The sequence below is a fragment of the Burkholderia sp. 4M9327F10 genome (assembly GCF_005503145.1).
In the GTDB taxonomy this organism is placed as follows: Bacteria; Pseudomonadota; Gammaproteobacteria; order Burkholderiales; family Burkholderiaceae; genus Paraburkholderia.
In genome coordinates, this window is the sequence record NZ_SCNV01000015.1 from 115343 (window position 1) to 158260 (window position 42918).

Consider the following 42918-nt stretch of genomic DNA (forward strand, 5'->3'; position numbering starts at 1 on the left):
GCGTGACGTTGATAATCGTCGCGCCGAGCTTGCGATGCAGGCGGCGCAGTTCGATCTGCATCGTTTCGCGCAACTGCTTGTCGAGTGCGGAGAGCGGTTCGTCCATCAGGATCAGTTGCGGCTCGAAGACAATCGCGCGTGCAAGCGCCACCCGTTGTTTCTGACCACCGGAAAGCTGATGCACGCTGCGCCCTTCGTAGCCGCTCAGCTCGACCATCGCGAGCGCATCGGCGACTTTCTTCGACCACCCTGATTTGGGCTCGCGGCGCGCGCGCAGCGCAAAGGCGACGTTCTCGCCGACGCTCATATGCGGGAATAGCGCGTAGTTCTGAAACACGATCCCGATGTTGCGCTTGTGCGGCGGCGCAAATGTAATGTCCCGGTCGCCAACCCAGACGGTGCCCGACGTAGGCTGAACAAAGCCGCCGAGGATGCCGAGCAGCGTCGTCTTGCCCGATCCCGACGGCCCGAGCAGCGACACGAATTCGCCCGGCACGATATCGAGCGATACGTCGTCCAGCGCGACCACTGGACCGTACCGCTTCATTGCCGACCTGATCGACACTCCCGTTTTCGCTCGTGCATCCATGGCCTGTGTCCCGCTGGTTGGGCTGCGTTGAGAAAAATATAAGTCCGGTTCTTTTTGACGGCAATTCCCAAATTGTTGGATCAGGCATAACATGAAGTCATGCCAAACCTTCGCAAGAAACTCCCCAGCGCCAATGCGCTGTTCGTGTTCGAAGCGGCCGCCCGCTGCGGCAACTTCACGCGCGCGGCGCAAGAGCTGTATGTGAGTCAGCCGGCCGTAAGCCGGATGCTCGCGCGCATGGAGGATCATATTGGCGTGCGCCTGTTCGAGCGCGTACGCGGCGGCATCGAGCTGACCGAAAGCGGCCGGATCCTGTACCTCAAGATTTCTGAAGGTTTCAACGGCATCGAGAGCGCAATCCGCGAAATCGAGGCGCGGGCGACGGGCGTCGAACTGGTGACGCTGTCGGTATCGACAGCCTTCACGACGCACTGGCTGATGCCGCGCATGAGCCGTTTGAATCAGGCGTTTCCCTCAGTCGATTTGCGCTTTCAGCTGATTTCAGGGCGCATCGGCGGGCCGCTCAATGACGTCGACCTGGGCATGCGTTTTCTGCACGATGGCGAGCTCGACGAGAACGCCGTACTGGTGATGCCCGAGACGCTGCTGCCCGTGTGCAACGAGCGCTATCACGAGGCGGCGTTGACGGACGCGGGCCGCGCGCATGGCGACACCGTAATCGTGATGGACGACGAGCAGCGCGGCTGGCATGAGCGCTTCAGCACCTTTGCGGAGCATGGGCGGCACGTGGCGGGCATGCTGAGTTTCAGCGATTACGCGATCGTTGTGCAAGCGGCGCTTTTAGGTCAAGGCATTGCGCTTGGCTGGCTGAATGTAGTGTCGCACTGGCTGTTGGAGGGCGCGTTGTTGCCTGCCGAACAGGAAGTGATCGTGACGAACCGGCGCTGCTGTCTCGTGACGCCAGCGAACAAGCCGTTACGGCCAATTGTGGCTGACGTGCGTGACTGGATTATCGAGGAAACGCGGAATGATATGCGGATCGTCGCGAGGAAATACCCGAAACTGGCGCAGACCACGTTAGGGTTGTCACAACCTCGCCAATAAAGTTGTCTACGTGAGACTGGCACTACGAGCGCGCGGCGTCCCGCTGTGCGAGTCTTGCCGACGAGCTCGTCGATGCCATGCCCACGGTCATTGGGCCCAGCGCAACACCTGCGCGTCGAGTCGCTTTGCGATCTCGATCAGCCCGGCACGCGTCGCCGGATGCAACGGCGCGAGCGGCCGGCGCACGGCGTCCGACGCGATCACCCCGCCCTCTTTCATTAGCGCCTTGCAGGCGATCAGTCCGCATTGGCGGTTTTCGTAGTTGATGAGCGGCAACCAGCGCGCGTAGCCAGCCACCGCTTCTTCGCGATTTCCTGCCAGATAGGCCTTCAGGATCGGCTGCAGGCCGTCCGGATAGCCGCCGCCGAGAATGCTGCCTGTCGCGCCCGCATCGAGATCGGCCAGCAGCGTGATCGCCTCTTCGCCATCCCACGGCCCTTCTATCGCATCGCCGCCGAGTTCGATCAACTCGCGCAGTTTCGCCGCCGACTGCGGCACCTCGATCTTGAAGTAGCGCATGTTGCGGATCTCCCGTGCCAGTCGGGCGAGAAACGCCGCGGATACCGTCGTGCCGCTCATCGGCGCGTCCTGATACATGATCGGAATCTCGATGGCGTCCGACACCTCCGTAAAGAAGCGCTCGATCGCAGTCTCGTTGCAGCGGATCGTGGCACCGTGATAGGGCGGCATGATCATCACCATCGCCGCACCGGCTTCCTCTGCCGCGCGGCTGCGCGCAGCACAGATTGCCGGATTGAAATGCGTGGTCGTGACGATCACGGGCACGCGTCCGGCAACGTGATCAAGGATCGTGGCAGTGAGCAGCGCGCGCTCGCCGTCGGTCAGCGAGAACTGTTCCGAGTAGTTGGCGAGAATGCAGAGTCCGTCGGCGCCCGCATCAATGATGAAATCTACGCAGCGCTTCTGCCCGTCGAGATCCAGCGCACCCGTTTCGGTGAAAATGGTGGGCGCCACGGAGAAGGCGCCCGTGTAGCGACGCGTGATTGGCATGGTTCCATTCATCTCGCTTCCTCACATAATTAACTTAAGATTACTAATTAATTACTTCTGTTCAACACCCTGTTACCTATCAAAGTATCGGTCTAGCCAGGTACCTTCGCGAAGTCAAACCCGGCCATATCTCCCGCGCAGGCCGTCCGCGATCCCGCACAGGATCGCCTGCACCTTCATGCGTTTTTGCCGGGCGTGGAGCAGCACGAACGCAAGATGCTTGAGCGTGATCAGGTTGATCAGCACCAGAGCAGGATAGCTACGCCAGTAGTCACGTGCGACGAGGATACAGTTACGCGCTGCATAGTAGTGTCGCAGCGCGCTTTGATCGAAAATCTCGACGCGCGGCCAGTGCTGCGCCGGCGTCGGTTTACCCAGTTCGTGCGGCAGTGACACGTCCGCGTTCACACACACAGGCACACCACGAGCCTGGGCACGCATGCAGTATTCCGCGTCAACATGGTCGATGAAGAAATCCTCGCGAAACCGGCCCAGCGCACGGTACGCTTCGAGCGAGATGGCGGTGCCGGACGAGATGATCACCGAGCACGGTTGCAACCCATGCGCCCCGTCACGGATTGGCATGATCTGCGCCGACCAGCGCCGCACGGTGAAGAGCGGCAGGTCGCGCCGGAAGTTCAGGTTAAAAATGCGCGGTCCGACGAGAAAGCGCCGGTCCCCAACCGATGCGCATCCCTGCAGCATCCGTTCGAAGTAATCGTCCGGAATCATCGAATCCTGATCGAAGATGAAGAACACGTCGCAGCCGCGTTCTATCAGGAATTCCACGCCCATGTTGAATGCACCGGCGATGCCACCGCGGTTGTGATTGGCGATCACGTCAATGCCGTGCGCGGCGAGGCGTGCATGCAGGACGGGGTCCGTCTGCGGGGAGTTGTCGACCGCGACGACGACGGGGCTTAGGGCAGGCAGGCGCAGCAGATGATCGGCCTGCTCCGCGCTCGGCTTGTACAGCGTTATCAACGTGCCATGTTTCATGACGACGCCTCATAGCAAAAGTAAAGTTTCGCCGCCCTGTTCGTGGACGGCCACTTCCTCCTTTCGATTGCTGCTGTCCCGTTGGAAGGCCTTCGGCGCGTGCCGTGCCACCCATTATTTCGCGTATAGCTTCACGACACTCGCATGGACAACGCGCGTGATCTCCTCCATGCGCCAGCGGATGTGGGTATCTGTCAACGCCACACAACGCGCGACATCGCGCTCTGCCAGTGCGTCGAGAATCTGCAGGTGCTCGGCGAACGCCTCGTTGCGGCGCTGATCGACGTCGACCCAGCGCACGTAGTGAATCCGTGCATTGATTCCCTGCAGCACCCGCCCGATCTCCCCATTGCCCGACATCGCGGCCAGTTCCAGATGGAACTGCTCATCCTTCACGACAAGCTCGTCCGACGGCATCCGTTCCGCGCTCTTCATCACCTGCTTCCAGAAGCGGCGCAGTGCCTTGATGTCGTTGTCGGACGCTCGCTCGCATGCGAGCATGACCGCCGTCGATTCGATCGAACGTCTCAATTCAAAGAGATCGAACACGTCCTTCCCGTCCAGTTCTCGAATGAAAAATCCACGGTTCGGCACAAACGCCAACAGGTTCTCCGCCACCAGCCGGTTGAGCGCCTCGCGAATCGGCGTGCGGCTCACGTCGAAACGCTCCGCCAGCTCAAGTTCGTTGACGCGCTCGCCCGGCCGGATCTGGTACAGCACCGCCATCTGCTTCAACTGCTCGTAAATCTCGTTGACCGTCATCCCCGTGCGCTTCGGCGCGACGGAGTCCCGCGCACCGGGACGCACGTTCCGCACCATCACGGAATTCGCTGCCATTTCGTCTCCTGATTCGATCTGTGACTGCTCATTATCGACTACCTTGCCAGGCTTCCAGGCGGCGGCACGTTGCGCACCGCGGGCACGCCCCTGTCCTGCGGACACATGCCTCAGACCGTGAACAACCGGCCGAATTGGGGCAGCGTATCGGTGACACCCGCGAGCCGCAGCGCGTGCCAGGCCAATGCATGATTACTCGACAGAATCGGTTTGTCGAGTCGCGCCTCCAGGCCGGCGATCGCGTCGACGAGCCGCAGGCTGGTACACGACACGAACACGGCGTCGACCGCAGGATCGCTCGCTAGTTCGAACACGGCGTGCTCGAGCGAGGCACGGTCGATCCGCGCGACTTCGTTGTCGTCGCGGTGCTCGAATGATCCCATCCGGACGATATCCACGCCGCGCGCCTGCAAGTAGCGCGCCATCGCCTCGTTGATCGGCCGCTCGTATGGCGTGAGGAGCGCGACGCCGCGCGCACCGAGCGCGCCGAGCCCCACGCGCGCCGCGGTGATCGGCGTCGTGCACGCAATGCCGGGACGCGCCTCGCGAATCCGTTCGAACACCCGCTCCTCGCCGAGCACCATCGACGCCGATGTACAGCCGAACGCCACGACATCGAGACGCTCGCCGGGCCGGATCAGCTCCACGCTCGCGCAGATCCGGCCGTCCATCTGCTGGAGTGTGGCTGCCGTGATCTCGGCCGAATTCGCCACGCGGCTCTCGTAGAACGCGACGCCTTCGAGCGAAAACATGCGGCGCCATTCGTATTCGATCGTGTGATCCGTGGCGAGCACGACAAGGCCAATCGCCGCACGCCGCGCGATTCCATCATCCAGCGAGAACCCAAAGCGAGCATAGGCGTCCACGCTACGTTCAATGTGATTCGAGAGAAGTTCGCTCACTGTAATGTCATCCCTGTGATGTCAATCTCGGGTTGCCGTCCATTCATCAGGTCGGAGAGGATCTTCGCGGTGCCGCAGGACATGGTCCATCCCATGTGTCCGTGCCCCGTGTTGAGAAACAGATTGCGATGTCGGGTCGCACCGATCAGCGGCGTGCCTTCCGGTGTCATCGGCCGCAATCCTGCCCAGTAGGACGGCTGAGCGTAGTCGGCGCCGTTCGGAAACAGCGCCCGTGCCGTCGCAAGCATGTGCGCAAAATCGGTGGGTGCGTGCGCCGTGTCATAGCCGCAAAACTCCGCAGTGGCCGTCAGACGCAGACGCTGCCCGAAGCGCGCCCAGGCGACCAGCTGGTTTTCCTCGACCCCACCAAGCGTCGGCGATTCGTGCGACGCATCGATCGGCAGCGTCACCGAATACCCCTTGACCGGATAGATAGGCAGCCGGTAGCCGAGCCCACGAGCCAGCAGCGGCGAGTATGAACCGAGCGCGAGTACGAAGCGGTCGGCCGTGACCCGGCCCGCCGAGGTCTGCACGTAGTCGACGGCGTCTCCACTAGCACGGATGCCGTCGATGGCAGTACCGAACCGGAAATCGACGCCGATCTCGCGGCAGCGCCGCTCGAGCGCTCGCGTAAACAGATGTGCGTCACCGCTCTCGTCGGTTGGACAGTAGATAGCCCCGGCGATATCGCCGCCGGCCGCACGCAGTGCCGGTTCGCGTGCAATCACGGCCTGCCGGTCGAGTGTTTCCAGCGGTAAGCCATTGTCGGCGAGGATCGCCATGTTCGACACGCCACGCTCGAACGACGCGGGATCGCGATACAGATACAGCAGTCCGCCACTGATCCGGTCGTAGACCAGCCCCTCCTCGCGAGTCGCTTCCTGTAACTGCTGCTGGGCATAGCGGCAAAGCCGCACCTTGATCGACGTATTGCGGCGCGAACGTTCGACGGTGCAGTTCTGCAGGAACAGCCAGCACCACGCCCACATCCGCCAGTCGGCCTTCGGCTTGAGCCGCAGCGCCTGCCCTTCTGTAAACAGCGACTTGAGCAGGATCTTCGGCGCGCGCGGCGACGCCCAGGTATACGAATGCCCCGGCGCAATCAGGCCGGCGTTCGCAAAACTGGTTTCGAGAGCGACACCGTCGCGGCGATCGAGTACAACCACCTCGTCGCCTGCCTTCGCCAGAAAATAGGCGGTGGTTACGCCGACGATTCCGCCACCAAGCACGACGGTTTTCATCCGGACTCTCCGAGGGTTAGTTAGTCTGTGCCTACAGCGCCGCGATCGCCGCGATCTCGACCGTGAACTGCGGAAATGCAAGCTTCGACTCGACACAGGCGCGTGCGGGGGCATGGCCTTTCGGCACCCACGCATCCCAGATCTTGTTCATGTCGGCGAAACTGCGATGGTCCGCGAGCCAGATGCTGGCGGATACGATCCGGCGCTTGTCGAGCCCCGCCTCCTCCAGCAAGCGGTCGAGCTTGTCGAGAATCTGCCGGGTCTGGCCGGCGACGTCGAGCGACGTATCGTCCGCCACCTGCCCGGCGATAAAAGCGAATCCGCCCGCCGCCACCATCTGGCTCATCCGGTCGCCTGTTCCATAACGCTTGATATCCATCGAACCGCCTCTCTTATGGCCATTCACCTTGAGGCCGATCCTAGCACTCATAATTCACAACTGTATACACATTTTCAATAAAATCAGCCCTCGCCCCAACCTGGAACATCGATTCCTGAATGGTGCAAGAGATGACCTTTAGATGTGCATTTAATGCTTCAAATACGGGATTAAATAGCCTTTTCCGGACTCGTGACCGGACACGAAAATTCCATCAAAAATTTGTCGCACAAGTATTTTTGATCAGCAATTCTGTAGACACTTGTGTATATCAAATCATGTTCAACCTTCATTTGGAGAAGCACGATGAACCTGTGTCGCTGGAGTGTCGGGGCCGTGGTCGCGTGGTATCTGTGCGCGTCGAACGCATGGGCTGAGGTCAACCTGGGTGCTGTATTGCCACTGAGCGGATCGAGCGCGTCGATTGGTGAGGACCAGCGGCGCGGTATCGAACTCGCCGTCGCGAAGATCAATGCGCAGGGCGGCGTGCTTGGCCAGAAGCTGCAGGTCAGGATCGAGGACTCAGGCGGCACGGCGAATACCGCGCTCGACGCGACGCGCAAGCTTGCCACCGTTGATCACGTACCCGTCGTGCTCGGCGAGTTCTCATCGTCGGTGACGATCCCGATCGGTCAGTTCCTCGTCAGACAGGGTGAAGTGCACATCAACATCGGTTCATCGAGCCAGCAGATCCGCAAGATCGGCACGGGCTCGTTCAGCGTGATCGGACTCGACGACCTGTCGGCACGTTTCGCCGCGCAGGACGTCTACGCGCGCAACCTGCATCACGTTGCGTTCATCGCGCCGAACAACGGCTACGGACAAGGTCTTGCGACCGAGTTCAAGAAACGCTTCGAGGCGCTCGGCGGCACGGTTGTGTCGCTCGTGCTCTATACCGAGGGGCAGTCGACCTATCGCCGCGAACTGGAGCAGGCCGCGCGCGCGAAACCCGACGCTTACGTCTACAGCGCGTACGGCCAGGAAGCCGCAACATTGAACCGTCAGGCGTACGAAATGCAGCTCAACAAGCAGCCCTGGTATGGAATCTATCTGACGATGTGCACGAGCGATACGACGCCGCAGATCGCGCAGGGACAGATTGGACTCGAAGTCGCGGCGGGCGGCACGAACGCAAAGTCCTACGCCGACGCCTACCAGGCCGCCTACAAGGAGGCGCCGCGCTCCGCGTTCGGCAGCTATGCATATGACGCCACGATGCTCGCGGCGGCGGCCATCAACAGCGCCCATTCACCGGACCCGGCGAAGATCCGCGCAGCACTGGACGCGATCGGCAAGGGTTACGACGGCGTCACGGGCGACATCGCGTTCGACAGCGACGGCCAGCGCGCGGTCCAGCCATACGAGAAAGTGGTCTTCAAGCAGACGGTGGTCGCGCAGTGAGCGTCATCGCCTCCCTTCCACGGAGAATGCCATGCTGCAGTTCCTGCTCGACGTTCTGATCCGCACCTCCGACCTGCTGCTCGTCTCGATCGGACTGTCTACGCTCTATTCGCTGATCCGCTTTCCCAACATCGCGCATGTGCAGTATGCGATGCTCGGCGCATTCGCCTCGCTTGGCTGTGAACGCGCCGGCCTGCCTCTGGTTCTCGCCACCGCCGTATCGTGCACGCTGGTCGGCTGCCTCGCGGTCCTGCTCAACGTGTTCGTGTTCGCCCGGCTGCTGCGCTCGGGCAGCGCGGTTGCGATGATCGGTTCGCTCGCGGTGTCGCTGATCGCCGTCGCGCTCGTGCTCGGCACTGCGGGTTCGCGGCCGCTCCAGTACGCGCAGGATCTGACGCCGCCGCTGCTGATCGACGGGATCGCGGTCTCGCGCGCGCAACTCGATTCGATCCTATGCGGCGCGCTCACACTGCTCCTGTTCTCCGTGCTGCTGTACCGGACCGATGTCGGCCGCTCGATGCGCGCACTCGCGTCGAACCGCCCACTCGCACTCGCGACCGGCATCGACGCCCAGCGTGTAACCAATGTCATCAGCTTTGCAAGCGGTATGCTCGCCGCCCTGGGCGGCACGATGCTCGGCCTCACCGAGAGCGTGCACGTGAATTTGGGCAATGGGTTGCTGATTCCGGCGTTCTCGGCTGCGATCCTCGGCGGCCTCGGCAACCCACTGGGCGCGGCCGCCGGTGCACTGCTGATCGCTCTCGCCGAAACGGTGATGCTCAACATCGACCTTGGCTCGCTGACCGGACATGCATCGCTGGTATTTCCGGTTGCCTACGTGAGCGCGGTGTCGTTCCTGATCCTGCTTGTCACCCTGATGTTCCGTCCGTACGGGATCTTCGACCGGGAGGTGCGGCGTGTCTAGTTTTCTCATCCATCTGCTGACCTCAGCCTGCCTGTCCGCGATGATGGCACTCGGACTCAATCTGCAGGCCGGTTACGCGGGCATGGTCAATTTCGGATTCATCGCGTTTGCCGGGCTCGGTGCATACGCGGCCGGTATCGCTTCGCAGCTCGGCTGGCCGCTGCCGGCGGCGCTGGCGCTCGCGGTCGTGGCGGCAAGCGTGCTGGCGGTCGCGATCGCGCGGCTTGGCCGCATGCTGGCGTCGGACTATTGGGGAATCGCCACGCTCGCGATCGCAGAGATCCTGCGCACCGTCGCGCTCAACGAAACCTGGCTCACCGGCGGCGCCCAGGGTATCGGCGGTATCGCACCGCTGTTCCCCGGACTCGTTGCGCCGTGGGCAGACCTTGCCTTCCTCGGCGTTGCCGCCGGATGCCTCGCTCTCGTCTACGCGGGCTACCGCCGCATCGTCCGCAGCCGTTTCGGCCGCGCGTTGAAGGTCATGCGCGAGGAACCTGCGCTCGCCGTCTGCTTCGGCTACGACCCGCTCTCGCTGAAAACGCGGGCCAGCGTCGCGGCCGCGCTGCCCGCCGCACTGGCCGGTGCACTACTCACCTGGTACATCAGCTACGTCGGGCCTGACACGATGCTGTCGTCCGAAACCTTCGCGCTCTGGACAATCGTCATGGTGGGCGGTCTCGGCAGCAATGCCGGCGTGCTGCTCGGCGCGGTGCTGGTTCAGGCCGTTTATTCGTTCGCACCCTTCCTGAAAGACTGGTTCGGTGTCGGCAGCGACCTCGCGGGCGCCGTCAGGCTCGGCCTCGTCGGACTGATGCTGCTCGCCTGCCTGCTGTGGCGGCCACGCGGCCTGCTGCCGGAACGTCTGGAGATCCACCCATGAGCGCGCTCCTCGAACTGGATGGCATCGCCATCCGCTACGGCGGCAATACCGTGCTGTCCGGGCTCACGCTGTCGGTCGACAGTGGCGAGATCGTCGGTCTGCTCGGCCCGAACGGCTCCGGCAAAAGTACGGTCCTGAACGCGGTCACGGGTTTCGCGCCGCTTGCGAGCGGCGAGATCCGCTTCGACGGCCGCCGGATCGACCGGCTCGCGCCGCAGCGCATCGCGCAGCTCGGCATACGCCGCACCTTCCAGCTACCGTCGATGCCGGCCCGGATGTCGGTGCTCGAACTGACGATGGCCGCCTCGTCGGCAGGCCACGGACTCGGCGCGGCGCTGCTGCGCGGGCCCTCGCTGCGCGCGCTTGAACAGAAGACGCGAACCCGGGCCGCCGCGCTACTCGACGAGCTCAAACTGTCCGCCGTTGCCCAGTTGCCCGCCGCATCGATCTCGGGCGGCCAGAAGAAGCTCCTTGGCATCGCCTGCGCGATGATGACCGAGCCGAAGCTGCTGCTGCTCGACGAACCGACGGCAGGCGTCCATCCGAACCTGCGCGGAGAGCTGGTCGCGGAACTGCGGCGCATCCATGGGCTCGGCGTCACGCTCGCAGTGATCGAGCACGACATGCATTTTATCCGCGAGCTGTGCGACCGTTGCATCGTGCTCGATCGCGGCGCGGCGATCGCCAATTGCAAGCCGGTCGAGCTCGAGCGAAACCGGCGCGTGCTCGACGCGTACCTGGGCCGGGCGCACAGCAACCGCCGGCCGCTGGAGGCGTCATGATAGAAGTCCATCAGCTTGTCGCCGGCTACACCCCGAGCGTTGACATCCTGCATGGCGTGTCGCTGCGCGTCGGCGCGGTCGATATCGTGTCGATCCTCGGGCCGAACGGCTGCGGCAAGTCCACGCTGCTCAAGGCGATTGCGGGCTTCCTGTTGCCCCGCTCGGGCCGCGTGACACTGCAGGGCCGCGACCTCACGCGCGAACCCGTGCATCGCAAGGTGCGCCATCACGGCGTCGGCTACGTGCCGCAAACCGACAACGTGTTCGGCGCGCTGACCGTGCGCGAGAACCTGATGCTCGGCGGCCAGGGCATGTCCTCGTTCCCGCGCGAGGCGCGCATCGACGAGCTATGCGAGCAGTACCCGGTGCTGCGGCGCCGCTACCGGTCGCCTGCCGCTGCGCTGTCGGGCGGCGAGCGGCAAATCGTGTCGCTCGCGCGGGCGCTGGTGCCGCGGCCCGGCATGCTGCTGCTCGATGAACCCTCGGCCGGCCTGTCGCCCAAAATGGTCGACGAGGTGTTCGACGCGATCGTCCGTATGCGCGACACGGAACATATCGGTGTACTGATGGTCGAGCAGAACGCGATCGAGGCACTGCGCATCTCCGATCGCGGCATCGTGCTGACGATGGGACGCGTTGCGCTCGAAGGTCCGGCAGCCGAGTTGCTCGATAGCGACGAGATGCGCCGGCTCTATCTCGGCGGGAGGGCGGCATGAATCCCGCCACGGCTGGCTCCGGCACAGCGGCCGCAGCACCGCACGCGCGCCCCGCGACGATCATGGTGGCCGTGGCGTGCGGCTTCGTGATGGCCATGCTTGACGTGACCATCGTCAATGTCGCATTGAAGGCAATGCAGAACAGCCTGGCGATGTCGCTAACCACTCTGGTCTGGGTCGTCGACGCCTACACGCTCAGCTTCGCCGCGCTGTTGCTGTTCGGTGGCGCGCTGGCGAACCGCTACGGCTCGAAGACCATCTATCTCACCGGTCTCGGGGTATTCGTCGCGGCGTCGGCGCTGTGTGCTGCCGCAGCGACGCCCGCGACGCTGATCGCCTCGCGCCTGTTGCAAGGGGTCGGCGCCGCGCTCTTCATGCCGAGTTCGTTGAGCCTGCTGACCCAGGCGTTCCCGCCCGGCCCGCTGCGCACGCGGATGATCGGCATCTGGGGCGCGCTCGTGTCGGCCGCGATGGCGCTCGGACCGTGCGTCGGCGGCGTGCTGGTCGATGCGATTGGCTGGCGCAGCATCTTCTGGGTCAACCTGCCCGTCGGGATCGCGGGCCTGTGGCTCACGCAACGCCATGTCGCGCGTTCGCCGCGCCATGCGGGTCCGCTAAACGGCACCGGCCACCTGCTGGCCGCTCTCGCACTCGCAGCGCTGAGCCTGACGCTCATCCAGGGACCGAGCCTCGGCTGGACCTCGCCCGCGATTGTCGGCTGCGCACTAGCGACAATCGCAGCCACAGCCGCATTCGCGCTGCGCGAGCGATTCGCACGCCATCGCATCCTCTCGCCCGAGCTGCTCGGCAACCAGCGCTTCGTGGCCGGCAGCCTGCTTGGCCTCGCCATCAACTTCGGCATCCTCGCCGAAATCTTCCTGATCAGCCTCTACCTCCAGCAGCAGCGTGGATCGAGCCCGCTAGCAGCGGGTTTTCAGCTCTTTCCGCTGATGGCGATGTTCGGTATCGGCAATCTCGCCTCCGCCCGCGTCAGCGCGCGTCTCGGCGCGCGCGGCACCCTGCTCGCCGGGCTTGCACTCGCAACGCTCGGCACTGCCGCGCTCATCGGCATCGACGCGCTGCCGTACTGGGCGCTCGCGATCGCCATCGGCATCGCCAACTTCGGCGCCGGCCAGGCGATCCCGGCGATGAACCTGGTCGTCATGCACGCCGCGCGCCCTGAAGATGCCAACCTCGCCGCCGCCTCGCTCAATGCGAGCCGGCAGGTCGGCTCCCTCGTCGGCGTCGCGATCGCATCGGTGATCCTGCATACCTTCACAGATCCCGGCCGCGCGACCGCCGCCGGTTTCGCGATCATCGCGGCAGCCTACGCGGGCGGCCTCGTCGTCGTGGCCCGATCCATCGAGCCCGGCTAAACCCACGCCGCCGCGACCGGCGGCCCGCTCCTCTTTCTTCCCCTGGCAGCGAGGACACCATGATCACAGCGACCGGCCGAAAAGGCCTCATTCTGGCGGGCGGCTCCGGCACCCGACTGCATCCGCTTACGCATTCGGTATCGAAGCAACTGATGCCGGTCTATGACAAACCGATGATCTACTACCCGCTCAGCACGATCATGCTGTCCGGTATCCGCGAAGTCCTGATCATCTCGACGCCGCGCGATCTCGGCGCGTTCCAGCAACTGCTCGGCGACGGCGCCCAGTGGGGCATGCGTTTCTCGTACGCCATGCAGCCGCATCCGGACGGCCTCGCCCAGGCGTTTGTGATTGGCGCGCCGTTCATCGGACACGACGCCGCGACGCTCGTGCTGGGCGACAACATTTATCACGGGCCCGCGCTGTCGTCGCTGCTGCAACGCGCCGCCGCGAAAACCTCGGGCGCGACCGTGTTCGGCTACTACGTCCGCGATCCGGAGCGCTACGGCGTCGTGTCGTTCGACGAGACAGGACATGCGATTGATCTCGAAGAGAAGCCGAAGCAGCCGAAATCGAACTACGCGGTAACAGGACTCTATTTCTACGACAACGACGTCGTCGAGCTGGCGAAGGCAGTCCGGCCGTCCGCGCGAGGAGAACTGGAGATCACCGACCTGAACCGGGCTTACCTTGAGCGAGGCGCACTCGATGTGGAGATTCTCGGCCGTGGCTATGCGTGGCTCGACACCGGCACACACGAATCGCTGCTCGACGCCGCCAACTTCATTCAGGTCATGCAGGCGCGTCAAGGATTGCAGATTGCGTGCCCCGAAGAAATCGCCTACCGGCTCGGCTGGATCGACGCGGAGCAACTCGAAGCGCAGGCACACCGGCTTGCGAAGAACGGCTACGGCCAGTATCTGCTGGAGATACTTCGCAAGGAGGTCGTCGCATGAAGATCGTCGAAACACCGCTGCCTGGCGTGCTGCTGTTCGAACCGCGCGTGTTTGGAGACGAACGCGGCTTTTTCGTCGAAAGCTTCCGCGAGAGCTGGCTGCGCGAAGCGGGCATCGACGCGACCTTCGTGCAGGACAACCAGTCTCGTTCGCGGCGCGGCGTGCTGCGCGGCCTGCACTACCAGCGCGTCAATCCGCAGGGCAAACTGGTGCGCGCCGCGCGCGGCGCAGTCTACGATGTGGCCGTCGATATCCGCAGCGATTCTCCCCACTTCGGCGCGTGGTTCGGTACCCGGCTCGACGACGAGTTACACCGGCAGCTATGGATTCCGCCGGGCTTCGCCCATGGCTTCTGCGTGCTGTCGGCCGACGCGGATTTTGCCTATAAGTGCACGCAGTACTACGACGCAGGTTCGGACGACGGAGTACGCTGGGACGACCCGGATCTCGGAATCGACTGGCCCGTGTTCGACGACATCGCACCGCAGCTGTCTGACAAAGACCGTGTACATCAGCGCCTCGCCGAGCACGTGCCCGACTCGCTGCCGCGCTGCCGGAGCGTATCGTGACGATCCTCGTGACGGGCGCAGGGGGCCAGCTTGGACAGGAACTCGTGCGGCGAGCCGGACAGCGCGCGTTGCTCGGGCTAACGCGAGCGCAACTCGATATCGGCGATATGGACGCGGTGCGCACCGCGCTGGCCGGGCATCGCGCGAGCCTCGTCATCAATGCTGCGGCCTGGACTGCAGTGGATCGCGCGGAGAGCGAACCGGAGGCCGCCTGGCAAGCGAACCGCGAAGGGCCGGCCACGCTAGCCGCGGCCTGCGCAGAAGCTGGGATCCCCCTCTTTCATCTGTCGACCGACTACGTATTCGACGGCCGTGCGCCCGGCGCCTATGCCGAAACAGCGGAGGTTGCACCGCTCGGCGTCTACGGCCTCAGCAAGTGGGCCGGTGAACAGGCGGTGCGCGAGTATCTGCCGAACCGGCACCTGATCTTGCGAGTCGCATGGGTATTCGGCGCGCACGGCAGCAACTTCGTGCGCACCATGCTGCGCATAGGCGGCGAGCGCGACGTGGTGCGTGTCGTTGCCGACCAGTACGGTGGCCCGACCCATGCCGGTGCGATCGCTGAGGCCTTGCTGTCCGTCGCGGCACGCTACCGCGCTGGCGAGGTGCTTCCCTGGGGCACCTACCATTTGTGCGGCACGCCCGTCACGACCTGGCATGGCTTCGCGGAAACGATCTTCGCCGCCGCGCGCCATGCCGGCCTGCTCACGCGCACGCCGCTCGTCCAGCCGATCCTGACCTCCGCATATCCACTGCCGGCGCCGCGGCCAGCCAATTCGTCGCTCGACTGCACGCGGCTGCGTGAGCGCCTCGGCATCGAAGCCCCGTCGTGGATGGCGGGTTTGAGCGAAGTTCTCGACACCTGGAAGCGAACCTCATGAACCATCGTCCCCAGCACGTGCTCGTCACCGGCGGCGCCGGCTTCATTGGCGCCAATTTTATCCACTACCTGCTCTCGACCGATCCACAGGTGAAGATCGTCACGCTCGATCTGCTGACCTACGCCGGCAGGATCGACAATCTTGCCGACCTTCCGGACGAGGAGCGACACCGGCTCGTTGTCGGCGATATCTGTGACCGGCGGCTCGTCGACGCACTGCTGCGCGAGCATGCGATCGACACGATCATCCATTTCGCGGCCGAGAGTCACGTGGACCGCTCCATCGCCGGCCCGGGCGAGTTCGTTCGCACCAACGTCGTCGGCACTGCGACCCTGCTCGAAGCCGCGCGGCAGTACTGGTTCGGCGAGCAGCGTCTTGACGCCGTGACCGTACAGGCACAAAAACGCTTCCATCACATCGGTACCGACGAAGTGTACGGTTCGCTCGGACCCAACGATCCACCGTTTTCCGAATCGACCCGCTATGCGCCCAATTCACCTTATTCGGCAAGCAAAGCCGGCTCCGACCACCTGGTGCGCGCCTACTGGCATACGTATGGATTGCCCGTCACGACGACAAACTGTTCGAACAACTACGGGCCGCTTCAGCACGATGAAAAATTTGTTCCGACCGTGATCCGCAGTTGTATCGAAGGCACGCGCATCCCCGTGTACGGCGATGGCTCCAACATCCGCGACTGGCTGTTCGTCGACGATCATTGCCGCGCGATCGACACAGTAGTCCGGCGTGGCATGGCGGGCGAGACCTACAACGTGGGTGGCTGCAACGAGTGGAAAAACATCGCTATCGTGCAGCTGATTTGTGCGCTGATGGACGAGCAGCGGCCGCATCGAGCACCGCATGCGAGACTCATCGAGTTCGTGACCGACCGGCCCGGACACGACTGGCGCTACGCGATCGACGCGCAGAAGATCATCGATTTACTCGGTTGGCGTCCTAAGGAAAGCTTCGAAAGCGGGATTCGCAAGACAGTTATGTTGAATCTTTCGCGGTTGACAGTGAACTGACTGGGTGGTGGCGAATTGGGACAGGAGGCAGGCGCAGAGGAGACTGCGATTCTGGACCGGCAGAAATTCTTCCCCGAGCCGCTCGCTGCTTGCACCATCACAATCCTTGACAAATTCTGCCTTTTTCAAGATGGGTTGCCCCCGTATAGTCCCATCGGGATATTCCGCAGACGATTGCCAAGGGGGACTCTTGAGTTCAGACACTATCCACATCCGTGCGCGTGTAAAACCCGCCGCGCACCGGCACTACCATCCCGACATGCCGCAGGCCGCCCGTTCCGATCTGGCCGAGGTGTTCGTCTTCAAGGGTGAGTGCGCCAACCCCGACCAGTACATCGGGAGCGCCGCTTGACACCATCGACGGCTTATTACGATCCGATCGCACGCGCGGGCGTCAATATCCACCAGTTCTACAGTCTCGATATCCGGAGGGTTCCCGATGCGGCACTGGCGGACGTCTATGCATTCGACGGTGCGCGCGGGATCGGTGAGCCGACGAAGTACACGATCCAGTTCACCCACCCCCGGCACAACCTGTCGCGCAGCGAGTTCCTGAACCAGATCGCGGCCTTCGTGATCCAGCCGCCACCGCGTGACCAATGGAGCCAGCCGGAACCCGCGCACCGCGTGCAGGGCGTGATTACCGGCTTCTCGCTGCTTGCCAGCAACCGCGATCAGTCCATCTACGAGATCGTGCTTGAATCGCGTCTGGCGCTGTTACGCAACGCTCCGAAATGCCGGTTTTTCCTGAACATGAGCATTCCTGAGATCGTGGAGCAGATCCTGCGGGAACACGAGTTCAACCAGGTTTTTGCCGGCTTCGAGTTCAGGCTGCATCGGACCTATCGCAAGCGCAGCTTCGTCATGCAGTGGGATGAGGACGATCTCGCCTTCATCACGCGGCTGTGCCGCCGTTCCGGCATCTGGTTCGTGTGCGAGACGGGTGAGCACTGCGAGCGGGTGCGTTTTGGCGACGACTATACGCATTACCGCCGCGATCCCGGCCTGACAGTCGCGTACCGGTCGCGCAGCGGACTGGAAACCAGCGGCATCGAGTCGGTACACACGCTGGAAATGCGCGCGACGACCCTGCCGACAAACTACACAGTGCGCACCTTCAGCCCGGAGAACCGGACATCCAGACCGGTCGATGCTGCCAGTCCGATCCATGAGGACCGCACCGCGTATGGCGAGGCGTATACGTGGGGAACGCCGGACCTGAGCGAGGCGGAAGCGAAGGAAGAGGCGCAACTCCGGCGCGAAGCGGCGCTGGCTGGGCAGGTACGGTATCACGGCACCTGCGACATGCTGGGCCTCACTCCCGGTAGCGTGCTGAAGCTGTCGAACCGGAACTTGCCTGATGCGAAATATGGGCTGCTCGCGGTACGGGTGACGTGCAGCGCCTCGCGCAAGAAACGTTACTCGGTCGAATTCGATGCAATTCCGTCCGACCGGCTGTACCGGTTGCCGTTGCTCGAACACACGTGGCCCAGGATCGAAGGTGTCATCACGGGCACGATTGCCTCGCCGGGCGGGTACAAAGACCCGTATCTGGACCAGCAGGGCTGCTACATCGTGCATCTCCACACGGACAGGGACGCGCGTAAGCCGGGGCTGGAAAGCTGTCCAATGCGGCTCGCCAAGCCGTTCGCGGGCGCGGGCCAGACCGGCTTCCATTTCGGACTGGTAGAGGGAACGGTCGTGACCGTGGGCTTCCTGTGGGGGAATCCCGATTTGCCGTTTATCAGCCAGGTGCTGCACACGGCGCTGGATACGGACCCGATCATCGCGGGCTATCCGTGGGGCACGCGCAACACGCTGCGCACGCGCTCGAATAACACGCTGGAGATGGACGACCGGAACGGCCAGGAGCGCATCAAGCTTGCGACCGAGCACGGCAAGACGCAGCTCAATCTTGGCCATACCGTGGACCGCGAGAACAAGGAACGGGGTTCTGGCTTTGAATTACGTTCGGACCTCAGGGGCCATGTGCGCGCGGGCGGTGGCTTGCTTGTGTCGGCCTACATGCAGGAGAAGGCGCGCGGCCTGCTAACCGAGATGGACACGGTATCGAGCCAGTTCAACGTCACCCAGACGCAGGCACAGGGGCTGGCCGACGCCGCCGCGATGGCAAAAGCCGAGATCACGGACCTGAAGACCGAAAACGAATGGCTGAAAAGTGAGCTGATGGGTCTAAAGGAAGCCGTCATTGCACTTGCCGCACCGAACGGCATCGGCATGGCGACGCCGAGCCGCATCATGGTGTCGTCGGGCAAGGACACGAGCTTTGCAACCTCATCCGGGTTTAACGTCAGTGCCCTCAAAAACGTTGCGCTCTCAGCGGTCGAAACCATATCGGTGTTCGCGCAGCGCGCGGGAATCCGCCTGCTGGCGATGCGTGGAAAGGTCCAGATCCAGGCCCAGTCGGACGCGATGGAGCTTGTTTCGCAACTCAACATGAAACTGTCCAGCGTGGCCGGGACGTTGACGGCCAACGCGGCGAACGGAATCGTCCTGAGTGGCGGCGGTACGGCCTATATCAAGATTCACGGCGATAACGTCGAAATCGGCGGTGCGGGCGACCTCATCCTCAAGGTTCCGTCTATCGACAAGAGTGGCCCGGGTGCGCTTTCTCTGCCGCTACCGAAGTTCAGCCAGACAGATGCCCCGAGCAATGAGCGGTTCATTCTCAGTGACCAGGTGACACGGCGGCCACTGGCGAACCGCGCGTACAAGGTTCAGACGGCAGACGGCCGCATCGTGGAAGGGGTGACCAGCGACAAGGGCGAAACATCGCTGACGCAAAACGATGTCGCACAGGGTATCAAGCTGATGCTGTCGAAAATCAAGGGAGCCTGATGCAATGGATGAACAGAATAACCAGCCGGATACGCAGGCCGACGCGCAACCCTACCAGCACGACGTGATGACCAATGTTGTGCCAATGCAGCGTGATCACCTCGGACAACCATTTTGGGAATCCTACATGTCACCCGCAAGCTATGAGGTACGGGCTGAGGCACGCGTTCCGCCTCACATGCCGGGGGTCATCATCTTTGTGCATGGTGTGAATTCAGAGGGTGAGTGGTATGACCCGGCAGAGCAGGCGCTGTGTGAGGGGTTGAACATTCGACTGAATCGCGATGACTTCGCGGCAAACAAATATACCGTTGTGGCAGAGAGCGGTGATGGCGTAGTACCGAGGCACATTGAGACATTTAGAAACTCTCCTGTCATCCGTTTCTATTGGGGTTACCGCAGCGACTATGACGACCTCAACCGCTGGACGATCCCGTTACGCAATCTCGAAGGTAATGACAAGTGGGCACCGCAATGCACTCGCGACGGTGGGCCATGGTATTGGGGCGGCGGCGCGTTCCAGAACGGTACCAACAACCTCCAGCAGTTGTGGAGCGAAAAGGGTTTTTCGCGCCATATCTATGGCTTCGACATGGAACACCTCAACACTGAGGTTGACCGGCAATTGCAGGACGCTCCGCCACGCATTTACTACTCCCACGCAGCGCAACGTCAGGCGAAACTCATCGACACGATTCGCACGAAAAACCCGAGCGACACCATTACGGTGATGTCGCACAGCCAAGGCACGATGATTGCCATGGCGGCGACCCTGCTCTGCAAGCAACGCGCACCCGATGCCGTATTCGTGATGAACTCGCCTTTTGCGCTAGACGACAAGATGACGGATGCGCTGACCTGCGGCAGGGAGCGGCCAACTGCTGAAGCCCGTGTCAACACGTTCAAGGCGGTCGCCAACCGTATCAAGCAGGACAAGCAGGTCTATACCGAAGAAATGATGCAGCAGCTTCATGTCGGCGCGTCACAGGACATGAACTTCTGGCGTCCCGACCTCAAGCTGAACTACGGCGTGCCGGAGCGGGACAATCATGGTCGCATGTATGTCTACTTCACCCCTCATGATCGGGTAATGGGGGCAGCTCCCCTGCAAAGCATTGGCTGGCAGGGCGTGAACGACAAGGTGCTAGGTGAGCTTGGCGATACCGTCAAACAGCGCATGCTTGCGCGTAGCACGCCAGTCGGCGACGAGCCAGGTGTACGCAAATTCGGGAGACTGCAACCGATTGCCGAAGATCAACTGGTACCCGGTGCAAAATCGGATGACTTCTGGAATGGAAACCGTCGGGTAGGAGGAGCAGTATTCGGCCTGCCCTATCTATGGGCGATACCGAATGCCAACCAGACCGTGACAGTCAATGCAGAGAAGGTGCCGAAACCGTTGACTGCGGAAGAGATGGGGCCGTTTGATAGGTCGCGCAAAACCGCACCAGAGTACGGGAAATTCAATACAGACCAAAACGATCCGAGCAAGGGTGCCTACGAGGACCCCACTTTCCCCAACTACCGGTCGATCTATCAGCCGGAAAAGTACGTCACCAGTGATGACGTATATAGCAATAGCGGACGCACGACGCGACTTGAATCGAATGACGAGATGATCGACCGCATAACCAACTATAAAGCCGAGCCGACCAACCACAGTAGGCTCCCATCGGACACCGAGTTCATGAAGCGAGTGGTCGCATACGATCTACCGGTCGGATTCTGTGATTCTTTCGATGATCGTGAGTTCTGGTTTGACCTCATTAAGCTGGCAGAGTGGACCAGCGGGCACGATACGTATTTCGACTATGGCACGTTCGAGAAGGTTGAGAAGCCTAGGACTATTGACTGGACCACGGTCGCGGAGGAAATCAGTGAAGCAGAAGCGAAGCGTATTCAATACGGGAAAAACTACAATGGTTCGTAAGCTGATTGCACTCGCCCTGTCTGCGGCAACCATCGGCTGTGCGGCGCAGCAGCCGTGGTCATTCAATCTTGGCGATTTTCTGGCCGCGAAGGAACTGCCCTATGACTCGCCTCCGCAGGTCATCTACCGCATTGACGATCATCGTTTCGTCACGCTGGAACACTACCGGGACTGCAATCACGGTGAGACGTTTTACAACGACACCAACGCAGGAATTCGCAGTTATCTTGGTCGTGGCACCATCGAAAATTTCCAAGGGCATTTAATCAACGCTGATTCAACTGGGAAAAATTTGGTTTTTCCTGCAGCGACAGCACCGCACACCGCATGTAGTGATCGCGGATGCAATCTTCCGATGGCCTATTCGACAGATGGAGGCGAGAATTTCCACTCGATCGTGTACATGCCGAATAGCTTCGATCCCTACCAGGATTCAAAAGCCTATACGATTATCGCTACAAATGACTCGATTTATATAAATCAGAAGCTAGGTGAAACAACGAATCAGACAGAGACGGATAGGTACCCCATGATCCCTGGATTCGTTTATTTCTCGAAGGAAAAGCTACCGGCTGGAAAGCGTATTGAATTCGATGTTCAAGCTCCAACCGGGTTGAGAACCCCTTCCGGCCAAGACCACATTACCTGTGACGCCTCGATCAGGCCGACCAATCCCGACGCTCCACTGAATCAGGATCGCCAATGAAAAATCCGTTACGCGAAGGCGATGAAACCACGCACGGCGGCATCGTCAAAACGACCTCCGCATCGTTCACGCTTGAGGGCGGGAAAAACTATAGTGGTTCGTAAGCTGATTGCGCTCGCCCTGTCCGCGGCAGCCGTCGGCTGCGCGGCGCAGCAACCGTGGTCATTCAATCTTGGCGACTTTCTGGCCGCGAAGGAACTGCCCTATGACTCGCCGCCGCAGGTGATCTACCGCATTGACGATCATCGTTTCGTCACGCTGGAACACTACCGGGACTGCAATCACGGTGAGACGTTCTACAACGATACGAAGAGAAACATTCGAAAAATGCTCGGCATCGGTTACTTCGAGAATTTTCAGGGAAAAATCATCAACGCTGATCCGAGCGGAAACAACATCGCCCTTCCGGTGGCGTTCCCTCCACGTCTGGTTTGTGGCGACCGTGGCTGTACGGTTGTCCTCTTTTACTCGACAGATGGCGGCGAGAATTTCCACTCGATCGTGTACATGCCGAATAGCTTCGATCCCTACCAGGATTCAAAAGCCTATACGATTATCGCTACAAATGACTCGATTTATATAAACCAGAAGCTAGGTGAAACGACGAATCAGACAGAGACGGATAGGTACCCCATGATCCCTGGATTCGTTTATTTCTCGAAGGAAAAGCTACCGGCTGGAAAGCGTATTGAATTCGATGTTCAAGCTCCAACCGGGTTGAGAACCCCTTCCGGCCAGGACCACATTACCTGTGACACCTTGATCAGGCCGACCAATCCCGATGTGCCACTAAATCAGGATAACTAATGAAAATAAAGTACGTGGAGGCGACGAAACCACGCACGGTAACGTCTTCAAAACGGCCTCTACATTCTTCATGCTTGAGGGTGGGGAAAACTACAATGGTTCGTAAGCTGATTTCACTCGCCCTGTCTGCGGCAACCATCGGCTGTGCGGCGCAGCAGCCGTGGTCGTTCAATCTTGGCGATTTTCTGGCCGCAAAGGAACTGCCCTACGACTCGCCGCCGCAGGTGATCTATCACATTGACGACCATCGTTTCGTAACGCTAGAGCACTACCGGGATTGCAACCACGGCGAGACGTTCTACAACGACACGAAGGCGGGAATCCGTAGCTACCTCGGTCGCGGTACCGTCGAAAATTTCCAGGGCCGCGTCATCAATGCAGATCCTACCGGAAGGAATCTCGTATTTCCTGCCGCAACTCCACCATATACCGTATGCGGTAACGGCGAGCGCGGTTGCAATCCGACGATGGCATATTCGACTGATGGAGGCAGAATATTTGATGGCGTTGTTTATTCGAAAAATAATTTTGATCCATTTGAATATTCAAAAGATTACACAATTTCAGTGACCAAAGATAAGCTTTATGTCGCGAAAAAATGGGGAGATGACGACGCCTATGTCGTGGAATATCCAATGATGCCCAATATTGACCTGAGCAGACCATATCCGCCTGGCATCACGGGCGATAGCTTTGCCGCATCGAAGCGACCCGGCTTTCTTTCCGGGATTCACACTCCATCGGGTCAGGACCACATTACCTGCGACGCCTCGATCAGACCAACCAATCCCGATGCACCACTAAATCAGGATCGCCAATGAAAAATCCGGTACGCGAAGGCGATGAAACCACGCACGGCGGCATCGTCAAAACGGCCTCCGCATCGTTCACGCTTGAAGGCAAGCGGGTCGCGCTGCACTACGACATCGTGACCTGTCCCGAGCATGGCGACAATCCGATCATCGAGCACGGGGAAGGCTATCAGGAAGGTGGCCGCAAGTGGGTTGTCGACCAGTGCAGCACCCAATGCGGAAGCCGTGTCATTGCCAGCCAGTCAGGGATGAAGAACCGCACATGAGCATGAAATGGATCGAGCCGAAAGTCGAAGAATACGAGCATCTGAAGCCGCTTCCAGCCTGGATCAGCGTGCTCGTCTTCCTTGGCTCCTTTGTTCTTTGCTTTATCTTCACGGTACTCAACTGGAAGCAAGGCAAGCCGGTTATTTCCGCTGAGTTCTTTGTACGCATCCTGCTCCTTCCGCTGCTGTTTGGAGGCGTTGCATGCAGTGTGCTCTATCTTCCTTATGAGGACTGGAATGAGCGCGTCGATCTCTGGAATAACCTGTGTCTCAGAGCATACGAGAACTGGCGGTGGTGGGCGCAGGAACGCGTCGCGATTATCGGGAGCGTCACGCTGACGCCAGAAAAGGACCTGGGCGTACGGATGCTGGGGCTTGAGGGCAGCCCTCCCACGAACGCCGGGAAAAACCTACCCCTTGCGACTGAGAGAAAAGAAGGTTCAGTATCCCGCGTCCAGCAGGTGCTTGAGCAACTCGTGACGCCGTTCGCACCGTACATGACGACTTCTGCAGCCAGCCATACGTTCAGTATCGTTGTGCAGTCGGAGCGGGAAGAAGACCTGAACGATCTGCGCGCGCTGCTGCGCACTCTGGTGCCGCACGACTTCGGATTCGTACAGATATCGCGAGCGGCAGAACCGCTTGACATGGGTCGGGTCGAGCAGTGGCTGTCTGGCGACAGGATGCCCGATTACCGTCTGGTGCTGGCCTACCAGCTCCACTCAACGGGAAAGGAGCCGACCTGCTCGGAAGCAGGGGTTGCGCTCCTGTTCGCATCCCGGACTGTCGTCGCGAGCAGCAAGGGAAGGCTCAAACCGGAAGCGTGGTTGTTCCGCCCGGTCCCAGCGACAATGGACAGCGTATTCGAAGCACTGAAAACGATGCTGGCGGCGCAGCAGACGCCAAACGAACGTATCAAGCATCTGTGGCTGACGCACGTACCGGGTCCGGGCAAACATGCAACACTGACGGCGGTAAAAGACAACGACCTGAAGCTCGCTGCGCACGACCTGGACACGGCGATTGGCAATCCGGGACCGGTCAATGCCCTGCTTGTCCAGGCGCTCGCCGCGCAGATGGTGCAGCACGGTCAGGGAACACAATTGATCGCGACCCCGCACAAGGCCCGTGTCATGCTTAATCTGCTCGGGACGAATGTCGCACCCATCCAGCGTGTCGAAGAACGGTTGCCAAGCATGATTGGCATCGGCTTCACCTGCATGCTGCTCTGCCTCGCGGGGTTGGTTCTGCTCATGCTCAAGGATGTCGGCGCGTCGGCAGCGTGGTTCATCGGTGTGTTTGCCGGATCCATCGTGTTTCTAGCCGTGAATGCGTTCGGTTCTTTCGTGAGACGCGGCCAGGTTGAGCATGACTTTTACCGCAAGTTGCCCTGGTGATCTGTTCACGCTCTGCCTGCACAGAGGAAAACTTGAAACAACACCACCCAGACCCTGCGAGTTCATAGGAGAGGAGGACAGCCACGCACGTCGTTGATTGCGTACGCGGATCGCGTGGACGACAACATATCACGCTGTAGAGCGGACAAGATGTCGCTCACTGGGAGTATCGCGTTCGACAGGATGGGAAGAGGATAGCTTTCGGGAGAATGAACGGCTCCCGAAGATTTGACCGCGCCAATAAATTGGTTACGCGGCAGTTGCACGCAAGAGTGGACAAGAAAGCGGACCACACCCCTTGTCTTTCGTAACTCTTTGATTTTCTGGTGGGCCGGGTGGGAGTCGAACCCACGGTGTCCTTTCGGAGGCGGATTATGAGTCCGCTGCCTGCAACCAGCACGGCGTCCGGCCCTAAGAAGTGATGCCAAGAAAAAGACCCGGTCTGAAGGCCGGGCCTATTCGGTGATTGGCCGACATACTACACGAAAAAGGGGCTTCCGTAACCGCCTTGCGTCAGCAAAACGATCAGGAAGCCCCTATATCCGCTGTAGCAGCCGGATGTCCCTCGATCAATTCCCTTCGAGGAACGACTTCAGCTTGTCAGAACGGCTCGGGTGACGCAGCTTGCGCAGCGCCTTCGCCTCGATCTGACGGATCCGCTCACGCGTCACGTCGAACTGCTTACCCACTTCTTCGAGGGTGTGATCGGTACTCATCTCAATACCGAAGCGCATGCGCAGCACCTTCGCTTCACGCGGCGTCAGCGAGTCGAGCACGTCCTTCACGACGTCGCGCATGCTGGCATGCAGCGCAGCGTCAGCCGGCGCAACCGTGTTCGTGTCTTCGATGAAGTCGCCCAGATGCGAATCGTCGTCGTCACCGATCGGCGTTTCCATCGAGATCGGCTCCTTCGCGATCTTCATGATCTTGCGGATCTTGTCTTCCGGCATCTCCATCTTTTCTGCCAGCGTAGCCGGATCCGGCTCAAGACCGGTTTCCTGCAGAATCTGACGCGAGATGCGGTTCATCTTGTTGATCGTTTCGATCATGTGAACCGGAATCCGGATCGTGCGCGCCTGGTCCGCAATCGAACGCGTGATGGCCTGACGGATCCACCATGTGGCGTACGTGGAGAACTTGTAGCCACGACGGTATTCGAACTTGTCCACCGCCTTCATCAGGCCGATGTTGCCTTCCTGGATCAGGTCGAGGAACTGGAGGCCACGGTTCGTGTACTTCTTCGCGATCGAGATCACGAGACGCAGGTTGGCCTCGGTCATTTCACGCTTGGCCTGACGGGCCTTCAGTTCGCCCGCCGCCATCTGGCGGTTGGTTTCCTTCAGGTCCTTCAGCGGCAGCACCACACGCGCCTGCAGGTCCAGCAGACGTTGCTGCTGTTCGCGGATCGCCGGAATGTTACGCGTGAGGATCGCGCTGTAGCCGTGACCTTCGGCGACGATCTTGTCGGCCCACTCGAGGTCCGTTTCACTGCCCGGGAAACGCGCGATGAACTCGGCACGCGGCATGCCGCACTTGTCGACCACCGTATGCAGGATCTGACGCTCGACCTGACGCACTTCGTCCACCTGGGAACGCAGCGTGTCGCACAGACGCTCGACAGTACGCGCGGTAAAGCGGATGGTCATCAGCTCGTTCTGGATCGTTTCCTGAGCCTTCAGGTAAGACTTCGACTTGTAGCCTTCCTTCTCGAAGGCGCGGCGCATTTTGTCGAACCACTCGCTGATGAGGGCAAACTTTTCGAGCGAAGCGCGCTTCAACGCTTCCATCTGCGCTGCGTTGGCGGTGGCTTGCGCCGCGCCGTCGTCATCTTCGTCGTCTTCGTCTTCGTCCTCGTCGACTTCCTCGTCTTCGCTCTCGATCGCTTCCGCTTCCTGCGCGGAGAAGCCATCGGCATCTTCCGCGTTGGCGTCGATCAGGCCGTCGACCAGTTCGTCGATACGGATTTCCTCGTTCGCGACGCGCTCAGCCATCGCGAGGATGTCCGCGATCGTGGTCGGGCACGCGGAGATGGCCATCACCATGTGCTTCAGACCGTCTTCGATCCGCTTCGCGATTTCGATTTCGCCTTCGCGCGTGAGCAGTTCAACCGTACCCATTTCACGCATGTACATGCGGACCGGGTCGGTGGTGCGGCCGAATTCGGAATCGACGGTGGACAGCGCTACTTCGGCTTCCTCTTCAACTTCGTCGTCAGACGAAGCTGCCGGCGCGTTGTCGTTCAGCAGCAGCGTTTCGGCATCGGGCGCCTGCTCGTAGACAGCCACACCCATGTCGTTAAACGTGCTGATGATGCCTTCGATCGCCTCGGTCTCGGCAAAATTGTCCGGGAGGTGGTCGTTGATCTCGGCATACGTCAGGAAGCCGCGTTCCTTGCCGAGTTTGATCAGCGCTCGCAGTTTCGAGCGCCGCTCTTCCAGTTCTTCAGCGGTGCCAGGTTGGGTAGACGCGAAAGCATCCTTCAGCAGCGCTTTTTCCTTCGCGCGGCGGTCGCGTGCCTTGGCCTTTTCGCCTTTTCCCGGAGCTGCAGCAGTTTCCTCGCTCGGGGTTGCGTCGTCATCGACGGATACTTCATTCAGCTTTTTCGTCATGGAGTTCGCCGTACCGGCTGTAGTCTCGACTCCCGGCTGTTGGACAACAGCCTGCAGAACCGTGGATACTGGAGTCTCGCGCGTTACCGCATCGTCCTGGGCGGCAACGGCTTCCCTTGCGCTTCTGGCACTCGGCCGCTTCGTGACCGGCGTGACGGCTTTCGCCGCGCTCACCGACGCCGCTTGCGCGGCGGAAGTAGTCGAGGTTTTCTTCCTCACAGAAGGTGTGGCACTTGCGGCAGACGCTCTTTTCGCGGAAGAAGCGGACCTGGCCCGGGTGACCTTCGTGGTCGGCTCCTCAGAGCCTGTGCCTGTCGCATTCTTTCCGCCTGTAGTCTTTGCCATTGCAATCGCCTTTCGCCTTTTGCCTGGAAAACAAACCGCTGAAAACCTTTTATTATAGCACTTCGGTTTCAGCCCCTCCCTGCTTACAGTCCGAGCTGGCGCTTCATGTCAGCCCGTTTCTGATTCAAATCCGTCAGCTCGGCAAACTCCTCGGCGGTATGCCTCGATTGCCGTGAAAGTTGGTCGAGTCGTTCACAATAGGCGTCATAGCGCATCTTCAGGATTGCCGCCTTTAACTCTTCGCCGACAATCCGTTCCTGCTCGCGCCGTTCCTCGATGACGGCCGCGTCCGTGGGATCCTTCAGCAACAAATCCCGAACGTTTTCATCATAGTCCAGAATTTTGCGAAAGATTTCCTCGAAAGTCGGGGCGTTAGCGCCATTTCGCAAGAGATCGGACAGCAACTGGAACTCCGCCGCATCGCCCAGCGCGCGGGCGTGTGTCGTGACTTCCTCGAAAAGCTCGCCGTGGCGGGTCACCGCCAGCAGCGCCTGCTCGGCCTCTTCGTCCAGCACCGCGACCGTCCGCGGGTACATGACGAGGTTGCGTAGCGTCTTTTCCTCAATCCCCGTCACACTGCGGCGGTCTTTGCGGGCCGGCGCCTGGCGGGCGGCAGCGGCGATCCGGGCATCCACCTCGCATAACGCGGCTACCTCGTCGAACGGCACGTCGAGCCGGTCGGCGAACATATGCATGATCTGCGCACGCAGCGCATTGGCCGGCAGCGCCTGCAGCAGCGGCTTCGCGTCGAAAAGCGCGCGCGCCCGGCCTTCGGGCTGGTCCAGCTCCTTGCCGGCCAGCACTTCATTCAACATGAACTGCGACAGCGGCATGGCCCGCTCGACCTGCTCGGCAAACGCTTCGGTGCCGAATTCGCGCACGTAACTGTCAGGATCGTGTTCCGTGGGCAGGAACAGGAAACGAATAGTCCGGTTGTCCGCCGCGTGCGGCAGGCAGGCGTCGAGCGCCCGGCGAGCCGCGCGGCGGCCCGCGGAGTCGCCGTCGAAGCTAAAAATTACCGTATCGGTCTGGCGTAGCAATTTCTGCACATGAATCGGCGTACAGGCCGTACCCAAGGTCGCGACGGCGTTCTGGAACCCCAATTGGGCCAGTGCGACCACGTCCATGTACCCTTCGACCACCAGCACGTACTGCTGTTCACGAATCGCGAGACGCGCCTCGAACAGGCCGTAAAGCTCGCTGCCCTTGTTAAATAGAGGCGTTTCCGGGGAATTCAAATATTTGGGCTCACCGCCGTCCAGCACCCGGCCGCCGAAGCCAATCACCTGACCTTTGACATTGCGGATCGGGAACATGATCCGCTCGCGGAAGCGGTCGTACCGGCGATTCTGACCCTGAGCGTCGGACTTCTCGCTGACGATCACGAGGCCTGACTCGACCAGCGCGTCGTCCCGATAATTAGGAAATGCAGCTTCGAGGTTCTGCCAGCCGTCCGGCGCATAGCCGAGTCCGAAACGGGCCGCAATCTCCCCGGTCAAGCCGCGCTTCTTCAGATACTGGATCGCGCCGGGCGCACCGCGCAGTTGCTTGCGGTAAAAGTCGCATGCCGTTTGCATCACATCGGAAAGCGCGGTGGTCACGGCCTTGGAGACCGCTGGCGCATAGCCGCCGCCCCCGCCGCCCTGATGCGGCGACGGTTCCTGCGGCACCGTCAGCCCGACCGACTGCGCCAGGTCGTTGACGGCTTCAGGAAAGGACAGCCCGGCGTGCTCCATCAAAAAGCCGATTGCCGTGCCATGCGCGCCGCAACCGAAGCAGTGGTAGAACTGTTTAGTCGGACTAACGGTAAACGAGGGGCTCTTTTCGTTGTGAAACGGGCAGAGCCCCATGAAGTTCGCACCGCCCTTTTTCAGTTGCACATACTTGCCGACCACGTCGACGATATCGACGCGGTTCAGCAGATCCTGCAGGAACGAATGCGGAATCACAGTGGAGGGCGCTACCTTGAAAGCCTGAAGGCTGCGCGGTCTGCGCGAGGGCAGGCCGTGCAGTCCGGTGAACCGACGTTACTTCGCGAGCGCGGCCTTGACCAGCCCGGAAACGGCGGTCATATCGGCACGGCCCGCGAGCTTCGGCTTGAGTACGCCCATCACCTTGCCCATGTCCTGCGGGCCGGCTGCGCCGGTTTGCGCGACCGCTGCCTGCACTTCGGCGGCGATCTCCGCGTCGGACAGTTGCGCCGGCATGTAGGCGGAGAGGATGGTGAGTTCGGCGCTTTCCTTTTCGACCAGATCGGCGCGGCTGGCCGCTTCAAACTGGCTGATGGAGTCTTTGCGCTGCTTGATCATCTTGTCGATGACCGCGGTGATGGCGGCGTCGTCGAGCGTCACGCGCTCGTCGACTTCACGCTGCTTGATTGCGGCGAGCAGCAGGCGGATGGTGCCGAGGCGCTCGGTTTCGCGGGCGCGCATGGCGGCCTTCATGTCGTCGTTGATCCGATCCTTGAGACTCATTACTCACCTAAATGCGTTGGAATGTAAAAAGGTCTGGCCACGCCCGGTGCATCAACACAAAAACCCGCTTGGGACTGCTTCCTCAAGCGGGTTGGCGCGAATTCGCGGAGTAGATGCGGCGTGACCAAGGTGGCCTGACGGCCAGGTTGTCCGCACGGGGCGGCGTCTAGCGCTGCCACCGGTTGCGTGCCGACGCTCCGTAGGAACCGCAGCGACGTCAGAATCAGTAAAACTTCTTTGGCAGCATCTGGCTGCGCAGCCGCTTGAAGTGGCGCTTCACCGCCGATGCCTTCTTGCGTTTGCGCTCAGCCGTGGGCTTTTCGTAAAACTCGCGCGCTCGAAGCTCGGTCAGCAGCCCGTTCTTCTCGATCGTGCGCTTGAAGCGGCGCATCGCGACTTCAAAAGGCTCGTTTTCTTTTACGCGGATGATCGTCATTTTTCAATAACGGAACTTTGTAAAGGTTGGGGAGTATAGCAGAGCTTTCTCACAAACACACGTCCGCGTCAAGCCCCCCGAGCATACTCCGCCGCCGCCTGGCCTGCTGCCACGCCGGAAGCCCATGCCCACTGGAAGTTATAGCCGCCGAGCCAGCCGGTTACGTCGACCGCCTCGCCGATGAAGTACAGGCCCGGCGAGCGGGCGCTCATCATGGTGGTCGAGGATAGATCGCGCGTGTCGACCCCACCGCGCGTCACCTCGGCCTTACGGTAGCCTTCGGTGCCGTTCGGGGTGAGCGTCCAGCGCGACAAAGCCTCGCCGACGCGGCGCAGCGTCTTGTCGGGTAGGTCGGCGATACGCGCTTCGGCGGGAATCTGGTGCGTTTCCAGCCAGACGTGAGCGAGCCGGGTGGGCACCCATTCGGCCAGCAGGTTGGCGATCTGGCGCTTGGTGCTGGTTTTGGCTTCCAGCAGCGCGCCGATAGCGTCCCGTTCCGGCAGCAGATTGACGTGGATGGGCTCGCCGGGCTGCCAGTAGCTCGAAATCTGCAGGACGCCCGGTCCGGACAGCCCGCGATGCGTCAGCAGCAGGTCCTCGACGAACTCCATGCCGGTTTTCTTGTTGCCGGTGGCGAGTTGCACCTCCAGCGAAACGCCGGATAACGCTGCAAACGGTTCCCAGTCGGCCGCGGCAAACGTCAGCGGCACAAGCGCCGGGCGCGTGTCGATCAGCTTGTGGCCGAACTGCTTGGCGAGCCGGTAGGCGAAGTCGGTTGCGCCGATCTTTGGAATCGACAGGCCGCCGGTCGCCACCACCAGCGCGCGGGCGCGGATCGGGCCGGCGTGGGTGTCGAGGGTATAGCCGTCGGTGGCCTCGTGCCGCACCTGCTCGACCGCAAGCGGCCGGCGCCAGGTTATGCCGCCGGCGTCGCACTCGCTTTTCAGCACGTCGATGACCGCATCGCTCGACTGGTCGCAGAACAGTTGCCCTTTGTGCTTCTCGTGCCAAGTGACGCGATAGCGCTTGAGCAGCGCCATGAAGTCGCGCGGCGTATAGCGCGCGAGCGCCGAACGGCAGAAATGGGGGTTTGCCGACAGGTAATTGGCCGGTCCCGCGTACAGATTGGTGAAGTTGCAGCGGCCGCCGCCGGAAATGCGGATTTTCTCCGCGAGGCGCGGCGCGTGGTCGATCAGCACGACGCGTCGGCCAAGCTGGCCGGCGACCGCCGCGCACATCATGCCGGCAGCGCCCGCGCCGATGACCGCGATATCGAAGGATTCCATGGCGCGCATTGTACCTGCGGCCCCTGCCCCGCACTGCTATACTTACAAGCTTGCCTTTTCATTTTTCGGGCGCCTGAACATGCTGGCGGAAGCACGCTGGCGCTGGGTGCTGGGTAAGCCAAGCAAGGCTGGCTAGAAGCCAGGCGGCAGCCCCAGCCCATGCCATGACCCAGACAGCCGCATGTTTGCCGCGCCCCTGCAGCCCACACATCATGCTCGTTCTCGGCATCGAAAGCTCCTGCGACGAAACCGGACTCGCGCTCTACGACACGGAGCGCGGCCTGCTGGCGCACGCGCTGCATTCGCAGATTGCGATGCATCGGGAGTATGGCGGCGTGGTGCCGGAACTCGCGTCACGCGACCATATCCGGCGCGCGCTGCCGCTGCTCGAAGAAGTCATGGAGCGCGCGGGCACGGCGCGCGGCGAAATCGACGCGATCGCCTACACCCAGGGCCCGGGTCTGGCTGGTGCGCTGCTGGTCGGCGCCAGCATCGCCAATGCACTCGCCATGGCATGGGACAAGCCCACCATCGGCATTCACCACCTTGAAGGGCATTTGCTTTCGCCGCTGCTGGTCGACGAGCCGCCGCCGTTCCCGTTCGTCGCCCTGCTGGTATCCGGCGGTCACACGCAGTTGATGCGCGTGACCGACGTAGGTGTCTACGAGACGCTGGGCGAAACGCTCGACGACGCGGCCGGAGAAGCCTTCGACAAGACCGCCAAGCTGCTCGGCCTCGGCTATCCTGGCGGCCCGGAAGTGTCGCGGCTGGCGGAATTCGGCACCCCCGGCGCAGTGGTTCTGCCGCGCCCCATGCTGCATTCCGGCGACCTGGATTTCAGCTTCAGCGGCCTGAAAACCGCCGTGCTGACGCATGTGAAGAAGCTCGGCGGCGCGAATATCTGCGAACAGGCGAAGGCCGATCTCGCGCGAGGTTTTGTCGACGCGGCGGTGGATGTTCTGGCGGCCAAATCGCTGGCGGCACTGAAGAAGACCAAGCTCAAGCGCCTCGTAGTTGCGGGCGGCGTGGGAGCGAACCGGCAATTGCGCGAAGCGCTTTCGGCAGCCGCGAAGAAGCGCGGCTTCGACGTCCATTACCCGGACCTCTCGCTGTGCACCGACAACGGCGCGATGATCGCGCTGGCCGGGGCGCTGCGTCTTGCGCGCTGGCCCGGCCAGAGCGGCAAGGACTACGCGTTCACGGTCAAGCCGCGCTGGGATCTGACGTCCCTCGCACGCTGAAGCCAGGCGGGCCGCGCGCAACTGCAATTGAAAACGGCCGCTAAAGCGGCCGTTTTCACATCAAGACAGACTTAACCGGGAAGGAAGCCAAAACTTAGGCTTACCGCGACGCAACCCGCTTGTCATGCTCGATCACAGCATAAGCGCTGTGATTGTGGATCGATTCAAAGTTCTCAGCCTCGAGCACATACGCCACCACCCGCGCATCCGCGTTCAGACGCTGCGCCACATCGCGCACCAGGTCTTCGACGAACTTCGGATTTTCATAGGCACGCTCGGTAACGAACTTCTCGTCCGGGCGCTTCAGCAGGCCCCACAGTTCGCACGACGCCTCTTCCTCGGCAATCCGAATCAGCTCCTCCACCGGCACCTCATCGGCCAGTTCGGCATTGATCGTCACATGCGAGCGCTGGTTGTGCGCGCCGTACTGAGAAATCTTCTTCGAGCACGGGCACAGGCTCGTAACCGGCACCAGCACCTTCAGGAACACACGCGTGCTGCCGTTACGGGTATCGCCCGTCAGCGTCACTTCGTAGTCCAGCAGACTCTGCACGCCCGAGACCGGGGCCGTCTTGTTGACGAAGTAAGGGAATGACACTTCGATGCGGCCGGCTTCGGCCTCGAGCTTCTCCAGCATCGCCGCCAGCATTGTGCGAAACGTCGACGGCTCCAGCGGGGCCTTGTTCTCTTCGAGCAGCGCAACGAAGCGCGACATGTGCGTGCCCTTCTGCTCGGCGGGCAGGTGAACGTCGAGGTTCCACGTACCGACGGTCGGCTGCACGTCGCCGCCCTGTGTGCGCACCGTGAGCGGATGGCGCACGGCCTTCACGCCGACCCGTTGAATCGGGATCTGGCGGGTGTCGACCGTGCTCTGCACGTCGGGCATCACAAAGGCGGGATTCATCTGATTCATGTTCTTGTTCCTTTCAGGAAAACGCCGCGCCGCCCCAGGCTTTCCACTCCGAAGGAAATCCCCTCGGGGCGCTGTCTCAAAGCGACAGGCCAGGGGTGCTCGACGGCCGAGCGGATCGACGCACGCAACGGCGAACGCCGGCTAATGCCGGCGTTGCATGATGGGCCCGAAGGCCCATCGATTCAAGTTGGAGATTGCTATAGCCGCGATAGCGCCTGCAAACCTCGGCGCCCGGCTCGATCCTGCGACTCGCCAGCCTGCTTAGGCGACGCGCTTGACCGACTTGCCCGCGGCGCCGCTGGCGTGATCCAGGAAGCGCTCGCGGATCGATTTAGCAATGCCCGCGCTATCCAGACCACACTCCGCGAGCAGCTTGGCCGGATCCCCATGATCGATGAAGCGATCGGGGAGGCCCAATTGTAGTACGGGACGCATAACCCCACTGGCGAGCAGGGCTTCGACGCAGGCCGAACCCGCACCGCCCATCACGCAGCCTTCTTCGACGGTGACAATATAGTCGTGGGTTTCCGCCAGTTCGCGCACCAGCTCGGCATCGAGCGGCTTGACGAAGCGCATGTTCGCCACGGTGGCGTCCAGTTGCTCCGCGGCTGCCAGAGACGGTGCAACCATCGTGCCGAACGCGAGAATGGCGATCCGCTTGCCGGCCGGCTGCGTCGTTTCGCGACGCACTTCGCCCTTGCCGAGCGGAAGCGCCGTCATCTGCTTGACCGTCGCCACACCGGTGCCCGCACCGCGCGGATAGCGCACTGCCGTCGGGTTCGGCTGCTGCAGCGCCGTGTATAGCATCTGGCGGCATTCGTTTTCATCCGAAGCGGCCATCACCGTCATGTTCGGGACGCAGCGCATGAACGCGAGATCGTAGGCGCCCGCGTGCGTTGCGCCGTCCGCGCCGACCAGACCCGCGCGGTCGATGGCAAACACCACCGGCAGGTTCTGCAGCGCGACGTCATGGATCAACTGGTCGTACGCGCGCTGCAGGAACGTCGAGTAGATCGCCACGACCGGCTTCATGCCGTCCGCCGCCAGGCCACCCGCGAAGGTCACCGCGTGCTGCTCGGCAATACCGACATCGAAGTAACGGTCCGGGAAGCGCTTCTCGAACTCCACCATGCCCGAGCCTTCACGCATGGCAGGCGTGATGCCGACAACACGCGAATCCAGTTCCGCCGCGTCGCACAGCCATTCGCCGAACACTTGCGTGTACGTCTTCTTCGACGGCGTGGTGGCGGGCTTGATGCCTTCAGCCGGATTGAACTTGCCCGGGCCGTGGTACAGCACCGGATCGGCTTCGGCCAGCTTGTAGCCCTGGCCTTTCTTGGTGACCACGTGCAGGAATTGCGGACCGCGCAGTTCCTTGATGTTCTGCAGCGTCGGGATCAGCGAGTCGAGATCGTGACCGTCGATCGGGCCGATGTAGTTAAAGCCGAACTCTTCGAACAGCGTAGCCGGCACGATCATGCCCTTCGCGTGCTCTTCGAGCTTGCGGGCGAGATCGAGCATCGGCGGCGCCACGCGCAGCACGCGCTCCACGCCGGCGCGCGCCGCTGCGTAGAAGCGGCCCGACATCAGACGCGCCAGATGGCGATTCAGCGCGCCCACCGGCGGCGAGATCGACATGTCGTTGTCGTTGAGGATGACCAGCAGCGGCACGTCGTCTTCGACGCCTGCGTTGTTCATCGCCTCGAAAGCCATCCCGGCCGTCATCGCCCCGTCGCCGATCACAGCGATGCCCATGCGGTTCTCACCCTGCAGCTTGCTGGCGATCGCCATGCCAAGCGCAGCGGAGATCGAGGTGCTGGAGTGCGCGGTGCCGAACGTGTCGTACTCCGACTCGTCGCGGCGCGGGAAACCGGAGATGCCGCCGTACTGACGCAGCGAATGCATCTGGTCGCGGCGGCCGGTCAGGATCTTGTGGGGGTAGGTTTGATGGCCGACATCCCAGACGATCCGGTCGCGCGGCGTGTCGAACACGTAGTGCAGCGCAATCGTCAGTTCGACCGTGCCAAGATTGGACGAAAGGTGTCCGCCCGTCTGCGAGACGCTGTCGAGCACGAAGGCACGCAACTCGTCTGCAAGCGGTTGCAATTGGCGGCGATCGAGGCGGCGCAGGGCTGCCGGGTCGTCGATGGTTTTCAGCAAGTCGTACATCGTCGTTCCATTGTAGGAAAACTTACGCGCCCGCACTTCATTCACGCATTCACTGTGGCGAATGCGCGGCGGCGGGCTTTCGCGTTCAGCTGACCCGGTTCACCACCAGGTCAGCCAGTTCGGCAAGACGCTGCGCACGAGCGCCAAACGGCGCGATTGCAGCGTGGGCATCGGCACGCAGTTGCGCCGCGAGGTCGCGCGACGCTTCAAGCCCGATGATCGACACGTAGGTCGGCTTGCCGTCCTTCGCGTCTTTGCCTGCCGTTTTGCCAAGCGTCGCGGAATCGGTCGTGACGTCGAGAATATCGTCCACGACCTGAAACGCGAGGCCCACAGCGGCCGCATAGGCGTCGAGCGAACGCATTGCGTCCGCGCCCGGCGCTTCGCCCGCCAATGCCCCCATGCGCACCGAAGCGCGCAGCAGCGCGCCGGTCTTCATGCGGTGCATTGTTTCGAGTTGCGGCCGCGTCAGCGTGTGGCCGACGCTCGCCAGATCGATGGCCTGGCCCCCGGCCATGCCGATCGAACCGCTCGCCAGCGCCAGCTCGCGCACCAGCGCCGCCTGTTGCGTCGGCGCCAGCACGTCGGCCGTCAGCGCGACGAAAGCTTGCGATTGCAGCGCGTCGCCGACCAGCAGCGCGGTCGGTTCATCATACTTAACATGCACCGTGGGCTTGCCGCGACGCAGCGCGTCGTCGTCCATGCACGGCATGTCGTCGTGCACCAGCGAGTAGACGTGGATCATCTCCAGCGCCGCTGCTGCTGCGTCGAGACATTCGACGCGTGCGCCTGTCAGTTCCCCGGCCGCGTGGCACAGCAGCGGGCGCACCCGCTTGCCGCCGCCCAGCACCGCATAGCGCATGGCTTCGTGCAGTTGCGCCGGCTCAACGCTCGGCGCCGGCAGATAGTGTTCTAGTGCTGTCTCGACACGCTCGAGTACCGAGTGCATCCATTGTTCGAAGGTCATAGGTCGTCCCCGCTCTCTGTAGCGGCTGTGCCTGCGCCACTCATGGGCAGCGGCTTGAGGGTCTCGCCATCGAGAACCCGCACCTGCTGCTCGACCTTTTCCAGTTGTTGCTGGCAAAACGTCACGAGGGTCGCGCCACGCCGGTATGCGGCGAGCGATTCCTCGAGGCTCAGACTGCCGCCTTCCATCCGCGCAACCAGTGCTTCCAGTTCCGCCAGCGCCGCTTCGTAGTTCTCGGGCAGTGGGGTGCTGTCGGCGCCCTCGGGGGTTGCAGCGGGTTCCTTTGATGCGGTCTTCGCCATGAATGGTCGCAAAATTAAAACAAGTCGGACATTCTACGGCAAAAGCGACAAATCCGATCCGCTCGCCGCGCCTCGCCCCGTCTGCTTACCTTACGGCCCACCCAGAGCCTGACAGAAAAAAATCCTTTTTGCTCACACGGAAATTGTGAACCATCTTCACAATTTTGACCCAAATCAGACACTTAGTCGCCCCAAGGAGGGGGAAACGGGTATAATCGCGGGCTCCCTAAATCGAATCTTCGATGGTTGGGTTGTTCACTGCTTTCATCTTCACGGGAGTGGGAATGTCCAATCTGAGCAATGCATTGCAGTTGCGGTCTGTTCACAGCCAGCTGCCAGTCACGGCTTACTTTGACGAAGCGCTTCTAACGCGCGAAATCGAAACCCTTTTCAAGAAAGGTCCTCGCTACATTGGGCACGAACTCATGGTGCCGGATGCGGGGGATTATTTTGCCTTGCCCAGCGAGAGCGAGGGGCGTGTGCTCGTTCGTAACAATCAGTCACAAGTTGAGCTGTTGTCGAACGTATGCCGCCACCGGCAAGCCATCATGCTTAAAGGCCGCGGCCAGGCGGAGAATATCGTCTGCCCGTTGCACCGCTGGACGTACGATCTGAACGGCCAGCTTCTCGGTGCACCGCATTTCGCGGACAACCCTTGCCTGAATCTCGGCGCCACGCCGCTGCAGAACTGGCAGGGGCTGCTGTTCGAAGCCCAGGGGCGCAACGTCGCGCACGATCTCGCACGTCTGGGCACGAAGCAGCACTTCGACTTCTCGAACTTCATGTTCGATCATGTCGAAGTCCATGAGTGCAACTACAACTGGAAGTCGTTCATCGAGGTCTATCTCGAGGACTACCACGTCGCGCCGTTCCATCCGGGACTCGGCAGCTTCGTCTCGTGCGACAACCTGGAGTGGGAATTCGGCGAATGGTACAGCGTGCAGACGGTCGGGGTCCACAAGGGCCTTGAGCAGCCGGGCAGCCCGACGTATCGCAAATGGCACGACCAGGTGCTGCGCTTCCGCGAGGGCAAGGCCCCCGAGTTCGGCGCAATCTGGATGGTGTACTACCCGGGTTTGATGATCGAGTGGTACCCGCATGTGCTGGTCGTGTCATGGCTGATTCCGCGCGGTCCGCAGAAAACCACCAACGTGGTGGAGTTCTATTACCCCGAGGAAATCGCGCTGTTCGAGCGTGAATTCATTGAGGCTGAGCGCGCCGCCTACATGGAGACGGCCCGTGAAGACGATGAGATCGCGGAGCGGATGGACGCCGGGCGCCGCGCGCTGATGCAGCGCGGCGAGTCGCAGGTGGGCCCGTATCAGAGCCCGATGGAAGACGGTATGCAGCACTTCCACGAGTTCCTGCGGCGCGAACTCGGTACGATCTGAGCGGGTAGGGCCGTCTTACGGCACACGTACAGGTAGCAATCACAGAAAGACGGACTTCGGTCCGTCTTTTTTTGTTTAGACTACTAACATGAGTCGGTTGAGCGGCTTGGGCTTGCGACAAACCCTTGCTTCAAGCCGCACCGAAGCAACCTGTTTCGCCAGTACCTTACATGGGACCGGACCAAGCGCCAAAGCGCTAACTCCGGTCGATAAAGGAGCCGTCATGCCACACACCCACTACACCACACTGATCTCCGCGACTAACCTCGCGGAACGGCTCGCCGCTGCGCCAGGCAGCGTCTTCGTGATCGACTGCCGCTTCGACCTCGCCGATCCGGAGTCCGGCGAAAAAGCCTACGCCGCCGGCCATATCCCCGGTGCGCAATATCTGCATCTGGACCGCGACCTCTCCGGCCCGAAGACCGGCGCCAATGGCCGCCATCCCTTGCCGGATCGCGCCAAGCTGGTCGCCGACCTCGCCGCGCGTGGCCTCAAACAGGGTCAACAGGTCGTAGCCTACGATGCACAAGGCGGCATGTACGCCGCACGCGCATGGTGGCTGTTGCGCTGGCTGGGTCACGACTCGGTAGCCGTACTCGACGGCGGGTTACAGGCCTGGCAGGCTGCGGACCAGCCGCTGACCCAGGATGTTGCGCCGCACAGCGCAGGCGACTTCAAGGCCGGTGCGCCGCTCGCGGTGACGGTCGACGCGCAGGCGGTGGAGCGCAACCTCAGCACGCACGAGCGGGTGGTAGTCGATGCACGGGCGGCGGACCGCTATCGCGGTGAGAACGAAACGCTCGACGCGGTGGGCGGCCATATTCCAGGCGCGTTGAACCGCTTCTTCAAGGACAACCTCACGGCCGATGGCCGCTTCAAGCCTGCCCACTCACTGCGCGAAGAATTCCAGGCGCTGCTGCCGGGCATCGCGCCGGATCGCGTTGTGCTGCAATGCGGCTCAGGCGTGACAGCCTGCGTCAACGCTCTGGCGATGGAAGTGGGCGGCCTGCACGGCGCTCTGCTCTACGCGGGGTCGTGGAGCGAGTGGAGTTCCGATCCGGCACGGCCGGTTGCAACCGGGCCGAATCCCTAAGCAAGTAAAAGCGACGGGCGGGTCGTGGCGGCTCGCCGGCCCGTCCCCGCGACGCGCGGCGCCCTATCGCACCTAAACCACGCCGTGCTCCTTGAACCAGACCAGCGCACGGCGCCAGCCATCCTCGGCATCGGCTTTCTTGTAGCTCGGCCGGTAATCCGCAAAGAACGCGTGCCCCGCGTCGTCATAGACAACGAACTGCGAGCCGCGTCCAGCCTGTGGCCCCTGCGCAATCGCCTGCTTCATCTGCGCGAGCGTGTCCTGCGGGATGCTCTGATCCTGTAGCCCGTAAAGACCCAGCACCGGTGCATGCAGATCGGCCACCCGGTCAATCGGATTGGCCGGCGTCATCGCCGTGTGAGCGCCGGTCACCCGGCCATACCACGCCACCCCGGCCTTCAGGCGCGGATTGTGTTCGGCGTATAGCCACGCAATCCGCCCCCCCCAGCAAAAGCCGTTGATACCCAGGCGATTCAGGTCGCCGCCATTCGCGCCCGCCCAGGCGACGGTGGCATCGAGATCAGCCAACACCTGCTCGTCAGGCACCTTGCTGACCAGTTGATCGTTCAACTGCTGGATCGTCGGATACACCGACGCATCGCCTTCCCGCACGTAGAGATCCGGCGCAATCGCCAGATAGCCGGCCTTGGCAAAGCGCCGGCAGACGTCGGCGATATGCTCGTGCACGCCGAAAATTTCATGCACGACGATGATCACCGGCAAGTGCGTCTTGCCCGCCGGTTGCGCGCGGTAAGCCGGCACCAGCGTATCGCCCGAATGCACGGCAATTTCGCCGGCTTCGAGGCCGTCGCTATCGGTATGGATGGTTTGGGCGGATACCGGCAGCACGGCAGCGGCGAATCCGGTGCCGAGCGCAGCTTTGATAAAGGTTCGTCGATTGAAAGGCACGTGCGGGACCAGACTGTCGACTTCGGGCTTCAGCATGCGGCGCTCCTTGAGTGAAGGGCAGTGATCGGCGATGAACAGATGTGACCGACGGGTGAACGACGGACGGATCGGAAGGCAACAGGATACGCTCGCGCGCATCCTGTTGCAGAAGCCCGCCGCTCCGGACAACCGTCGGTGCAACCCTCAGTGCAGCTTGACCCGCGGCAGCGTCGTGCGGCGCAGCCAGTGCGCGAAGGTATCGAGCACCATCCGCGCGTAGCCATGCAGCGCGGCGATATGCAGCCGGTACAGCGACATATACATAAAGCGCGCAAAGAGGCCTTCGATCAGCATGTTGCCGCCGATCACCCCGCCCATCAGATTGCCCACTGCGCTGAAATGCCCGAGCGACACCAGCGAGCCGAAGTCACGGTAGGTGAATTCCGGCAGCGGCTGATTTTCGAGCCGCGCCGCCAGCGCCTTCAGCAGGAAACTCGCCTGCTGATGCGCGGCCTGGGCCCGCGGCGGCACATTGCGCTCGTTGCCCGGCCACGGGCAAGCGGCGCAATCGCCAAGCGCAAAAACGTTGTCGTCGGGCTCGGTCTGCAGCGTGCGGCGCACGACCAGTTGACCGAGCCGGTTGACCGGCAGACCGTCGAGCTGCGACAGGATCGCGGGCGCCTTGATGCCCGCCGCCCACACGGTCAGGTCGGCACGAATCGCATGGCCGCTGGCGGTCCGCACCACGCCCGGCGCGACTTCGGCAACCGTTTCGCCGGTCATCAGCTTCACGCCCAGCTTTGTCAGTAACTCGGCGGTCGAGGTAGACACGCGCTCCTGCAACGCCGGCAAGATTCGCGGCCCCGCTTCAATCAGCACAATACCCACGTCATGGCGTGGATCGAGCTTATGCAGCCCATAGGCGGACAACACCTGAGCGGTATTGCGCAATTCCGCAGACAATTCGACGCCCGTCGCGCCAGCGCCGACAATCGCCACCTGGATGCGCGGCTCCGTGGACGGAGTCGACGCGTCCGGCGTCGACTCTACCGGCTCATGCACCTGATGCTCGGCGCGCATGCAGGCGGCGATCAGGCGTTTGCGAAAGCGCTCCGCCTGACTGACCGTATCGAGCGCGAGCGAGTACTCCGGCGCACCTTTGACGCCGAAGAAATGCGTCGTGCTGCCGATGGCGATCACCAGCGTGTCGTATTCCAGTTCACGTTGCGGCAGCAGTTCCGCGCCATCGTCGTCGATTACCGGGGCAAGCGTAATGCGCTTCGCCGCGCGGTCCAAGCCCTGCAGCTCGCCCTGCTGAAATTCGAAGTGATGCCAGCGCGCCTGCGCGGCATATTCGAGTTCCTGCGTGAACGGGTCCATGCTGCCGGCGGCCACTTCGTGCAGCAACGGCTTCCAGATATGGGTCGGATTGCGATCGACGAGCGTGACCTGCGCAGTCACGACGCCCTTGTTCTTGTGTGGGGCATAGC

General features: G+C 62.0%; 41 protein-coding genes and 1 tRNA gene (1 of these 42 running past the window's edge). 23 read left to right on the top strand and 19 right to left on the bottom strand.

The genetic code is table 11. The features are described 5' to 3' along the window. Window positions 1-589, bottom strand: partial view of an ABC transporter ATP-binding protein gene (locus FFS45_RS16375; RefSeq protein ID WP_137955685.1) — the 5' portion only. Its footprint begins 488 nt before the window's first position; 589 of the gene's 1077 nt are visible here — the first part of the coding sequence; its start codon is at window positions 587-589; its stop codon lies beyond the left edge, outside the window. Between the two features lie 99 nt (window positions 590-688). Here FFS45_RS16375 and FFS45_RS16380 point away from each other — a divergent pair, with 99 nt between their 5' ends. Next, on the top strand, window positions 689-1654 hold the full coding sequence (locus tag FFS45_RS16380) for a LysR family transcriptional regulator (RefSeq protein WP_137955686.1): 966 nt from the start codon (window positions 689-691) through the stop codon (window positions 1652-1654). A gap of 87 nt (window positions 1655-1741) precedes the next feature. Here the strand turns inward: FFS45_RS16380 and FFS45_RS16385 are convergent, their stop codons facing one another. From FFS45_RS16385 to FFS45_RS16410, 6 genes are all read right to left on the bottom strand, one after another. After that, complete coding sequence (locus FFS45_RS16385; protein ID WP_137955687.1) at window positions 1742-2677, bottom strand: dihydrodipicolinate synthase family protein; 936 nt, start codon at window positions 2675-2677, stop codon at window positions 1742-1744. 102 nt (window positions 2678-2779) lie between these two features. Next, window positions 2780-3664, bottom strand: a complete 885-nt coding sequence (locus FFS45_RS16390) for a glycosyltransferase family 2 protein (RefSeq protein WP_137955688.1) — start codon at window positions 3662-3664, stop codon at window positions 2780-2782. A gap of 114 nt (window positions 3665-3778) precedes the next feature. Further along, the gene (locus FFS45_RS16395; RefSeq protein WP_137955689.1) at window positions 3779-4501 is read right to left on the bottom strand and encodes a GntR family transcriptional regulator; all 723 of its coding nucleotides are present in this window, start codon (window positions 4499-4501) and stop codon (window positions 3779-3781) included. Window positions 4502-4611: 110 nt separating this feature from the next. Further along, window positions 4612-5403 carry an Asp/Glu racemase gene (locus FFS45_RS16400; RefSeq protein ID WP_137955690.1) on the bottom strand — a complete coding sequence of 264 codons (792 nt, stop codon included), beginning with the start codon at window positions 5401-5403 and terminating at the stop codon, window positions 4612-4614. Further along, complete coding sequence (locus FFS45_RS16405; protein WP_137955691.1) at window positions 5400-6644, bottom strand: D-amino acid dehydrogenase; 1245 nt, start codon at window positions 6642-6644, stop codon at window positions 5400-5402. Before FFS45_RS16405 ends, FFS45_RS16400 begins: the two co-directional genes overlap by 4 nt. A gap of 31 nt (window positions 6645-6675) precedes the next feature. After that, window positions 6676-7023, bottom strand: a complete 348-nt coding sequence (locus FFS45_RS16410; protein ID WP_137955692.1) for a RidA family protein — start codon at window positions 7021-7023, stop codon at window positions 6676-6678. Window positions 7024-7329: 306 nt separating this feature from the next. On the opposite strand from FFS45_RS16410, the gene FFS45_RS16415 reads away from it, so the two are divergent. From FFS45_RS16415 to FFS45_RS16495, 18 genes are all read left to right on the top strand, one after another. After that, window positions 7330-8424, top strand: a complete 1095-nt coding sequence (locus FFS45_RS16415) for an ABC transporter substrate-binding protein (RefSeq protein WP_137955693.1) — start codon at window positions 7330-7332, stop codon at window positions 8422-8424. Between the two features lie 31 nt (window positions 8425-8455). Further along, window positions 8456-9349, top strand: a complete 894-nt coding sequence (locus tag FFS45_RS16420; RefSeq protein WP_137955694.1) for a branched-chain amino acid ABC transporter permease — start codon at window positions 8456-8458, stop codon at window positions 9347-9349. After that, a complete protein-coding gene (locus tag FFS45_RS16425; RefSeq protein ID WP_137955695.1) occupies window positions 9342-10229 on the top strand; it encodes a branched-chain amino acid ABC transporter permease in 888 nt (295 codons plus the stop codon). Before FFS45_RS16420 ends, FFS45_RS16425 begins: the two co-directional genes overlap by 8 nt. Next, window positions 10226-11011, top strand: a complete 786-nt coding sequence (locus tag FFS45_RS16430) for an ABC transporter ATP-binding protein (protein ID WP_137955696.1) — start codon at window positions 10226-10228, stop codon at window positions 11009-11011. The genes FFS45_RS16425 and FFS45_RS16430 overlap by 4 nt, the downstream gene beginning before the upstream one ends. Then, window positions 11008-11727 carry an ABC transporter ATP-binding protein gene (locus tag FFS45_RS16435; protein WP_137955697.1) on the top strand — a complete coding sequence of 240 codons (720 nt, stop codon included), beginning with the start codon at window positions 11008-11010 and terminating at the stop codon, window positions 11725-11727. The genes FFS45_RS16430 and FFS45_RS16435 overlap by 4 nt, the downstream gene beginning before the upstream one ends. After that, on the top strand, window positions 11724-13103 hold the full coding sequence (locus FFS45_RS16440; protein ID WP_249362809.1) for an MFS transporter: 1380 nt from the start codon (window positions 11724-11726) through the stop codon (window positions 13101-13103). The genes FFS45_RS16435 and FFS45_RS16440 overlap by 4 nt, the downstream gene beginning before the upstream one ends. A gap of 59 nt (window positions 13104-13162) precedes the next feature. Continuing rightward, window positions 13163-14059, top strand: coding sequence for a glucose-1-phosphate thymidylyltransferase RfbA (gene rfbA / locus FFS45_RS16445; RefSeq protein ID WP_137955698.1), 897 nt, complete (start codon window positions 13163-13165; stop codon window positions 14057-14059). Then, window positions 14056-14628, top strand: coding sequence for a dTDP-4-dehydrorhamnose 3,5-epimerase (rfbC, locus tag FFS45_RS16450; protein WP_137955699.1), 573 nt, complete (start codon window positions 14056-14058; stop codon window positions 14626-14628). Before rfbA ends, rfbC begins: the two co-directional genes overlap by 4 nt. Continuing rightward, a complete protein-coding gene (rfbD, locus tag FFS45_RS16455; RefSeq protein WP_137955700.1) occupies window positions 14625-15509 on the top strand; it encodes a dTDP-4-dehydrorhamnose reductase in 885 nt (294 codons plus the stop codon). Before rfbC ends, rfbD begins: the two co-directional genes overlap by 4 nt. Next, the gene (gene rfbB / locus FFS45_RS16460; RefSeq protein WP_137955701.1) at window positions 15506-16537 is read left to right on the top strand and encodes a dTDP-glucose 4,6-dehydratase; all 1032 of its coding nucleotides are present in this window, start codon (window positions 15506-15508) and stop codon (window positions 16535-16537) included. Before rfbD ends, rfbB begins: the two co-directional genes overlap by 4 nt. 190 nt (window positions 16538-16727) lie before the next feature. After that, the gene (locus FFS45_RS41735) at window positions 16728-16889 is read left to right on the top strand and encodes a hypothetical protein (RefSeq protein ID WP_171029665.1); all 162 of its coding nucleotides are present in this window, start codon (window positions 16728-16730) and stop codon (window positions 16887-16889) included. Continuing rightward, window positions 16886-19396, top strand: coding sequence for a type VI secretion system Vgr family protein (locus tag FFS45_RS16465; protein ID WP_137955702.1), 2511 nt, complete (start codon window positions 16886-16888; stop codon window positions 19394-19396). Before FFS45_RS41735 ends, FFS45_RS16465 begins: the two co-directional genes overlap by 4 nt. 4 nt (window positions 19397-19400) lie before the next feature. Continuing rightward, window positions 19401-21326 (top strand): DUF3274 domain-containing protein, encoded by a 1926-nt coding sequence (locus tag FFS45_RS16470; protein WP_137955703.1) that lies wholly within the window; start codon window positions 19401-19403, stop codon window positions 21324-21326. Further along, the gene (locus tag FFS45_RS16475; RefSeq protein ID WP_137955704.1) at window positions 21316-22032 is read left to right on the top strand and encodes a hypothetical protein; all 717 of its coding nucleotides are present in this window, start codon (window positions 21316-21318) and stop codon (window positions 22030-22032) included. Before FFS45_RS16470 ends, FFS45_RS16475 begins: the two co-directional genes overlap by 11 nt. A gap of 93 nt (window positions 22033-22125) precedes the next feature. Beyond that, a complete protein-coding gene (locus tag FFS45_RS16480; RefSeq protein WP_249362810.1) occupies window positions 22126-22839 on the top strand; it encodes a hypothetical protein in 714 nt (237 codons plus the stop codon). 95 nt (window positions 22840-22934) lie between these two features. Beyond that, window positions 22935-23660 carry a hypothetical protein gene (locus FFS45_RS16485; protein ID WP_137955705.1) on the top strand — a complete coding sequence of 242 codons (726 nt, stop codon included), beginning with the start codon at window positions 22935-22937 and terminating at the stop codon, window positions 23658-23660. Then, a complete protein-coding gene (locus FFS45_RS16490) occupies window positions 23657-23917 on the top strand; it encodes a PAAR domain-containing protein (RefSeq protein ID WP_137955706.1) in 261 nt (86 codons plus the stop codon). Before FFS45_RS16485 ends, FFS45_RS16490 begins: the two co-directional genes overlap by 4 nt. Further along, a complete protein-coding gene (locus tag FFS45_RS16495; protein WP_137955707.1) occupies window positions 23914-25314 on the top strand; it encodes a hypothetical protein in 1401 nt (466 codons plus the stop codon). Before FFS45_RS16490 ends, FFS45_RS16495 begins: the two co-directional genes overlap by 4 nt. Window positions 25315-25638: 324 nt before the next feature. On the opposite strand, the gene FFS45_RS16500 is transcribed toward FFS45_RS16495, so the two are convergent. Beyond that, window positions 25639-25726: transfer RNA gene (locus FFS45_RS16500), tRNA-Ile, on the bottom strand. A 157-nt stretch (window positions 25727-25883) separates the two neighbouring features. Further along, entirely contained in the window at window positions 25884-28097 is a 2214-nt protein-coding gene (gene rpoD / locus FFS45_RS16505) for an RNA polymerase sigma factor RpoD (protein ID WP_249362811.1), read from the bottom strand. Between rpoD and FFS45_RS42380 the strand changes: the two genes are divergently transcribed. Then, window positions 27985-28326 (top strand): RNA polymerase subunit sigma, encoded by a 342-nt coding sequence (locus FFS45_RS42380; protein WP_249362812.1) that lies wholly within the window; start codon window positions 27985-27987, stop codon window positions 28324-28326. The two genes, rpoD and FFS45_RS42380, sit on opposite strands and share 113 nt — an antisense overlap. 25 nt (window positions 28327-28351) lie before the next feature. Here the strand turns inward: FFS45_RS42380 and dnaG are convergent, their stop codons facing one another. The 4 genes from dnaG to FFS45_RS16525 all read right to left on the bottom strand — a co-directional run bounded on the left by dnaG (window position 28352) and on the right by FFS45_RS16525 (window position 32473). Then, window positions 28352-30217: a DNA primase gene (gene dnaG / locus FFS45_RS16510; protein WP_137955709.1), complete on the bottom strand. Its 1866-nt coding sequence runs from the start codon at window positions 30215-30217 to the stop codon at window positions 28352-28354. Window positions 30218-30295: 78 nt separating this feature from the next. Beyond that, complete coding sequence (locus FFS45_RS16515; protein WP_137955710.1) at window positions 30296-30742, bottom strand: GatB/YqeY domain-containing protein; 447 nt, start codon at window positions 30740-30742, stop codon at window positions 30296-30298. Between the two features lie 223 nt (window positions 30743-30965). Then, window positions 30966-31178, bottom strand: a complete 213-nt coding sequence (gene rpsU / locus FFS45_RS16520; RefSeq protein ID WP_074266548.1) for a 30S ribosomal protein S21 — start codon at window positions 31176-31178, stop codon at window positions 30966-30968. Between the two features lie 68 nt (window positions 31179-31246). Further along, the gene (locus tag FFS45_RS16525; RefSeq protein ID WP_137955711.1) at window positions 31247-32473 is read right to left on the bottom strand and encodes an NAD(P)/FAD-dependent oxidoreductase; all 1227 of its coding nucleotides are present in this window, start codon (window positions 32471-32473) and stop codon (window positions 31247-31249) included. 203 nt (window positions 32474-32676) lie between these two features. On the opposite strand from FFS45_RS16525, the gene tsaD reads away from it, so the two are divergent. After that, window positions 32677-33705 carry a tRNA (adenosine(37)-N6)-threonylcarbamoyltransferase complex transferase subunit TsaD gene (gene tsaD, locus FFS45_RS16530; RefSeq protein ID WP_137955712.1) on the top strand — a complete coding sequence of 343 codons (1029 nt, stop codon included), beginning with the start codon at window positions 32677-32679 and terminating at the stop codon, window positions 33703-33705. A gap of 100 nt (window positions 33706-33805) precedes the next feature. Here tsaD and folE2 read toward each other — a convergent pair whose 3' ends face one another. The 4 genes from folE2 to FFS45_RS16550 all read right to left on the bottom strand — a co-directional run bounded on the left by folE2 (window position 33806) and on the right by FFS45_RS16550 (window position 38056). Then, window positions 33806-34618: a GTP cyclohydrolase FolE2 gene (gene folE2 / locus FFS45_RS16535; protein WP_137955713.1), complete on the bottom strand. Its 813-nt coding sequence runs from the start codon at window positions 34616-34618 to the stop codon at window positions 33806-33808. A gap of 261 nt (window positions 34619-34879) precedes the next feature. Then, the gene (gene dxs, locus FFS45_RS16540; RefSeq protein WP_137955714.1) at window positions 34880-36787 is read right to left on the bottom strand and encodes a 1-deoxy-D-xylulose-5-phosphate synthase; all 1908 of its coding nucleotides are present in this window, start codon (window positions 36785-36787) and stop codon (window positions 34880-34882) included. Between the two features lie 85 nt (window positions 36788-36872). Then, the gene (locus FFS45_RS16545) at window positions 36873-37754 is read right to left on the bottom strand and encodes a polyprenyl synthetase family protein (protein ID WP_137955715.1); all 882 of its coding nucleotides are present in this window, start codon (window positions 37752-37754) and stop codon (window positions 36873-36875) included. After that, complete coding sequence (locus FFS45_RS16550) at window positions 37751-38056, bottom strand: exodeoxyribonuclease VII small subunit (RefSeq protein ID WP_137955716.1); 306 nt, start codon at window positions 38054-38056, stop codon at window positions 37751-37753. Before FFS45_RS16550 ends, FFS45_RS16545 begins: the two co-directional genes overlap by 4 nt. Window positions 38057-38340: 284 nt before the next feature. Between FFS45_RS16550 and FFS45_RS16555 the strand changes: the two genes are divergently transcribed. Together FFS45_RS16555 and FFS45_RS16560 are read left to right on the top strand one after the other, a co-directional pair. Then, on the top strand, window positions 38341-39447 hold the full coding sequence (locus FFS45_RS16555) for an aromatic ring-hydroxylating dioxygenase subunit alpha (protein WP_137955717.1): 1107 nt from the start codon (window positions 38341-38343) through the stop codon (window positions 39445-39447). Between the two features lie 223 nt (window positions 39448-39670). Further along, complete coding sequence (locus tag FFS45_RS16560; protein WP_137955718.1) at window positions 39671-40540, top strand: sulfurtransferase; 870 nt, start codon at window positions 39671-39673, stop codon at window positions 40538-40540. A 72-nt stretch (window positions 40541-40612) separates the two neighbouring features. Here FFS45_RS16560 and FFS45_RS16565 read toward each other — a convergent pair whose 3' ends face one another. Together FFS45_RS16565 and FFS45_RS16570 are read right to left on the bottom strand one after the other, a co-directional pair. After that, a complete protein-coding gene (locus FFS45_RS16565; RefSeq protein ID WP_137955719.1) occupies window positions 40613-41485 on the bottom strand; it encodes a dienelactone hydrolase family protein in 873 nt (290 codons plus the stop codon). Between the two features lie 147 nt (window positions 41486-41632). Further along, window positions 41633-42889, bottom strand: coding sequence for an NAD(P)/FAD-dependent oxidoreductase (locus tag FFS45_RS16570; protein ID WP_249362818.1), 1257 nt, complete (start codon window positions 42887-42889; stop codon window positions 41633-41635). Window positions 42890-42918 lie beyond the last annotated feature (29 nt).

Bases quoted from the DNA above. Each gene is read 5' to 3' on its own strand.
- FFS45_RS16410 (WP_137955692.1), bottom strand. From the start codon at position 7,023: ATGGATATCAAGCGTTATGGAACAGGCGACCGGATGAGCCAGATGGTG.
- FFS45_RS16495 (WP_137955707.1), top strand. From the start codon at position 23,914: ATGAGCATGAAATGGATCGAGCCGAAAGTCGAAGAATACGAGCATCTG.
- rfbC (WP_137955699.1), top strand. From the start codon at position 14,056: ATGAAGATCGTCGAAACACCGCTGCCTGGCGTGCTGCTGTTCGAACCG.
- rfbB (WP_137955701.1), top strand. From the start codon at position 15,506: ATGAACCATCGTCCCCAGCACGTGCTCGTCACCGGCGGCGCCGGCTTC.
- FFS45_RS16560 (WP_137955718.1), top strand. From the start codon at position 39,671: ATGCCACACACCCACTACACCACACTGATCTCCGCGACTAACCTCGCG.
- FFS45_RS16470 (WP_137955703.1), top strand. From the start codon at position 19,401: ATGGATGAACAGAATAACCAGCCGGATACGCAGGCCGACGCGCAACCC.
- FFS45_RS16430 (WP_137955696.1), top strand. From the start codon at position 10,226: ATGAGCGCGCTCCTCGAACTGGATGGCATCGCCATCCGCTACGGCGGC.
- FFS45_RS16550 (WP_137955716.1), bottom strand. From the start codon at position 38,056: ATGGCGAAGACCGCATCAAAGGAACCCGCTGCAACCCCCGAGGGCGCC.
- FFS45_RS16440 (WP_249362809.1), top strand. From the start codon at position 11,724: ATGAATCCCGCCACGGCTGGCTCCGGCACAGCGGCCGCAGCACCGCAC.
- FFS45_RS16565 (WP_137955719.1), bottom strand. From the start codon at position 41,485: ATGCTGAAGCCCGAAGTCGACAGTCTGGTCCCGCACGTGCCTTTCAAT.
- FFS45_RS16385 (WP_137955687.1), bottom strand. From the start codon at position 2,677: ATGAATGGAACCATGCCAATCACGCGTCGCTACACGGGCGCCTTCTCC.
- folE2 (WP_137955713.1), bottom strand. From the start codon at position 34,618: ATGAATCAGATGAATCCCGCCTTTGTGATGCCCGACGTGCAGAGCACG.
- rpsU (WP_074266548.1), bottom strand. From the start codon at position 31,178: ATGACGATCATCCGCGTAAAAGAAAACGAGCCTTTTGAAGTCGCGATG.
- FFS45_RS16545 (WP_137955715.1), bottom strand. From the start codon at position 37,754: ATGACCTTCGAACAATGGATGCACTCGGTACTCGAGCGTGTCGAGACA.
- FFS45_RS16395 (WP_137955689.1), bottom strand. From the start codon at position 4,501: ATGGCAGCGAATTCCGTGATGGTGCGGAACGTGCGTCCCGGTGCGCGG.
- FFS45_RS16415 (WP_137955693.1), top strand. From the start codon at position 7,330: ATGAACCTGTGTCGCTGGAGTGTCGGGGCCGTGGTCGCGTGGTATCTG.
- FFS45_RS16435 (WP_137955697.1), top strand. From the start codon at position 11,008: ATGATAGAAGTCCATCAGCTTGTCGCCGGCTACACCCCGAGCGTTGAC.
- FFS45_RS16405 (WP_137955691.1), bottom strand. From the start codon at position 6,644: ATGAAAACCGTCGTGCTTGGTGGCGGAATCGTCGGCGTAACCACCGCC.
- FFS45_RS16390 (WP_137955688.1), bottom strand. From the start codon at position 3,664: ATGAAACATGGCACGTTGATAACGCTGTACAAGCCGAGCGCGGAGCAG.
- rfbA (WP_137955698.1), top strand. From the start codon at position 13,163: ATGATCACAGCGACCGGCCGAAAAGGCCTCATTCTGGCGGGCGGCTCC.
- tsaD (WP_137955712.1), top strand. From the start codon at position 32,677: ATGCTCGTTCTCGGCATCGAAAGCTCCTGCGACGAAACCGGACTCGCG.
- dxs (WP_137955714.1), bottom strand. From the start codon at position 36,787: ATGTACGACTTGCTGAAAACCATCGACGACCCGGCAGCCCTGCGCCGC.
- FFS45_RS16475 (WP_137955704.1), top strand. From the start codon at position 21,316: ATGGTTCGTAAGCTGATTGCACTCGCCCTGTCTGCGGCAACCATCGGC.
- FFS45_RS16420 (WP_137955694.1), top strand. From the start codon at position 8,456: ATGCTGCAGTTCCTGCTCGACGTTCTGATCCGCACCTCCGACCTGCTG.
- FFS45_RS16485 (WP_137955705.1), top strand. From the start codon at position 22,935: ATGGTTCGTAAGCTGATTTCACTCGCCCTGTCTGCGGCAACCATCGGC.
- FFS45_RS16525 (WP_137955711.1), bottom strand. From the start codon at position 32,473: ATGCGCGCCATGGAATCCTTCGATATCGCGGTCATCGGCGCGGGCGCT.
- FFS45_RS16490 (WP_137955706.1), top strand. From the start codon at position 23,657: ATGAAAAATCCGGTACGCGAAGGCGATGAAACCACGCACGGCGGCATC.
- FFS45_RS16555 (WP_137955717.1), top strand. From the start codon at position 38,341: ATGTCCAATCTGAGCAATGCATTGCAGTTGCGGTCTGTTCACAGCCAG.
- FFS45_RS16515 (WP_137955710.1), bottom strand. From the start codon at position 30,742: ATGAGTCTCAAGGATCGGATCAACGACGACATGAAGGCCGCCATGCGC.
- FFS45_RS16380 (WP_137955686.1), top strand. From the start codon at position 689: ATGCCAAACCTTCGCAAGAAACTCCCCAGCGCCAATGCGCTGTTCGTG.